47 protein-coding genes and 2 tRNA genes (1 of these 49 running past the window's edge) are annotated in these 57,671 nt (G+C 32.9%); 32 read left to right on the top strand and 17 right to left on the bottom strand.

Going from position 1 to position 57,671, the window contains the following annotated elements; all coding sequences use genetic code 11:
- The 4 genes from KHA90_RS04900 to KHA90_RS04885 form a co-directional block, all read left to right on the top strand.
- Nucleotides 1-848 carry the 3' portion of a ribose-phosphate pyrophosphokinase gene (locus KHA90_RS04900; protein ID WP_213295997.1) on the top strand. Its footprint begins 94 nt before the window's first position, so only the last 848 of its 942 coding nucleotides appear in the window; its start codon lies off the left edge, out of view; it ends in the stop codon at nucleotides 846-848.
- Between the two features lie 120 nt (nucleotides 849-968).
- Complete coding sequence (locus tag KHA90_RS04895; RefSeq protein WP_213295996.1) at nucleotides 969-1,580, top strand: 50S ribosomal protein L25/general stress protein Ctc; 612 nt, start codon at nucleotides 969-971, stop codon at nucleotides 1,578-1,580.
- A 471-nt stretch (nucleotides 1,581-2,051) separates the two neighbouring features.
- Nucleotides 2,052-2,726 carry an aminoacyl-tRNA hydrolase gene (pth, locus tag KHA90_RS04890; protein ID WP_213295995.1) on the top strand — a complete coding sequence of 225 codons (675 nt, stop codon included), beginning with the start codon at nucleotides 2,052-2,054 and terminating at the stop codon, nucleotides 2,724-2,726.
- A gap of 138 nt (nucleotides 2,727-2,864) precedes the next feature.
- On the top strand, nucleotides 2,865-3,476 hold the full coding sequence (locus KHA90_RS04885) for a superoxide dismutase (protein WP_213295994.1): 612 nt from the start codon (nucleotides 2,865-2,867) through the stop codon (nucleotides 3,474-3,476).
- Between the two features lie 808 nt (nucleotides 3,477-4,284).
- Here KHA90_RS04885 and KHA90_RS04880 read toward each other — a convergent pair.
- The 5 genes from KHA90_RS04880 to KHA90_RS04860 all read right to left on the bottom strand — a co-directional run bounded on the left by KHA90_RS04880 (nucleotide 4,285) and on the right by KHA90_RS04860 (nucleotide 9,015).
- Entirely contained in the window at nucleotides 4,285-6,183 is a 1,899-nt protein-coding gene (locus KHA90_RS04880) for an amidophosphoribosyltransferase (RefSeq protein ID WP_213295993.1), read from the bottom strand.
- Between the two features lie 83 nt (nucleotides 6,184-6,266).
- The gene (locus tag KHA90_RS04875; protein ID WP_213295992.1) at nucleotides 6,267-7,190 is read right to left on the bottom strand and encodes a PfkB family carbohydrate kinase; all 924 of its coding nucleotides are present in this window, start codon (nucleotides 7,188-7,190) and stop codon (nucleotides 6,267-6,269) included.
- Nucleotides 7,191-7,355: 165 nt separating this feature from the next.
- Nucleotides 7,356-7,958: a hypothetical protein gene (locus KHA90_RS04870; RefSeq protein ID WP_213295989.1), complete on the bottom strand. Its 603-nt coding sequence runs from the start codon at nucleotides 7,956-7,958 to the stop codon at nucleotides 7,356-7,358.
- Between the two features lie 90 nt (nucleotides 7,959-8,048).
- Entirely contained in the window at nucleotides 8,049-8,444 is a 396-nt protein-coding gene (locus KHA90_RS04865) for a hypothetical protein (protein ID WP_213295987.1), read from the bottom strand.
- Nucleotides 8,431-9,015, bottom strand: a complete 585-nt coding sequence (locus KHA90_RS04860; protein ID WP_213295984.1) for an RNA polymerase sigma factor — start codon at nucleotides 9,013-9,015, stop codon at nucleotides 8,431-8,433. The genes KHA90_RS04865 and KHA90_RS04860 overlap by 14 nt, the downstream gene beginning before the upstream one ends.
- A 371-nt stretch (nucleotides 9,016-9,386) precedes the next feature.
- On the opposite strand from KHA90_RS04860, the gene KHA90_RS04855 reads away from it, so the two are divergent.
- The gene (locus tag KHA90_RS04855; RefSeq protein ID WP_213295982.1) at nucleotides 9,387-9,734 is read left to right on the top strand and encodes a DUF6249 domain-containing protein; all 348 of its coding nucleotides are present in this window, start codon (nucleotides 9,387-9,389) and stop codon (nucleotides 9,732-9,734) included.
- A gap of 56 nt (nucleotides 9,735-9,790) precedes the next feature.
- Here the strand turns inward: KHA90_RS04855 and rnhA are convergent, their stop codons facing one another.
- Both rnhA and purN read right to left on the bottom strand, forming a co-directional pair.
- Nucleotides 9,791-10,267 carry a ribonuclease HI gene (rnhA, locus tag KHA90_RS04850; protein WP_213295980.1) on the bottom strand — a complete coding sequence of 159 codons (477 nt, stop codon included), beginning with the start codon at nucleotides 10,265-10,267 and terminating at the stop codon, nucleotides 9,791-9,793.
- Nucleotides 10,268-10,397: 130 nt separating this feature from the next.
- Nucleotides 10,398-10,961 (bottom strand): phosphoribosylglycinamide formyltransferase, encoded by a 564-nt coding sequence (purN, locus tag KHA90_RS04845; RefSeq protein WP_213295978.1) that lies wholly within the window; start codon nucleotides 10,959-10,961, stop codon nucleotides 10,398-10,400.
- Nucleotides 10,962-11,136: 175 nt separating this feature from the next.
- Here purN and KHA90_RS04840 point away from each other — a divergent pair, with 175 nt between their 5' ends.
- From KHA90_RS04840 to KHA90_RS04765, 16 genes are all read left to right on the top strand, one after another.
- Nucleotides 11,137-11,373, top strand: a complete 237-nt coding sequence (locus tag KHA90_RS04840) for an acyl carrier protein (protein ID WP_007137004.1) — start codon at nucleotides 11,137-11,139, stop codon at nucleotides 11,371-11,373.
- A 243-nt stretch (nucleotides 11,374-11,616) separates the two neighbouring features.
- Nucleotides 11,617-12,870 (top strand): beta-ketoacyl-ACP synthase II, encoded by a 1,254-nt coding sequence (gene fabF, locus KHA90_RS04835; protein WP_213295976.1) that lies wholly within the window; start codon nucleotides 11,617-11,619, stop codon nucleotides 12,868-12,870.
- Between the two features lie 9 nt (nucleotides 12,871-12,879).
- Nucleotides 12,880-13,620: a ribonuclease III gene (gene rnc, locus KHA90_RS04830; protein ID WP_213295973.1), complete on the top strand. Its 741-nt coding sequence runs from the start codon at nucleotides 12,880-12,882 to the stop codon at nucleotides 13,618-13,620.
- Nucleotides 13,621-13,745: 125 nt separating this feature from the next.
- Nucleotides 13,746-14,234 carry an IPExxxVDY family protein gene (locus KHA90_RS04825; protein WP_213295970.1) on the top strand — a complete coding sequence of 163 codons (489 nt, stop codon included), beginning with the start codon at nucleotides 13,746-13,748 and terminating at the stop codon, nucleotides 14,232-14,234.
- A gap of 5 nt (nucleotides 14,235-14,239) precedes the next feature.
- Nucleotides 14,240-15,670: a pyruvate kinase gene (gene pyk, locus KHA90_RS04820; RefSeq protein WP_213295968.1), complete on the top strand. Its 1,431-nt coding sequence runs from the start codon at nucleotides 14,240-14,242 to the stop codon at nucleotides 15,668-15,670.
- A gap of 669 nt (nucleotides 15,671-16,339) precedes the next feature.
- The gene (locus KHA90_RS04815; protein ID WP_213295966.1) at nucleotides 16,340-17,995 is read left to right on the top strand and encodes an arylsulfatase; all 1,656 of its coding nucleotides are present in this window, start codon (nucleotides 16,340-16,342) and stop codon (nucleotides 17,993-17,995) included.
- Between the two features lie 73 nt (nucleotides 17,996-18,068).
- Nucleotides 18,069-19,082, top strand: coding sequence for an HAD family hydrolase (locus tag KHA90_RS04810; protein ID WP_213295965.1), 1,014 nt, complete (start codon nucleotides 18,069-18,071; stop codon nucleotides 19,080-19,082).
- 101 nt (nucleotides 19,083-19,183) lie between these two features.
- Nucleotides 19,184-20,014, top strand: coding sequence for a hypothetical protein (locus KHA90_RS04805; protein ID WP_213295964.1), 831 nt, complete (start codon nucleotides 19,184-19,186; stop codon nucleotides 20,012-20,014).
- A 33-nt stretch (nucleotides 20,015-20,047) separates the two neighbouring features.
- Nucleotides 20,048-21,394, top strand: a complete 1,347-nt coding sequence (locus KHA90_RS04800) for a DUF1214 domain-containing protein (RefSeq protein ID WP_213295963.1) — start codon at nucleotides 20,048-20,050, stop codon at nucleotides 21,392-21,394.
- A 19-nt stretch (nucleotides 21,395-21,413) separates the two neighbouring features.
- Entirely contained in the window at nucleotides 21,414-22,904 is a 1,491-nt protein-coding gene (locus KHA90_RS04795; protein WP_213295961.1) for a DUF1254 domain-containing protein, read from the top strand.
- Between the two features lie 31 nt (nucleotides 22,905-22,935).
- Nucleotides 22,936-24,339 (top strand): DUF1254 domain-containing protein, encoded by a 1,404-nt coding sequence (locus KHA90_RS04790; protein WP_213295959.1) that lies wholly within the window; start codon nucleotides 22,936-22,938, stop codon nucleotides 24,337-24,339.
- An 18-nt stretch (nucleotides 24,340-24,357) separates the two neighbouring features.
- On the top strand, nucleotides 24,358-25,758 hold the full coding sequence (locus KHA90_RS04785) for a DUF2252 domain-containing protein (protein WP_213295956.1): 1,401 nt from the start codon (nucleotides 24,358-24,360) through the stop codon (nucleotides 25,756-25,758).
- A 255-nt stretch (nucleotides 25,759-26,013) separates the two neighbouring features.
- Nucleotides 26,014-26,598, top strand: a complete 585-nt coding sequence (locus KHA90_RS04780) for a DUF4136 domain-containing protein (protein WP_213295953.1) — start codon at nucleotides 26,014-26,016, stop codon at nucleotides 26,596-26,598.
- A gap of 352 nt (nucleotides 26,599-26,950) precedes the next feature.
- Nucleotides 26,951-27,913, top strand: coding sequence for a helix-turn-helix domain-containing protein (locus tag KHA90_RS04775; protein WP_244860251.1), 963 nt, complete (start codon nucleotides 26,951-26,953; stop codon nucleotides 27,911-27,913).
- Between the two features lie 56 nt (nucleotides 27,914-27,969).
- The gene (locus KHA90_RS04770) at nucleotides 27,970-28,941 is read left to right on the top strand and encodes a SphA family protein (protein WP_213295951.1); all 972 of its coding nucleotides are present in this window, start codon (nucleotides 27,970-27,972) and stop codon (nucleotides 28,939-28,941) included.
- A gap of 275 nt (nucleotides 28,942-29,216) precedes the next feature.
- The gene (locus KHA90_RS04765; RefSeq protein ID WP_213295950.1) at nucleotides 29,217-30,371 is read left to right on the top strand and encodes a BamA/TamA family outer membrane protein; all 1,155 of its coding nucleotides are present in this window, start codon (nucleotides 29,217-29,219) and stop codon (nucleotides 30,369-30,371) included.
- A gap of 835 nt (nucleotides 30,372-31,206) precedes the next feature.
- Here KHA90_RS04765 and KHA90_RS04760 read toward each other — a convergent pair.
- Together KHA90_RS04760 and KHA90_RS04755 are read right to left on the bottom strand one after the other, a co-directional pair.
- Nucleotides 31,207-32,073: a CPBP family intramembrane glutamic endopeptidase gene (locus tag KHA90_RS04760; protein WP_213295949.1), complete on the bottom strand. Its 867-nt coding sequence runs from the start codon at nucleotides 32,071-32,073 to the stop codon at nucleotides 31,207-31,209.
- A 78-nt stretch (nucleotides 32,074-32,151) separates the two neighbouring features.
- Nucleotides 32,152-32,970, bottom strand: a complete 819-nt coding sequence (locus KHA90_RS04755) for a helix-turn-helix domain-containing protein (RefSeq protein WP_213295948.1) — start codon at nucleotides 32,968-32,970, stop codon at nucleotides 32,152-32,154.
- Between the two features lie 222 nt (nucleotides 32,971-33,192).
- On the opposite strand from KHA90_RS04755, the gene KHA90_RS04750 reads away from it, so the two are divergent.
- Nucleotides 33,193-34,389 carry a C1 family peptidase gene (locus tag KHA90_RS04750; RefSeq protein WP_213295947.1) on the top strand — a complete coding sequence of 399 codons (1,197 nt, stop codon included), beginning with the start codon at nucleotides 33,193-33,195 and terminating at the stop codon, nucleotides 34,387-34,389.
- A 117-nt stretch (nucleotides 34,390-34,506) separates the two neighbouring features.
- Here KHA90_RS04750 and KHA90_RS04745 read toward each other — a convergent pair whose 3' ends face one another.
- Together KHA90_RS04745 and KHA90_RS04740 are read right to left on the bottom strand one after the other, a co-directional pair.
- Entirely contained in the window at nucleotides 34,507-37,995 is a 3,489-nt protein-coding gene (locus KHA90_RS04745) for a leucine-rich repeat domain-containing protein (protein ID WP_213295945.1), read from the bottom strand.
- A gap of 214 nt (nucleotides 37,996-38,209) precedes the next feature.
- Nucleotides 38,210-38,599, bottom strand: coding sequence for a helix-turn-helix domain-containing protein (locus KHA90_RS04740; protein ID WP_213295944.1), 390 nt, complete (start codon nucleotides 38,597-38,599; stop codon nucleotides 38,210-38,212).
- A 418-nt stretch (nucleotides 38,600-39,017) separates the two neighbouring features.
- Here KHA90_RS04740 and KHA90_RS04735 point away from each other — a divergent pair, with 418 nt between their 5' ends.
- Nucleotides 39,018-39,725 carry a tetratricopeptide repeat protein gene (locus tag KHA90_RS04735; protein WP_213295943.1) on the top strand — a complete coding sequence of 236 codons (708 nt, stop codon included), beginning with the start codon at nucleotides 39,018-39,020 and terminating at the stop codon, nucleotides 39,723-39,725.
- A 1,295-nt stretch (nucleotides 39,726-41,020) separates the two neighbouring features.
- On the opposite strand, the gene KHA90_RS04730 is transcribed toward KHA90_RS04735, so the two are convergent.
- The 3 genes from KHA90_RS04730 to rseP all read right to left on the bottom strand — a co-directional run bounded on the left by KHA90_RS04730 (nucleotide 41,021) and on the right by rseP (nucleotide 42,633).
- A tRNA-Asn gene (locus tag KHA90_RS04730) sits at nucleotides 41,021-41,094 on the bottom strand.
- A gap of 38 nt (nucleotides 41,095-41,132) precedes the next feature.
- Nucleotides 41,133-41,206: transfer RNA gene (locus tag KHA90_RS04725), tRNA-Asn, on the bottom strand.
- An 83-nt stretch (nucleotides 41,207-41,289) separates the two neighbouring features.
- Complete coding sequence (gene rseP / locus KHA90_RS04720; RefSeq protein ID WP_213295942.1) at nucleotides 41,290-42,633, bottom strand: RIP metalloprotease RseP; 1,344 nt, start codon at nucleotides 42,631-42,633, stop codon at nucleotides 41,290-41,292.
- Nucleotides 42,634-42,884: 251 nt separating this feature from the next.
- Between rseP and KHA90_RS04715 the strand changes: the two genes are divergently transcribed.
- The 9 genes from KHA90_RS04715 (at nucleotide 42,885) to hflX (ending at nucleotide 55,456) form a co-directional block, all read left to right on the top strand.
- Nucleotides 42,885-43,787, top strand: coding sequence for a hypothetical protein (locus KHA90_RS04715; RefSeq protein ID WP_213295941.1), 903 nt, complete (start codon nucleotides 42,885-42,887; stop codon nucleotides 43,785-43,787).
- Complete coding sequence (locus tag KHA90_RS04710) at nucleotides 43,781-44,416, top strand: ATP-binding cassette domain-containing protein (protein WP_213295939.1); 636 nt, start codon at nucleotides 43,781-43,783, stop codon at nucleotides 44,414-44,416. Before KHA90_RS04715 ends, KHA90_RS04710 begins: the two co-directional genes overlap by 7 nt.
- Nucleotides 44,417-44,543: 127 nt before the next feature.
- Nucleotides 44,544-45,614: an NADH:flavin oxidoreductase/NADH oxidase gene (locus KHA90_RS04705; RefSeq protein ID WP_213295937.1), complete on the top strand. Its 1,071-nt coding sequence runs from the start codon at nucleotides 44,544-44,546 to the stop codon at nucleotides 45,612-45,614.
- Between the two features lie 198 nt (nucleotides 45,615-45,812).
- Nucleotides 45,813-46,853, top strand: coding sequence for a Gfo/Idh/MocA family oxidoreductase (locus KHA90_RS04700; RefSeq protein WP_213295934.1), 1,041 nt, complete (start codon nucleotides 45,813-45,815; stop codon nucleotides 46,851-46,853).
- A gap of 441 nt (nucleotides 46,854-47,294) precedes the next feature.
- Nucleotides 47,295-48,515: an MFS transporter gene (locus KHA90_RS04695; protein WP_213295931.1), complete on the top strand. Its 1,221-nt coding sequence runs from the start codon at nucleotides 47,295-47,297 to the stop codon at nucleotides 48,513-48,515.
- A gap of 298 nt (nucleotides 48,516-48,813) precedes the next feature.
- Complete coding sequence (locus KHA90_RS04690) at nucleotides 48,814-51,651, top strand: carboxypeptidase-like regulatory domain-containing protein (RefSeq protein WP_213295929.1); 2,838 nt, start codon at nucleotides 48,814-48,816, stop codon at nucleotides 51,649-51,651.
- A gap of 19 nt (nucleotides 51,652-51,670) precedes the next feature.
- Nucleotides 51,671-53,020, top strand: a complete 1,350-nt coding sequence (locus tag KHA90_RS04685; protein ID WP_213295927.1) for a DUF5689 domain-containing protein — start codon at nucleotides 51,671-51,673, stop codon at nucleotides 53,018-53,020.
- Between the two features lie 135 nt (nucleotides 53,021-53,155).
- Nucleotides 53,156-54,022, top strand: a complete 867-nt coding sequence (locus KHA90_RS04680; RefSeq protein WP_213295926.1) for a hypothetical protein — start codon at nucleotides 53,156-53,158, stop codon at nucleotides 54,020-54,022.
- A 189-nt stretch (nucleotides 54,023-54,211) separates the two neighbouring features.
- Complete coding sequence (gene hflX / locus KHA90_RS04675; RefSeq protein WP_213295925.1) at nucleotides 54,212-55,456, top strand: GTPase HflX; 1,245 nt, start codon at nucleotides 54,212-54,214, stop codon at nucleotides 55,454-55,456.
- A gap of 258 nt (nucleotides 55,457-55,714) precedes the next feature.
- Here hflX and KHA90_RS04670 read toward each other — a convergent pair whose 3' ends face one another.
- The 3 genes from KHA90_RS04670 to KHA90_RS04660 all read right to left on the bottom strand — a co-directional run bounded on the left by KHA90_RS04670 (nucleotide 55,715) and on the right by KHA90_RS04660 (nucleotide 57,656).
- Nucleotides 55,715-56,665, bottom strand: a complete 951-nt coding sequence (locus KHA90_RS04670) for a DUF3078 domain-containing protein (protein WP_213295923.1) — start codon at nucleotides 56,663-56,665, stop codon at nucleotides 55,715-55,717.
- A 78-nt stretch (nucleotides 56,666-56,743) separates the two neighbouring features.
- Complete coding sequence (locus KHA90_RS04665; protein ID WP_213295921.1) at nucleotides 56,744-57,253, bottom strand: DUF2480 family protein; 510 nt, start codon at nucleotides 57,251-57,253, stop codon at nucleotides 56,744-56,746.
- Between the two features lie 79 nt (nucleotides 57,254-57,332).
- Entirely contained in the window at nucleotides 57,333-57,656 is a 324-nt protein-coding gene (locus tag KHA90_RS04660) for an SUF system Fe-S cluster assembly protein (RefSeq protein ID WP_042564763.1), read from the bottom strand.
- Between the last annotated feature and the right edge of the window lie 15 nt (nucleotides 57,657-57,671).

Here is a 57,671-nt window from a genome sequence, read left to right as displayed (position 1 = left end):
GAAGAGTAACGATGTCAACGTATAGTGATGGAGAATTTCAGCCATCTTACGAAGAGTCAATCAGAGGTTTACGCGTTTTTATCGTGTGTTCAACTTTTCCAACTGCTGATAATTTGATGGAATTGTTACTAATGATTGATGCAGCAAAACGTGCATCAGCCAGACACATTACAGCTGTTATGCCTTATTTTGGTTGGGCAAGACAAGATAGAAAAGATAAACCAAGAGTTCCGATTGGAGCAAAATTAGTAGCTAATTTATTAGATGCTGCCGGAGCGACAAGAGTTATGACAATGGATTTGCACGCAGATCAAATTCAGGGGTTTTTCGAAAAACCGGTAGATCATTTATTTGCATCTACAATCTTTTTACCATACGTAAAAAGTTTAAATTTAGACAATTTAACAATTGCATCTCCGGATATGGGAGGTTCAAAAAGAGCATATGCTTACTCTAAGTTTTTGGAATCAGATGTAGTAATCTGTTACAAACAAAGAAAAGCAGCCAACGTTATCGACACTATGGAACTAATTGGTGAAGTAAAAGGTCGTAACGTAATATTAGTAGACGACATGATCGATACTGGTGGAACATTAGCGAAAGCAGCAGATTTAATGATCGAAAAAGGAGCATTAAGCGTTAGAGCAATTTGTACACACGCCATTTTATCAGGTGACGCATACGAAAAAATCGAAAACTCAAAATTAAGCGAGTTAATAGTGACCGATTCAATTCCGTTAAAGAAAGAATCAAAGAAGATAAGAGTAGTGAGTTGTGCGCCTCTTTTTGCAGAAGTAATGCACATGGTGCACCACAACAATTCCATCAGTGGAAAATTTATAATGTAAGAAGCAGTAATCTTTAGGCTTTAAGCCGTAAGCCTGATTCACATTTTAAAAAAGCCTAAGGCTTATTGCCTAAGCTTAAAGCAAACAAGAATATTTATTAATAACTATATTTTTTTTACAATGAAATCGATTACAATTAAAGGATCAGAAAGAGAAAGCGTGGGCAAAGTAGCAACTAAAGCCTTACGTAATGCTGGAGCGGTTCCTTGCGTATTATACGGAGGAAATCAAGCAGTACACTTCTCAGCAGACGCTGCAGCGTTCAAAAACTTGGTTTACACTCCAAACGCACACACAGTTGTGATTGAGCTTGGAAAAGGAAAATCATTCAATGCAATTTTACAAGACATTCAGGTTCACCCGGTATCTGACAAAATTTTACACATTGACTTCTTTCAATTATTTGATGACAAAGAAATCACTATGGAAGTTCCTGTAAAAGTTGTAGGTACATCAAAAGGTGTTCTTGCAGGTGGTGTTTTACGTTTGAACACTCGTAAATTAAAAGTAAAAGCTTTACCTAAAAATCTTCCTGATTTTGTTGAAGCTGATATTACTCCACTTGAAATGGGTAACAAATTATACGTTACTAAAGTTGGTACACCAGACTACAAAGTTATGCACCCAGAGAACACAGTTGTTGCTCAGGTAAGAATTTCTCGTGCTGCTATGAAAGCTGCTCAAGAAGCTGCAAAAGCTGCAAAAGCTCCTGCAAAAGGAAAGAAAAAATAATTTTTTTCAAATTTCATATCAAAGCATCAATCGAAAGATTGGTGCTTTTTTTGTTTTTAGAGGTTCTGAGTTGCTAAGATGCTAAGGTTCTAAGTTTTCTTTAATGCTGGTTTTTTTAGAAGCAGAAACTTTAAGGTTTTCAAGACCTGACGTTCCTGCCATCCGCTATATCTTTTCCTTGCTAAAGGAGCAAGAAAAAGGATACCGCTTCTGTCAGGGCTATCGAGAAGTTTAGTTTTTTATTAGAAAAGAGGTTCAAAGGTTCAAAGGGGCAAAGGTGCAAAGTTTCTAGTGTATCAGGTTGACATAAATGGGCGTAAAAGCGCTTGGTAAATAAAAAATCTGTGCAAATCCATTTAAATCCGTGTCATTCGTGTGCCATTCTTAGCGACCTTCGCGGTTAAATGACACATTTTCTAATTATCTAATTAACCAATTGCCACATTCTCTAATTAATCTTATTTTTGCCTTATGATAAAATGGATAACAAAACTGTTTTCATCAACACAAAAAGAAGAGAACACAGACAATATGAAACCGGAGGTTCACGAACACCCAAAAAACAATATAAAAAGCGTGAGTAAAAAATATTTAATTGTAGGACTTGGCAATATTGGAGCCGAATACGTAAATACAAGACATAATATAGGATTTAAAGTCCTGGATTTTTTAGCCAAAAAAGAAAGTCTTTCATTCGAAACCGTAAAACTTGGTGCTTTAGCCGAATATAAATTTAAAGGGAGAACCTTTTTCCTGCTTAAGCCAAACACTTACATGAATTTAAGCGGCAAGGCTGTAAAATACTGGATGGACAAAGAAAATATACCATTAGAGAATATTTTGGTTATTACAGACGATTTAAACCTGTCTTTCGGAACCATCCGTATCAAACCAAAAGGAAGTGACGGAGGTCATAATGGATTAAAAAATATCAATCTCGTTTTGAATACACAGGAATATACCCGTTTCAGATTCGGTATTAGCGATCAGTTCAAAAAAGGACAGCAAGTAGATTATGTTTTAGGAGATTGGGACGAAGAAGAAAAAGCAAAATTACCGGAACGTTTAGAAATATCTTCAGAAATTATAAAATCTTTTGGAACTGCCGGATTAGAAAATACGATGACAACTTTTAATGGAAAATAAAGATTTACAAGTATTTAACGTTGAAAAAACCAAATTATCAGTTAATTAAATCGAATTATAACGAAATAGTATTTTCTATTCCAAAGTTAAATGTCTAAATTTGGTATAAATTATTATAAATCATAAAATCATAATATCATGGCTTTTGAATTACCACAATTACCTTATGCATATGATGCATTAGAACCACATATTGATGCTCGTACAATGGAAATCCATCATACAAAACATCATAATGCGTATACAACAAATCTTAACGCTGCAATTGCAGGAACAGATTTAGAAGGCAAAACAATCGAAAATATCTTAATTAACTTAGATAAAAAAAACGCAGCAGTTCGTAATAATGGTGGAGGTTTTTACAACCACAATTTATTCTGGACAGTTATGTCTCCAGACGGTGGTGGATTACCAACAGGTGATTTATTAACTGCAATTGAAGATTCTTTTGGTACTTTTGATGAATTTAAAGCAAAATTTGCTAAAGCAGGTGCAACACAATTTGGTTCAGGATGGGCTTGGTTGACTGTACAAAAAGGAGGTAAATTAGAAGTTGTAGGTACTCCAAATCAGGACAATCCATTAATGCCGGAAGTTGCTGGTAACGGTGGAACTCCGATTTTAGGAATGGATGTTTGGGAGCATGCTTACTATTTAAACTACCAAAACAGAAGACCAGATTATATTGAAGCTTTTTTCAGTGTAATTAACTGGACAGAAGTTGCTAGAAGATATGCTTTAGACAAATAAGATAATAGAGCAAAGAATATAGAAGAAAGACGAATAGCCTAACAGTTATTCGTCTTTTTTTTGTCTATACTTTTTATTCTATTTTCTTTATTCTTTGCTCTTATAGCAAAATAAAAAAGGCGGAATCTCTTCCACCTTTTTTGCCCCAAATCTACCATAATTTAACCTACTAATTTTATGGTTCAGTAAATGTATGATTGCTATTATTATAAAAAAAACTTTTCAGGTGAATGGTCAATATATCCGACTAAGTATGAAAAAGATGGAATATAGAGAATAGAACAAAGAATATGGGGTAAAGAAATAGGGTAAAGAATATAGAGTAAAGAATATAGAGTGGAGAATAAATATAAAAAATTAGAGAAACAGCTTTTTAGTTATTTCTTTATTCTAAAGCTATGTTTTTGCTTTTAGTCTATTTTCTATAATCTATATTCTTTGCTCTTAAAAAAATAAAAAAGGCGGAATCTCTTCCACCTTTTTTGCCCCAAATCTACCATAAACTTAACCTACTAATGTTATGGTTCAGTAAATATATGGCAGCTATTTCTATGAAAAAAACTTTCTAGATGAATGGTAAATATATCCGATTAAGTGTCTAAAATCCTACTTTATAAATAGTTGACTTTATTCCAATAAAAAAGGTGGAATTGCTTCCACCCTTTTTGCCCCAAATCTACCATAAACTTAACCTACTAATGTTATGGTTTTCCAAAAGTATTGCAGCATTTCAATTCTACCAAACATATAGGATGAACGGCAAAAAAAACCGATGAAATGCACAAATTAACCTTTTGTTAGTATTTTATTAATACGCTCTAGCGTCTTTTCCTTCATAAAAATTCATAAAAGCTCTGTTTACAACACGATTTCCTCCCGGTGTAGGGTAATCTCCTGTAAAGTACCAATCTCCAAGATTCTTAGGACAAGCAATATGCAAATCTTCTACTTTTTGGAAAATTATTTTTACTTCGGCGTTGATTTCCGGAGAACTCAACATTTCGGCAATTTTAGCCGAAACTTCTTCAGGTGTAAACTGATCATAAATTGCAGTAACATAATTCACAACATCGCTATCAATATAGTTTTCCTGTGCTTTACATTTTGCATAAATTTCATCAACAATATGATAAAGGTTTCTTTCTTTTAATAAAGCTAAAGCTGCTCTAAAAGCAACAAGACCTTCCAATTTTGCCATATCGATTCCGTAACAATCAGGATAGCGAATTTGTGGAGCCGATGAAACAATTACGATACGTTTAGGATTTAAACGATCCATCATTTTTATGATACTCATTTTAAGCGTTGTACCACGAACAATACTATCGTCAATAATAACTAAGTTGTCAGTTGGTTTAATCACCCCATACGTTACATCATAAACGTGTGCAACTAAATCATCACGACTGCTATCCTCGGTAATAAAGGTTCTAAGTTTAGCATCTTTGATAGCCACTTTCTCCGTACGTATTTTTACAGCTAATAATTCCTGTAAAGTTTCAGCAGTAAGTGTGTCTCTATTTTTTAAAATGTAATTGTTTTTTCTTTGGTTCAGAAAATCCTGAGCTGCTTCGACTAAACCATAAAATGAAGTTTCGGCAGTATTCGGGATATAAGAAAAAACAGTATTATCTGTATCGCTGTCAATGGATTCAAGAACAGCAGGTAAAATTAATTTTCCTAAGTTTTTACGTTCCTGATATATTTCAGCATCACTTCCTCTTGAAAAATAGATTCTTTCAAAAGAACACGCTTTTTTTACAGTTGGTTCAAGGATTTGTTCCATAGAAACTTTTCCGTTTTTCTTGATAATCAAAGCATTTCCAGGCTCAATTTCCTGAACACTTTCAAAAGGGACATTAAATACAGTTTGAATAACCGGTCTTTCAGAAGCTACAACTACAACTTCATCATCTTGGTAAAAGTAAGCCGGACGAATTCCTGCCGGATCTCTAAAAACGAAAGCATCACCATGACCTAAAAGCCCTGCCATTGCGTAACCACCATCAAGATTTTTAGCGGAACGTGCTAATATTTTAGCAATATCCAATCGGTCTGCAATTACAGGAGAAGCTTCTCTTTTAGAATATCCTTCTGTTTTGCAATCCTGATAAAGCTGCATTACTTCTTTGTCAAGAAAATGACCTATTTTTTCCATTACGGTAACAGTATCCGCCATTTCTTTTGGATGCTGTCCAAGTTCTACTAAATTTTCGAAAAGCTCTTTAACATTCGTCATATTAAAGTTTCCTGCCAAAATTAAATTACGGTGCATCCAGTTACTCTGACGTAAAAATGGATGTACACTTTCGATACTGTTTTTTCCGAAAGTTCCGTAACGAACATGTCCTAAAAATAATTCTCCTATATAAGGAATGTTTGCTTTTTGTTTAGCAACATCATTTGCATATTCGGGATGTGTAGTCATCTCTTCGTTGATACGCTCATTGATTTGTTTAAAAACGTCCTGAATTGGTTGTGCATGGTTTGAACGTACTCTGCTGATATAACGTTCTCCAGGTTCTACATCTAATTTGATACTTGCAAAACCTGCTCCGTCTTGCCCACGGTTGTGTTGCTTCTCCATCATTAGATACATTTTTTGTATCCCGTAAAAAGCAGTTCCGTATTTTTCTTTGTAATATTCAAGCGGTTTAAGAAGTCTAACTAAGGCTATACCACATTCGTGTTTTAAAGCGTCGCTCATTGTTTTTTGTATTTTGTGTTGTTGTTGTAAGTTGTGCGTAATAACGTAATAAAAAAGCCCCGTGTTATCGAGGCTTCAAGGCATTATATTTCTATGTCAAACTGAGTTAACGATTTAAACTGTTGTAATCGAATCGCTACTTCTGCTTTGCTTAATGTTTGCATCCTTTCGGTTCCAAATTTCTCTACACAAAATGAAGCTAAATTAGATCCATAAATAATTGCATTTTTCATGTTGCCAAACGAGATGTTTTCGCTTTGCGCAATAAATCCAGAAAAACCACCTGCAAAAGTGTCTCCTGCTCCTGTTGGATCAAAAACATCTTCTAATGGTAAAGCTGGTGCAAAGAATACTTCTCTGTTATGGAATAAAAGCGCTCCGTGTTCTCCTTTTTTGATCACCACATATTTTGGTCCCAATTCCTGGATTTTGTTGGCTGCTTTTACTAATGAGTATTCTCCTGAAAGTTGTCTTGCTTCTTCGTCATTGATTGTGATCACGTCTACACGTTTAATCACGTCAAGTAATTCCGGTAATGCGCAATCCATCCAAAAATTCATAGTATCTAAAACTACTAATTTTGGTTTTTTCTCCATTTGGTCCAAAACACTGCTTTGTACTAAAGGATGTAAGTTTCCTAACATCACAACATCAGCATCTTTAAAGTTTTGAGGAACTTTTGGTTGAAAGTCAGCCAAAACATTTAACTCAGTTACTAATGTGTCTCTAGAGTTTAGATCGTTGTGGTATAAACCGCTCCAGAAAAAGGTTTTACCGCCTTTTACAATTTCGATACCAGAGATATCAATATTTCTTGAAGTTAAAAGATCTAAATGTTCTTGTGGAAAATCGTCGCCAACTACAGAAACAATGGCCGATTGTAAGTTGAAAAATGAAGCTGATAAACCAATATAAGTTGCAGCACCACCTAAAATTTTATCTGTTTTTCCGAAAGGAGTTTCGATAGCGTCGAAAGCAACCGTTCCAACAATCAATAATTTATTCATTTTATGAATTTCGAATTAGGGTGCAAAGATACTTCATAAGTTACAATATTGCAACGGTTTAGGTTCTCAAAATTTTCATAAAAAAATAATATCGTTTTCGGGGTTAAAACTATTGTAAATGAGAGAATTGTGTCTGGTTTGTTTTTAATTGAAGTAGAACTTATACTATTTAGCTAAACCAAATATCAATACAAATAAAATTCCGACTAAAAATAGAATAATTATTACATCCGTACCATATTGTCTATCTGAAACAATGCGATTACTCTCTATCTTTGTGTCATTGTTTTTAATATTTGCGTTTCTTCTTAACCTACTAGCATTACGTTGTTTTATGTAATTTTTGTAATCTTCTTCTTCTTCTTCTTCTTCTTCTTCTTCAAAATTAGTATTAGATTGTATTTCTTTTCTAAGAAAATCTAAGACTTCTGATTCATGATCGTTGGGAATCTCAAATGTTATATTTAAGTCAGTGTAATGAGAAGAATTTGGCAGAAGGAATTTCAAACGTGTTTTCCCATGTTTATTGTTAGAAAGAATTAATTTAGATTTTTTAATTTGTTCATGGGTTAGAACTTCTCCTTTTGATATTTTTGTAGATGATTTTTTTGTTAAATAGAAATTGTTGCTATTTTCATTAGGAGCTATTAAAGTTATAAAAAGATAGCTGTTTTTATTTGCGTGAATGGCACTTATTTTTTTTATAATTCCTGCTTTATAAGCAGATTCTAAAGTTGCATATTTTATTTCTTTTGAAGATTCGCTCATTATAACCTTAAGTCTATTTATTAAATATTGCTTTTGTAAAGTTAAATAAATATTTCAAAATAAGATGATTGGTAAAATGATAGTGATTTTCTATAACTCATACTTCTTATCAAAATAATTCTTCAAAACCCCAATCTGAACCAGAACCATAAACGGAACTATTAATAGCGCATACAATACATTCGTAGAAGGATGAATTCCGGAAAATAGGGCAGATGCTTTATCTAAATATACCTGAGCTGTTTCAGAATTAGAAATGTCATTATTTGAGTAAAAAGCGTAAGCAGTCAAAGCAATTAAACTGATACCTATAAATATCCAGGTTGTTGTAGAAATTAAAGGTTTATAAACTTTGATTTTACTTTTTTCTGCCACAAAAACCTGAGACATTATTTTAGACGTAAAGTCAAAAGATGGCGATTCTAAAGTAGTTTCGCTCATAATTTTTTCAATCAGATTTTCTATTTCTTTATCATTTTCTTTCATAACATTCTATTATTTCTGGTTCTAATTGCTTTTTCAAAATTACAGCTAATTTTTGTCGGCTTCTAAATAATTTTACTTTGACATTATTAGCATTTATATTCATGATTTTTCCAATTTCTTCTAAACTCTGATCTTCAAAATAAAATAAAGTTAGCAGGAAATTCTCATCGCTCGGTAATAAATTCAAACAATTTTGAATCGTCTGCTTTCGTTCTTTGTCTTCTAAAGCGCTTAAAGCATTGTCCATTGTTTTAATTAAATGTGCCGAAAATTCATCTATCGAAATATTGTTGTCTTCTTTTTTGTTTTTCTTTAAACGGTCTAAACACGTGTTATAAGCTACTTTATAAATCCAGGTCGAAAATTTAGAATCGCCTTTAAACTTACTTAAAGAATTGTAAGCTTTAATAAAAGTGTCTTGTGCAACCTCCTCGGCTTCTTCTCTGTTTTTTACCATTTTAAGAGCCAATGAAAAGATCATATCTTTATAGCGGTCGACTAGTACGGCAAAAGCATTCGTCTCACCGTTTATAATTTTATCGATATAATGTTGATCGCTTATTGTGCTCATATTATGTAAGACGACACGTTCTGTGTTTAGGTTACAAGAATTTAAAAATAAATTCCAAATTTTTCAAATTCCAAATTCCAATCTTTATAAAGTAAATTCTAAAAGCAAATTTCAATTTTTAGAGATTGTACTCTAATGTAAACTTTATCAAAATTTAACCACAATATGACACAGAAATGCGCCACTAAATTTATCGTTTTGTGGCGAAGATTCAGTGTTTTATAAAACAATTTATAGATTCAAAATTAACTGATATTCAGTAAGTTTTGGAATTTGGAATTTAAAATTTGGAATTTATTTTAAAAAAGGTGTAACCTGCATTTAAAAGCTGTCGTCATATGAAGTATCAATCAATTAAATAATATAAAATTATGGGACCAGAAATTTTAATACCAATAAGCATGTTTTTGATGATCTTCGGGATTGTCTATCTTATTTACTCAACAAGAAACAGGGAGCGTTTAGCACTTATAGAAAAAGGTGTCGATGCAAGTATCTTTTTAAAAGGAAGAAATAATGGAGTGTCGGCATGGAAAGTACTTGTTGTAAATCTGGCTTACTTATTAATAGGAAGCGGAGTTGGAATTTTCATTGCTTTATTAATCACAACTTACACATCTTTAGAAGATGGTGCGGTTTATCCTTCAATCATTTTTATACTTGCCGGAGTTGGTTTGCTTTTTGGATTTAACAAAGCAAAAGATTTAGATAAAGAATAAATCAATCTTAAATTACTATAAAAGCGCGTCAGAAACTTGTTTTTGACGCGCTTTTTTTATGATTTTGAACCTATGGTTTCGTAATAAACATCTACAGAAAGATTTTTTTGCATCGATGCCATAACTGCTAATTCGTCGCAACGCTCATTTTGAGGATGATTGTTATGACCCTTAATCCATTTAAATTCGACTTGGTGTTTTCTGTAAATAATTAAAAACCGTTTCCATAAATCCGGGTTTTTTTTGCCGGTATAGTTTTTTTTCTCCCAGCCAAATACCCATTTTTTTACAACAGAATCAATTACGTATTTAGAATCTGAAACAACTAAAACCTTCATATTAGGATTTTTTAGTTTTTCAAGTCCCACAATTACTGCCAAAAGCTCCATTCGGTTATTCGTAGTCAGGCGGAAACCTTCGTAGAATTCTTTTTTATGCGGCGTTCCTACCAATTCCATTACTACGCCATAACCACCGTTTCCGGGATTTCCTTTTGCGGCGCCATCAGTATATATATGTACTTCGTGATTCATTTTAGACTACTTAGATTTTAAGATTATAGATTGATTAGATTGATTAGATTTTAGGATGTTAGATTTTTTGAAATTCTTAAAAGTCAGATTAATAATCTAACGATCTAAGAAGTCTAACAATCTAACCGATCTAGTCTTCCAGTAATCTCGAAATAATCTCCGGAAAATACTTTTGTTCCAGTTCATGAATTTTTTCGGCCACTGTTTCTGGAGTATCTTCCTCTGTCAGGGCTACATTTTTCTGGAAAATAATACCGCCTTCGTCATAATGTTCGTTTACATAATGAATTGAAATTCCAGTTTCTTTCTCCTTATTATTAACTATAGCTCTGTGTATGTGCATTCCGTACATTCCTTTGCCACCGTAATTTGGTAAAAGTGCAGGATGAATGTTGATTATTTTGTTAGGATATTGTTCAATTATATGATCTGGAAATTTCAATAAAAAACCCGCAAGAACAATCATATCCGGATCGATTTCTCGTATTTTTTGTAAGAGGTTACTTTCTAATAATTCATTTTTTGAGAAGATTTCAGTCGGAATTTGATGATTTTTTGCTCTTTCGATCACTTTTGCCGAAGCATTATTTGTAAAAACAGAAACGACTTTTGCGATTTTGGTTTTTGCAAAATATTTTATGATGTTTTCAGCATTAGTCCCTGATCCTGAGGCAAAAACAATAATTTTTTTCATAATCGAATTTAATTTGAGAATGCAAAAAACGGAATAAAAATCGAAAATAAATAGTATTAAAAGGGCTTTCTTGAAATTAATTTTATAAATTAGTGTTACATTTATAAACTAAATCGTGGTTTTAAAATAAAGTTTTTTATTTTTGCCAACAAATTAAATTCTAAAATTAAAGATTATGTCAGACATTGCATCAAGAGTAAAAGCGATTATCGTAGACAAATTAGGTGTTGACGAAAACGAAGTTGTAACAGAAGCAAGCTTCACTAATGATTTAGGAGCTGACTCATTAGACACTGTTGAGCTTATTATGGAATTCGAAAAAGAATTTGATATTCAAATTCCAGACGATCAAGCAGAAAACATTGCTACTGTTGGTCAAGCTATTTCTTATATCGAAGAAGCTAAAAAATAATAATACTGCACCCGAATTTTCTTAAAATTCCAACTTTGAATACCCAAATTCCAAAATTGGGATTTGTTTTTTAGAAAATTGGAATTTTAAGAAAATCGGGTGTTATTATTTTTTTAAAATTTAAATTTCGATTGGTTTTCAATCAAAAAGATATATTTATATTGTAATGCCCATGGCTCTTAAGTAAACAATACAGTTAAGAAAGCGTGGGTTTTATTTGTTTAAAGTACAAAATACATATTTATGACGTTAAAGCGAGTTGTTGTAACAGGATTAGGTGCTCTTACTCCTATCGGGAATAATATCCAGGATTATTGGGAGGCACTTGTGAATGGGGTAAGCGGAGCCGCTCCTATCACGTATTATGATACAGAGAAGCATAAAACGAAATTTGCCTGTGAAGTAAAAAACTTCAATATTGAAGATTACATGGATCGCAAGGAGTCTCGAAGATTAGATAAATTTGCTCAATATGCAGTTGCTGCAAGTGATGAAGCTATCAAAGATGCAGGACTTACTGATGATAATATCGACAAAACAAGAGTTGGTGTTATTTGGGGAGCAGGAATTGGAGGTTTAGAAACTTTTCAGGATGAAGTAATTTATTATGCTAAAGGAGACGGAACGCCAAAATTCAATCCCTTTTTTATTCCTAAAATGATTGCCGATATTGCACCAGCACACATCTCGATGCGTAATGGATATATGGGTCCAAATTATACTACTGTTTCTGCATGTGCATCTTCTGCAAATGCATTAATTGATGCTTTCAACTACATTCGTTTAGGAATGTGTGATGTTATTGTATCAGGTGGTTCAGAAGCTGCGATTACTATTGCAGGTATGGGAGGTTTTAACTCGATGCACGCTTTATCAACAAGAAACGATAGCCCTGAAACGGCTTCAAGACCTTTTGATGGTACCAGAGATGGTTTTGTTTTAGGGGAGGGAGCAGGAGCGCTGGTTCTTGAAGAATACGAACATGCTAAAGCCAGAGGCGCAAAAATTTATTGCGAAGTTGGCGGAGGCGGAATGTCATCTGATGCTTATCACTTAACTGCACCACATCCGGAAGGAATTGGAGTTATTGCAGTAATGAAAAATACATTAAGAGATGCCGGATTGAAACCTGAAGATATTGATCACATCAATACTCACGGAACTTCTACTCCATTAGGAGATGTTGCCGAATTAAAAGCGATCAGCGCTGTTTTTGGTGAACATGCAAAAAATATCAATATCAACTCTACAAAATCAATGACAGGACACTTACTTGGTGCTGCCGGAGCTATTGAAGCAATTGCTTCAATATTAGCAATGAAGCATGGTATTGTTCCTCCAACTATCAATCATACTGTGGTTGATGAAAACATTGATCCCGCATTGAATCTTACCTTAAACAAACCTCAAAAAAGAGAAGTAAATGTTGCCATGAGTAACACATTTGGTTTTGGTGGACACAATGCATGTGTATTGTTTAAAAAATTAGTTGACTAATTTCTGTATATGAATATTATCAAAAAAATATTTTCTAAATCCCGTTCTCTAGAAGACGGGATTTTTTTTGACACTATTCAGAAAATACTTGGTTTTGAACCTGCTACAATCGATTTTTATAAGAAAGCTTTTACGCATAGATCTTCGAATAAATTAGACGAATCAGGACATCCAATTAATTATGAAAGACTTGAATTTTTAGGAGACGCTATGTTGAGTGCTGTAATTGCAGCGCACTTGTTTAATAAAGCACCAAATGGCGACGAAGGTTATTTGACAAAAATGAGGTCAAAAATAGTGAGTCGCGAACATTTAAATGAATTGGGTAAAGATTTAAACTTAGTTCGTTTTGTAGAAAGCAAAGTACCAATTCAGCATTTTGGAGAAAATATTCATGGTAATATTTTCGAATCATTAGTAGGTGCTATTTATTTAGACAGGGGATATTCTTATTGTGAAAAGTTTATTCAAAAACGTGTCGTTGCACCATATGTAGATATTGCACGACTTGAGGGAAAAGTAATTAGTTATAAAAGTTTGGTTATCGAATGGTGTCAGAAAGAGAAAAGAGTTTTTCATTATGACATTTTTGAAGATAACGGTATTGACGGCCAACGCTTATTTGGCGTTAAATTAAGTATAGACGATAAAGTAATCGCAAGAGCGCGTGCAACTTCAAAAAAGAAAGCAGAAGAGAAAGCTTCACAGAGAGCCTATTTTGCATTTCAGGAAAAAATAGACAAGAAATAGCTACAACTTTACTGTAACTATCTTAAAGCTATAACGTTTTCGTTTATAAATTAATAAAAACAAGCACATCTTAACTATTTAAGCTCCGCTAGAAATAGTATATTTACACCTTGATTTTTCATGACATGGCTATTCATAGATTGGATTTAGACGAATTTGACGAAATTGATTATTATTTAATGGCAATCCACACTTCATTAGAAGATTATAGATTGGCCTATTTTATCAATAAAAACCTTCCGATAAACTTAAGTAAGAGCAAAAACGAGATCCATGCTCAAACTAAAGAAGGCGAGGCAAGTTTTTCAAGATTCTATTACTATGATGCCGAAAAAGCAGTTTCATGGAATTTAATTCAGAATAAGAATGAGATCATTTCTGCGAGTAGAAATGATTCCCAAGATTTGTTTTCCAATGAAACAAGTGAGGTTTCAACAACAATTCATTTACTTCCTGAATTCAAAAAAGTAGATTTTTTCCTGAAAATAGAGAATAGCGAAGAGGCTCTTGATTTTTCAGAAATTCAACAACAATTAAATACCATCGAGAGTATTGCGGCTATTTATGCTGTAGATACTGATAAAATAAAATCAAAAAACAATCTAATTTTTTAAAAAAAATGTTAACAAACAAAAAAACCAAAATTGTAGCTACACTTGGTCCTGCATGTGGTACGAGAGAGATCATCAAAGACATGATCGATGCAGGGGTTAATGTATTTAGAGTTAATTTTTCGCACGCTGATTACGAAGGAGTAAAAGAGAAAATTGGTATCATTAGAGGTCTTAACGAAGAGTTTGGTTACACAACTGCAATCCTTGGAGATTTACAGGGACCTAAACTTAGAGTTGGTGTGATGGAAGAAGGAACTGTAGTTCATGATGGTGATTTAATCACTTTTACAACTGCAGAAGATATTTTAGGAACAGCTCAAAAAGTGTTCATGAAATACCAAAATTTCCCAAATGATGTTAACCCTGGAGAGCGTATTTTGCTTGATGACGGTAAATTGATTTTCGAAATTATTTCTACTGATAAAAAGACTGAGGTTGTTGCTAAAGTTATTCAGGGTGGAGAATTAAAGTCTAAAAAAGGAGTTAATCTTCCAAACACTAAAATATCTTTACCGGCTTTGACTGAAAAAGATATTGCAGATGCTATTTTTGCTATTGAGCAAAAAGTAGACTGGATCGCTCTTTCGTTCGTAAAAACACCTCGCGATTTACAAGATTTACAAGAATTGATTGCTAAACATTCAGAATATAAAATTCCGATTGTTGCTAAAATAGAAATGCCGGAAGCTCTTGTAAACATAGATAAAATTATCGCTTATTGTGATGGTTTAATGGTTGCACGTGGAGATTTAGGAGTTGAACTTCCTGCACACGAAGTACCCTTAGTTCAAAAAGATTTGATTCGCAGAGCTAAAATTGCAAGAATTCCTGTTATCGTTGCGACTCAAATGATGGAGACAATGATTACAAGTTTAACACCAACAAGAGCTGAAGTAAATGACGTTGCAAACTCTGTAATGGATGGAGCTGATGCTGTAATGTTGTCTGGAGAAACTGCTACAGGAAACTATCCGGTTCAGGTTATTCAAAAAATGACTCAAATTTGTGAGGCTGTTGAGGATTCTCCGCTTATTCAGGTTCCACAAAATACACCACAAATTAAAACAAAACGTTTTGTTACTAAAACTGTTTGTCACCAGGCAGCTTTATTGGCTAATGAAATCAAAGCCAAAGCAATTTGTACATTAACAAATAGTGGTTATACAGCTTTCCAAATTTCGGCTTGGAGACCATCAGCACATATTTTAGTGTTTACTTCAAACAGAAGAATCTTAACACAACTGAATTTATTATGGGGAGTAAAATCATACTTCTACGATAAAGACGAAAGTACAGATGATACTGTAACAGATGTTAATGAAATAGCAAGAGAAAAAGGATTTGTTGTAAAAGGAGATTATTTAATCAACCTTGCAGCTATGCCAATTAAAGATAAAGGAATGGTAAATACCATGAGAGTTTCTGAAATAGAATAATTTTTCTTTTAAGATTATATAAAAGCCATCAAATATTTGATGGCTTTTTTTTGTCGTAAACTTTTGTATAAAATTTAAACATGAATCATAGTTATTGATTTTTTATTATTAGAAATTCTAACTTTTAACTTTTAAAAATCACACTAAATAAAAAATGATTTTTATCTCTTTATTTTTCACTATAACCGTTAAAATGCATTTTTAAGTTACAATTAAAATAGAAAAATTTAAACTTAAAATATTCCCCAAACATCCAATCTTGTTTGTTATCTAATTTCACTAAAAATTTAAATAAAAAGGACAAACATTTAAATTGTATACCTCACTTGCGTCTTTTTAAAAATAAAAAAATAAATCTAACTTCCTAATTAAGTGATTTTTGTTGTTCCATTTTATAACATGCAACATTATGCGGGAAAATAAAACATTTTTATTGTTTCATTTTATAAAATGAAACAATCTCAGACCTTATAAATGCTATTGTTGGGTTTTTAGTAGTTAATTTTGAGAAAGTTAAATAAAAGTTAAGAAAATTCTTGTTTCAAATTCCCCTGCTCTAAGAATTTTATAAAGTGAAACAAACCCAACTAAATTTCTTAACAAACATTTATTTGTACTATTTTTCTTATATTTACAATGATAAAGAAATTATTAACAAATTTTATTACCATGAAACAAAGTAGACTTAAAAATGGATTTAGAAATTCGATAATGCTATTTGCATTATCCTGTTTTTCATTTATTGAAGTACAGGCTCAGGATACAAAAAAGCCTAATGTACTAATAATTTGGGGAGATGATATTGGTATAAGTAATATTAGTGCTTATAGCAATGGTTTGATGGGATATCAAACTCCTAATATTGACAGAATTGGTAATGAGGGAATTAAATTTTTACACTATTATGGAGAACAAAGCTGTACAGCGGGACGCGCTGCGTTGTTAACAGGTCAGCAGGGAATTCGTACAGGTTTAACTAAAGTAGGATATCCCGGAGCTCCAATGGGTATGAATCAATTAGATCCTTCTATTGGAGGTGTCATGAAAAACCTGGGTTATGCAACAGGTCAATTTGGTAAAAACCACGTAGGAGACAGAAATGAAAATCTTCCAACAGTAAATGGATTTGATGAATATTTTGGAAGTTTATATCACTTAAACGCATCAGAAGAACCGGAATTGGCAGATTATCCTAAAGATCCTGCTTTCTTTGGAAAATTTGGTCCAAGAGGAGTTTTAAAATGTGTAGCCACAAGTAGTGATGACGCAACCGTAGATCCTCGTTTTGGAAAAATTGGAAAACAAAGAATTGAAGATACAGGTCCGCTTACTAAAAAAAGAATGGAAACCATAGATGATGAAACATCTGCTGCCGCTATTGATTATATCAAAAGACAAAATGCTGCAGGAAAACCATTTTTTGTTTGGTACAATGCCACACGTATGCACTTGCGTACTCACGTAAGAAAAGAACACAGAGGAAAATATACACATGGAGACAGTGAATATATCGATGGTATGATCGAACACGATATGACGGTTGGAGATCTTTTAAAAGCATTAGACGATTTAGGAATTGCCAATAATACAATCGTAGTATATTCATCAGATAATGGACCACACATGAACAGCTGGCCAGATGCGGCAATGACACCATTTCGATCTGAGAAAGATACCAACTGGGAAGGTGCTTTTCGTGTTCCATGTTTAGTACGCTGGCCTGGCGTAATCAAACCGGGACAGACTAGTGACCAAATGATGGCACATAATGACTGGATGCCAACATTGGCAGCAATTGCCGGAGAACCTGACCTGACAAAAAAATTATTGACAGGATATAAAGCCAATGGACTTAATTATAAAGTACACTTAGACGGATATGATCAATCAGCATATCTGGAAGGGAAAAGTCCCAATAGCGCCAGAAATAAATTCTTCTATTCTGATGATGATGGTATGCTTGTAGCTATGCGAAAAGGAGATTATAAATCTGTTTTTGCAGAGCAGCGTTCACCTGGAACTTTAGCACTTTGGGGAGAACCATTTACAAAACTACGTCTTCAAAAAATGTACAATTTATACCAGGATCCATTCGAGAGAGCAGATATAACATCTAATACTTATTGGGACTGGATTTTAAATCACGTATATTATGGCTATGATTTTATTGCCGAAGTAGCTGAATTTGCAGGAACTTTCAAAGAATATCCTCCAAGAGCGATCCCGCCAAGTTTTTCTCCTGCAACAATTATGGAAGAAACTCTGGACGCAATTAAATTACATGGACAGCTAAAAGCATCAGAAGCAGCTCCAAAGAAAAAATAAAATATCAAGAGTAAAAATAAAAGCTTGAGTTGCCCCATAACTCAAGCTTTTCAATAACTTCAAAATCAATATCATGTATAAGAAAATATATATATTGCCCTTATTTTTTTTGTTGCTGGTTTCTTTTACAAAAGCTGGTAATACTATAACAGTAATTACTTTTGATGATACAAATTTTGTAAAATCATCAGATCCGCTGCCAAGTTGGAATGATGGTGCTTTAAAAAAAGAAATTATTTCTTATGTAACGAAAGTAACCAAAAAAGGAAGTCCGGATTTTATTCCGGTTGAAGATAGAATTGCCACTTTTGATAATGACGGAACTCTTTGGGCTGAAAAACCGTATGTTCAGGAATTATTTGCTTTTTACAGAGTCAAAAAAATGGTTGAAGCCAATCCTGCCTTAGCTCAAAAACAACCTTTTAAAGCCGTTATTGAAAAAGATAAAACGTATTTTGAAACAGGAGGAGAAAAAGCATTGATTGAATTGATAGCTGCAACACATACCGGTATGACCGAAGACGAGTTTGAAGCCGGAACAAAAGAATTTTTTGCAGGAGCTCAATATCCCGGAAAAAATGTTCCCATAAAACAAATTAGATATCAACCGCAATTAGAACTACTGGATTATTTACGCGCAAACGGTTTCAAAACTTTTATTGTAACCGGAGGAACAATAGAATTAGTTCGTTCTATATCAGCTGATTTTTATGGAATTCCAAAAGATCAGGTGGTGGGAACTTCTTTCAAATACAAATTTGATGATGCAACAAACAGCATTCAGAGAGAACCTGCTTTAGATCTTTTAAATGATAAAGAAGGAAAACCTGTTGGAATACAATTACACATTGGTCAGCGACCTGTTTTTGCATGCGGAAACGAAGGTGGAGCGGGAGATCTTGCCATGTTAAGATATTCTCAGGGAAGCAAATATCTTTCATTTCAAATGATTGTCAATCACAATGATGCTGTAAGAGAATACAATTATGAGGAAAAAGATAATTTATCATTAAATACTGCTGCTAAATATAAGTATCACGTAATAAGTATGAAAGACGACTGGAAAAAGATATTTCCAGATAAATAATTTGAATTAGTGAGAAGTAAAATGAAACAGCTTTCAACTTTAAAAGTTGTTTCATTTTGATTTTCTAAAAATAACTACGAAATCTTTTTAAAGTCTTAATTATGAAATCTATAATACCAAAAAATAGCATCAAATTATTTTTTAGTGTAACATTTTTTCTTTTAAATTTCGCAGCATTTGCACAAGAAGAAGCTGCAAAAGCGGGCTCAAGTGCTCAGGAGTTAGCAGATAAATTAGCCAATCCGGTTGCGAGTTTAATTAGTGTTCCGTTACAAAATAATCTTAGTTATGGTATTGGTCCTTATAATGGGTCAAAATATACTATTAATATTCAACCTGTAGTGCCTTTCAAATTAAGTGATAACCTCAATTTAATAACGCGTTATATTCTTCCTGTAGTTGATCAACGTGATATTACGGGCGAGAATACACATCAATTTGGTTTAAGCGATGCTACTGTTACTGCTTTTTTTGCACCTAAAACAAAGGGAATTATTTTTGGGTTTGGACCCGCTTTTTTAATTCCAACCGCTACTGATAAATTTTTAGGAACAGAAAAATTTGGAGTAGGTCCAAGTGTACTGGTAATGCATCAGGGCAAAGGACTTTCTGTAGGTTTTCTGGCGAATCAAATTTGGTCTGTTGCAGGAAATGAAGATCGTGCTGATTTCAATAGCTTTTATACTCAAATTTTCATGTCGCACAGTTATAAAAGCGGAGCCAGTTTAGGTGTAAATGCTGAAATAACTCAAAACTGGGAAGCCAATACTACTATGATTTCCTTAAATCCTTCAATTGGCGCTGTTACTAAATTAGGCGATCAGGTAGTTCAGTTTGCTATTATGCCCTTGATTCCAATTGTTGGTCCGCATGAAAGTAAACCTGATTGGGGATTAAGAGCTGTTGTGGCTTTTGTATTTCCGGGATCATAAAAAAATCATTTTCAATTTTTTAAAATTACTTCCATGAAAAAAGCACTTCTTATATTAGTTGTAAGTTTCCTATTCATTAGCTGTAAAAAAGAAACATCAAATCCAGATGAAGTAACAACAATTTCATCTACAAATGCAGTTCCTACAGATCAGGATATTGTCGATGCCTATATTTATTTATATGCAAGATACCTCGTAATTCAGCAGGAGAACCATGACATCAATGTAGAAAAAGTGGGATACAATAAAATCAAATACAATCCGCTTGGTTCAGCGCAATTTGTAAATCCAAATTTAGACGTTGCTTATCTCGAAGCCTGGATTGCGGTTGATGCAGCTCATGCAGTTATTTTAAACGTTCCAAAAATTGAAGGACGTTATTACACTGCACAATTATTAGACGGTTGGGGAGAAGTAATTGTGAATATCAATGAACGTAATTTTCCTAAAACACCTTACGGAAAATTTGCTTTGGTTTTAAAAGGATCAAATCCCACGATTCCTTCTGGTGCTGTAAAAATCGAATTACCATCAGAAAAAGTAAAAATGCTCGCGCGAGTAGAGTTAAAAGGAACTCCAGCTATTGCACAAAAACTTCAAAAACAATTTACGCTTGATGTTCCTGATGGAATCAAAATTGCACCACCAATTAAAATTCCTGATTTCACTCCCAAAAAACCAATAGGTGGAGAAATATTTGATAATTCACAAGAAGTAATTGTTTCTTATCCGGATCTAATGCCAAAAGCAAAAGAATATCAGGCAAAAATTGCAGCAGTTGAAGCCTATCGAAAAACAAATGATAAAGCCAAATCAGATGTTGATGAAATAGTGACTTCAAAAGGTATTCCGGCATTTTTGGCAGGAGCAAAAGGTTTTGGAACTCAAAAAGGCGGATGGTCAGTATCCTACGCAGCGGGTAATTTTGGCGATGATGTATTGGCAAGAGATATCATTAATTATGGTGGTTTATGGGCGAACAGAGTCGAAGAAGCAATTTATTTTGTTGGACTTACAGATAGTAATAAACAATTATTGAGTGGTGATAAAATCTATGAAATTAAATTTCCAAAAGAAGCACTTCCGGATTTAATGGTCAATGCATTTTGGTCTGTAACTTTATATAGTGTTCCGGATTATAGAGTGGTTGACAATAAATTAAAAAGATATAATCTGAATAATGTTTCCGGTTTAAAGAAAAATCCTGACGGTTCTTTAAGTATTTGGCTTGCTTCAACATTGCCAAAAAGTGCAATAGAAAGTAACTGGCTGCCAACTCCCGCAGGAAAAGGTTTTGCTTTAACCATGCGTATGTATGTTTCTAAAAAAGAAGTTCTTGATGGAAAATGGTTTCCGGCTCCTATTGAAGAAAAAAAATAACCTCCAAAAAACAAATCTCATGAAAAATAAATGCTTAATTCTTATTGCTGGAATTTCTCTGATTTTAAATGTCGGATGTGAGCAAAAGAAAATAATAAACGAAACATCACCATCAGATTCCACATCAGTTTCAGTTTCTGAATATGGAACTCAAATTAAAATGGATGGCGAATTGCCTTCAAAAGAATCAATTCCCGCTTTGTTTGACGAGATGGATTTTCAACAAGCAACACAATGTTATTTATGGGGATTGCCCATTGTGGCTTTCGCCGAATGGCAGCAAATTCATTATAAAACATTCAACGCAACAAGTAATGATCTTGTTTTTTATAACACTTATAATGACCGTTTAGGAATTCTGACCGGAAATGCTACAACGCCCTACATCATGTCTTTTATTGATTTGAAAGCAAACGGACCAACGGTTATCGAAATGCCTGCCGGACATACTGCGGGAGGATTGGGAGATTTCTGGCAACGCGAACAAGCAGTGATTGGAGAAATGGGACCTGATAAAGGCAAAGGCGGAAAATACATATTAGTTCCGCCAACAATGAAAGACTTTAAACCTGCGGGATATTTTATAGTTCCATGTACAACCGTAAATATGTTTTTTGGATTCAGGGCTTTAGATCCGGATCCAAAAGCCACTGAAACCTTAATAAAACAGGTAAAAATTTATCCGTATGATAAACGTGCAAATCCTACTCCAACAAAAATTGTAAGTCCGCCGGCAGGAAAAAAGTGGTACGGAATTCAGCCAACCGGGATTGCTTATTGGGAACGTTTTCATGCGATTTTACAAAATGAACCAGTCGAAGAACGTGATCGTTTTTTTATGGCATGGCTTAGAAATCTCGGAATCGAAAAAGGAAAACCTTTTGCTCCGGATGAACATCAGAAGAAAATTTTAATCGCAGCTGCTGCCAAAGGACAACAAATGGCAATGGCAAACTCTTTCAATAAACGTTTTGCAGATGTAAAACACTGGCCGGATAAAAAATGGGATTATGTAATGATCATCAAAGATCCGTCGCAACATGCAGAGAATTATGACGAGTTTTTCGAAAGAACTTCTTATTTCTATGAAGCTGTTACCTATTCTAAAGCCATGATTTCTAAAACACCAAACGTAGGTCAGGCTTATTTAGGTTCTTATTATGATAATAACGGAAACTGGTTAGATGGTGCTAAAAATTACACACTAAATATTCCGGCAAATCCTCCGGCAGTTAATTTCTGGTCGATTACCATTTACGATACGGCAACACGCTGTTTGATTGATAATCCTCAAAAAAATGCCGATTTATCTTCCCGTAAGGATTTAATAAAAAATGCAGATGGATCTGTAGATTTATATTTTGGACCAAAAGCACCGGAAGGAAAAGAGAAAAACTGGGTACAGACATTACCGGGAAAACATTGGTTTACCTACATGCGTTTCTACGGACCAACAACAGCTTATTTTGATAAAAGCTGGAAAATGGATGATATTAAGGAAGTGAAATAAGCAGTTTTTCTAATAATTAAAAGAAAGTAAAATGAAAAAAGTACTCTTTTTAGCATTCGTTTTCATCTCTGTTTTTTCATGTAAAAAGAAAGAAATAACAAGCGATGAAAAAGAGACACAAGTTGCAATCACAAAATCAGCAGATTCGGCGAAAGCCATAGCAAAAGAAGCCTGGACTTATGCATTTCCGTTGGCTACAAATTATCGAAGTATGCGTTTGTATGCTTTGGATAAAACTTATCCGGATTATGCCGGAGGTTTTAATAAATTCAAACATTATGATAAAATTTTCACACCTTCGGATACCGCTGTAATTACGCCAAACAACGATACGCCGTATTCCTGGGCAATTTTGAATCTGGCAGATGAACCGGTTGTTTTGGAAGTTCCCGAGGTAAAAGACAGATATTATTCCTTTCAGTTTATTGATTTGTATACGTTCAATTTTGCTTATGTGGGAAGTCGTGCAACAGGAGATAAAGCAGGTAAATATTTGATCGCCGGCCCAGATTGGAAAGGAGATAAACCAGCGGGAATTGATAAAATAATTCAGTCAGAAACGAATTTGGTTACATTATTAGGAAGAACCGAATTGAAAATGGCGGCGGGCGATATTGAAAATGTAAAAAAACTGCAATCGCAATATAAACTGAGTCTGCTGCATGAATTTACAAAAGAAGCTGCTCCTTCTCATAAAGAATTTACATTGCCTTATCCTGAATTTAAACAGGCTGATTTAGGTTCGGCAGCATTTATTGGCTTGACCAATAACTTATTGCAATATACTTCTGTAAATCCTTCCGAAGTAGATTTAAGAGCAAAATTTGCAAAAATAGGAATTGTTCCGGGAAAGAAATTCGATCCTAAAAATTATACTCCCGAAGTTTTAAAAGCCATTACTGAAGGAGCTCAGGAAGCTGGAAAAGAATTAAAAGAAGGAACTGATAAACTGACAAACGCAACAGATTTATTCGGAACCCGTGAAATGATCAACGGAGATTACAACAAAAGAGCTTTGGGCGCAGCTGCAGGTTTATTTGGAAATACAAAACAAGAAGCTGTTTATATCGGGACAAGATCTGATAAAGCAAACAACTTTTTATCGGGAAAAAGTAAATATGTAATCCGTTTTCCAAAAGGACAAACGCCTCCTGATCAATATTTCTGGAGTATTACGCTGTATGAATTGCCAAGTCGTTATTTAGTGAACAATTCCATAAACAGATATTCTATTGGAGACAGAACAACAGGTTTAAAATATGAAACTAACGGTGATTTGATAATCTACATTCAGCATGAAGCTCCAAAAGGAAAGGAGTCAAACTGGTTACCAGCACCAAAAGATGCATTTTATTATCTGATCAGAATTTATGGTCCGAAAGAATCAATATTGAACGGAACTTGGAAAGCGCCACAACCGGAACAAGTTAAATAAGATAGTAAAATAGTTTTTATGATAGAAAAAGTCGAAAATAAAGGAGATAATTTATTTGATCCTGTAGCATCAAAATTAGAGCGTTTTGATAAAGGCGTTGCGATCAGAAAAATTACGCCCCGTTCGACTCATCAGGAATGGGAGCCATCTGAAATACGTAAAGATCCTATCGATATTTTAATAGAAACCAGCATTGGAAGAATTGAAAGTTTATTGCCTATTCGCTATACCAGAATGATGGAATCGCCATTTGCATTTTATAGAGGAGCTGCCGCAATTATGGCGGCTGATTTATCCCAAACGCCAAATACCGGAATTGATCTTCAGCTTTGCGGGGATTGTCATTTGATGAATTTTGGCGGATTTGCAACTCCGGAACGTAAACTGGTTTTTGACATTAATGATTTTGATGAAACATTTCCCGGTCCGTGGGAATGGGATTTGAAAAGATTAGCCACAAGTTTTGTAATTGCCGGAAGATGGAGAAAATTCCCAAATAAAACCTGTAAGGAATTTGCCTGGAATGTAGCCGACAGTTACAAACGCCACATGTTAGAATACAGTAAATTGTCGGCACTACAAATTTGGTATGCAGATATTGATTTAGCCGAATTAATTGAAAGAGGAGAAGACGAGGATATAAAATCATTTCAGCATAAGCGAATAAAAAAAGCGGGAGAATTCACCGCTCATGAAAAAGAATTTGCAAAAATGACCTATCAGGAAGGATCGCGTGCACGAATAAAAGATGATCCGCCATTGATTTATCATCCAATAGGAGATGAAGGAAAAAGAATATTGCTAGACGCAGAAGCAATTCATAATAAATATTTGACAACATTATCTGATGAAAAAAAAGTACTGTTAAGCAGATACAATTTACATGATATCGCAATTAAGGTGGTAGGCGTAGGAAGCGTGGGAACACTTTGCGGCATTAGTTTATTAATGTCAGCAACGGGAGAACCTATTTTTTTACAGTTTAAAGAAGCCAGAAAAAGTGTATTAGAAGAAAATGTAAAAGCAAAAAGTAAATACACGCATCAGGGCGAACGCATTGTGAGAGGTCAAAAATTGATGCAATCCGCATCGGATATGTTTTTAGGCTGGACGAATGACGATAATAATAAGTTTTTTTATATCCGTCAGCTTCGCGATGCCAAAGTAAAACCGGTTATTGAAATTATGAAAGCCAAAAACATGAATGATTATGCAAAAGCCTGTGGCTGGGCCCTTGCCAGAGCACATGCACGTACAGGAGATCCATCAGTACTATCAGGTTATATGGGCAAAAGTGATGAATTTGCCAATGCAATTTCCAGATTCTCCATTTCATACGCCAATCAAAACGATTTAGATTATAACAAATTGCTAGCAGCAGTAAAAGAAGGAAGATTGCCTATCTCTGCAGAAGTCTAACCTTTCAATAATGAATAGGGAGTCTAGTTTAATTTGAATAATTGTTATAAGTAAATAAAGTAAGAATTTTTATACTTCAAACCTGTCATTTAAATAAAAATATTTTATCTTTGGGTGTTGAGTAATACCTTGTATGATAATTGTTTACAAAATAAGTAACAAATATTTAACATGACTTAACGTATATTCAGGATTTAGGCAGGTTTTAATAATTGTAAGTAAAAATAATTAGATCATTAATTTAAATACCACACCATGAATATTAAAAGAAAGAATCTTCGTATAATCCCAGTATTATTAATCTTGGGTTTGATTTACAGCTGTTCTCCAACTGTAAAAGTTACAACTGATTATGATCATGCAGCGAATTTTGGCGAATACAAAACCTTTGCATTTTATGATTTAAAAGCACAGGAAGGTCAAATAAATCAATTAAATGCGGATCGAATTACAAAAGCAATTCGTGCTGAATTGATCAGCAAAGGTTTTACAGAAACAACCAATAATCCGGATTTAAAAGTAAATGCAGTTACTATTTTAAAAAATAAAACATCAGTATCTGCAAACACTGATTTTTATGGATACGGAGGAATGTATCGTCCGTATGGATATTGGGGCGGCGGCGCTATGATGGGCGGTGCCAATACAACATTTAATACCTACGATTATGTTGATGGTTCACTTATAATTGACATTGTATCGTCAAAAACTCAAAAACTGATTTGGCAAGGAATAGGAAATGCTCAAATTGACAGCAAACCAGACAATCCTGACGAATTTGTTACAGGCTCTATCAAAAAAATACTGGCTGGATTTCCTCCCGGAGCAGTAAAAAAATAGGTTAAAAAATTGTTTTTTAAATAGCTGTACTTATTACTATCAGATAAGTACAGCATTATTGCCGACGAATTCTTTTTGAATTTCTTTAAAAGTAAAGGAATATACAGAATAAAACTAAAGCTTAAAACTCATGGTCGATATAATCCTTTCGCTTTTCTTTTTTATAGCTACAATAATTGGTTTTGCGACATCCTTTATGGTTCTTTTTTCCAAAAAAAATTACTCAAAAAGTTTTTTTCTGGGACTCTTTTTGTTCAGTCTTGCGGTAGTTAGTGTGTATAATTTTTATTTGTCGGCTACTAATTTTAAAGCATTTCCTGATTTATTTATGGTCACAAAATCATTTATTTTTTTGGTTGCACCTTCTGCTTTTCTTTACGTAAGAAGTATTTTGTTTTCTGATAGAATTTTTAGAAAATACGATTGGCTGCATTTTTTGCCATTTATAATATATTTCAGTTTAAGTCTTTTTGTTTGGATAGGCAATTTTACCAATCTTGAAATAATTGATTATGTTTCCTTAAAAATAAACAGTCCTTTTTCAATGTTGAGTCTTACCATTTGGCTTTTGTATTCCTTTTGCCAGACCATGATGATTTTGAATTATGACTTGAAAAAATTTAAGGAAAATCATTTTAACCGCATCAAGGTTTTGAGCTGGATCAGACTTTATAATTTGGTAATATTATTTTTATTTTCGACACTTTTTGTACATTATTTTTTGATTACCCGTGTTGACAGCATTGATTTTTCGTGTTACATATTAATATCCTCTGTTTTAGTTTTTACCGTAGGCTGGCTCTATTTTAAACCGCAGATATTTTATGATGCAACTGAAAATACCGAGTTTATAGAAGAAAAATTAATCGTGATAAAAGCAAGTGAGAGTAAAACATTACCGCTCGTTAAAGAATTAACTCCTGAAAAAAAATCATTGTATCTCCATAAATTAGACAGTCTTTTTGCATCAAAAGAGCTTTTTTTGAAAAAGGATTTAGTAATACGCGATATCTCTGATGAAACAGGAATATCAGTACATCACATCTCCAATTTAATCAATTCAGAATTTAATCTTCATTTTCAGGATTATGTCAATCTAAAAAGGATAGAATATTTTAAGGAAAAAATAAACGATCCTGAATGGAAAGATTTATCGCTTGAAGGCATGGCGTGGGGTTCCGGGTTTAAATCCAGAACAACCTGTTTTAGAGCTTTTATAAAACATACAGGAAAATCGCCTTCTGAATATTTCAAAGTAATTAGATTTAATCCTGAGAAAACCAATACTTATTATCTTAAACAAGCTTCAAATTAAAAGAAATAGTTTGTAAAATGAAGTTATGGAGTCTCATTAATTTTAAAATAACCACTATGAAAGCAAAATTTAATAAGCAAAGACAAACCATAAAATCATTTTTTACATTACTAGTTTTGTTTCTTTCTTTTTTTAGCCATGCACAACTAAAAGGCGGACATATTTTAGGCGCAATGGGATTACAATCCGGAACTCAAACACCAGAAAACACATTGAGTGTATATGTGCCGGGATATTTTTATGCGGCATCCTCTTTAAGAAATGCTGATGGCGATAAGTCTGTCGCAAATCCTGATCTTAATATGTTTATTACGGGAGTTGGCGCAACCTATGTAAGTGATTTCAAAATCCTGGGAGCAAATTATGGAGCAACAATTTTACTGGCTTTTGCATCAAATAGAATTCAGGGAAATACCATAGATTCAAAAAGTCCTTTTGCCTTGACAGATACTTATATTGTACCCATTCAATTGGGCTGGCACCATAAAAGAGCCGATTTTGTTTTTAGCTACCAAGTGTATTTACCAACAGGAAAATTTGATTTAGGAGCTTCTGACAATAGCGGTTTAGGAATGTTTATGAATGAACTTTCGGCAGGAACAACCTTGTTTTTTAATGATAAAAAAACGTTTCATTTTTCAGCTTTAGCCTCTTATGAAATGAATGGAAGAAAAAAAGATACCGATATTAAAACCGGAGATCTTTTAAGTATTGAAGGTGGTTTGGGAAAAACATTTTATGCAATGAATACCGAAAAAACAGCTCCAAAAGGAGTGCTTAATGCAGGATTGATTTATTATTTACAATATAAAGTAACTAACGATCAAATTCCGGTTCCGGTTTTTGGAAATATTCAAACTACCAAAGATCGAGTTGGCGGAATTGGCGCTGAGCTCAACTATTATCATATAAAATCCAGTACTTCGGCAGGATTTCGATGGATTGCTGAGGTTGAAGCTGTAAACAGATTTCAGGGAAATACTTTTTTCCTAACGCTTGCGCACGTATTTAGTTTAAAGAAAAAATAATGTACAAGTTCTGTGAATTTTTAACACATCGTCCCGATAGCTATCGGGACATAGATTTTTTTCGTTAAATAAAAGCGTTCACTTATTTAAAATACACAAAGCTTGCTATGCAAGAGAAATTGGTTTCTTTTTTAAGTTCTTTTTTTGACATTTAGAACCTATGTCCCGATAGCTATCGGGACTATGTGTTTAAATAATTGCTTTTAATGAATGTTTTTTAAGAATTCGATAATTCTAAAGTTGTTTAAATAGAAAATAAATATTCAGATGTTACTATGAAAAACATAAAACTCTTCCCGAAATTCCTTCTTATAAATATCTTTTTTCTATTACCGATTACTACAATTAAAGCTCAAAAACAACATATTAGTTTAAGAGATTCTATAGACGGAGCCATAGATTTAAGCAATTATATTATTTATGCACATGGTTTTATTGTCATTCCTACCGTTATTACAGAACCTGCTTTGGGCGGAATTGGCGGCGCCATTGTTCCTGTTTTTCTTAAAAAGCGTGCGCCTGTTATTGATGAAAATGGCAAAAAACGATTTATAAATCCGGATATTACCGGAGGAGCCGGAATGTACACCGGTAATAAAAGCTGGCTTGTAGGCGCATTTCGTTCTGCAACATTAGTAAAACCAAAGATATTATATCGCGTAATGGCGGGATATGGCGATATGAATTTGTCTTTTTATGAAAATATGCCAAGTGGAAAAGATTTAGAATTTAAACTAAATTTTAAATCCTATTCGTTTTATACACAATGGCTAAAACAGTTTAATAATGCAAAATGGAGCGCAGGACCGCAATATCTTTTTTTACACTCAGATATAAAATTACCTACAGAAAATTTGCCTTCGTTTATACAGCCCAAAGATATTAAAAGCACCATAAGTCAGTTAGGAGCCGCGATTCAGTTTGATGGTCGGGATAATATTTTTACGCCCGATAAAGGAATCCGATTGCAATCAGATTTCTTTTGGTCAGATAAAGCTTTGGGAAGTGATTATAATTCCTGGCGATTGAATTTATCCGCAATTGGCTATCATCCCATAACCAAAAAATTAATTGGCGGACTTCGTTTTGAAGGTGAACAAGCCTTTGGAAATCCACCATTTTATATGTTGCCCGGAATTAATTTAAGAGGAGTTCCTGCCGGAAGATATCAGGGAAAAACGAGCTTGATTTTTGAAAGCGAATTGCGATGGGATCTTTATAAACGATGGAGCCTTATGGGTTACGGCGGACTTGCAAGCGCTTTTAACGACTGGGATAAAGCTTTTGCAAAACCGGTTGTCTACAGTTACGGATCAGGTTTTAGGTATTTACTCGCCCGAAAATTCAAACTCCGTATGGGAGTTGATGTAGCAAAAGGTCCCGAAGATTGGGCGTATTATGTGGTTTTTGGAAGTAATTGGTTGAGGTAAAATATTCGCCACGACCCGCCCGATACCAAACAGGCGAAGCAATTGCACAAATTTCCACGAATTTAATTTGCGAAAATTTCTGCAATTTGTGGTAAAAAAACTTTTTTTCTTATAAATTTTTTCTCGCAGATTTTGCAGATTGAGCAGATTTTAATCCTTTTAATCTGTGGCAAATGTTTGACACGGGGAAGCAAAAATACTAACCACAAATTGCAAAAATTTCCACGAATTTAATTTGCGAAAATTTGTGCAATTTGTGGTGAAAAAACTTTTTCATTATAAATTTTTTCTCGCAGATTTTGCAGATTGAGCAGATTTTAATCCATTGAATCTTTTTAATCTGTGGCAAATGTTTGACACGGGGAAGCAAAAATACTAACCACAAATTGCACAAATTTCCACGAATTTAATTTGCGAAAATTGGTGCAATTTGTGGTGAAAAAACTTTTTCATTATAAATTTTTTCACGCAGATTTTGTAGATTGAGCAGATTTTAATCCTTTGAATCTTTTTAATCTGTGGCAAATGTTTGACACGGGGAAGCAAGAATACTAACTACAAATTGCACAAATTTCCACGAACTGAATTTGCGAAAATTTGTGCAATTTGTGGTGAAAAAACTTTTTCATTATAAATTTTTTCACGCAGATTTTGCAGATTGAGAAGATTTTAAAGTCCTTTGAATCTTTTTAATATGTGGCAAATGTTTGACACGAGGAAGCAAAAAGATTAACCACAAATTGCACAAATTGCACCAATTGCACCAATTTCCACAAATTCAATTCGTGAAAATTCGTGAAATTTGTGGCAAAAAAACCTTTTCAACCTGAATAATTTAATTGAGTTTCTTCCAATAAGGTTTTATGATTTTATTGTCCCTTTGGCTTAAAGCCAATAAAACAATTGCACCAATAAAACAGAATATAGTTGCCTGAATACTTCCTTCGGGACCAAATTGTCCACCGGTAATCAACGCCGAACCCTGAATTTTGCTTACCAATAAACTACTCGTTTTTTCGTTTCCGGAAGTGATTGCGCCAAAAATACCCGATTGCGTAAAATTCCATGCAAAATGCAGCGCAATAGGAAACCATAAATTCCTGCTGTAAACAAAAGCCGCTCCCAATAAAAATCCCGCAACAGTAATACGCAATCCCGAAAGTAAAGTGCTGTTTGCGTTCGCTAAATGCAAAGCGCCAAATATAATCGCCGAAATACTCAACGCAATATAAGTTCCCAGTTTTTCTTCCAGAATCCTGAAGATGATTCCGCGGACTAAAATTTCTTCGATAATCGCGATGGTAAATGCAACCGTAAGCGGAATCAAGATAAACGACACCGGATTTACGGCAATAACGCTATAACTTCCGTTAAGGTACATCCCCAGAATAGTTAGAGATTGAAGTACAAAACCAACCAAAGTACCAAAGATTAAATTTTGGGCTAATCTATTTACAGATAATTCGGTTACTTTTCTTTTTTCGTAATTTTTGAAGAAAAGAATATAACTCGTAATCGCTAAAGCCGAAACGATGATGCCTTTAAAAAGATTTCTCAAGTCTTTTTCTAAAGGAGTTAATCCCAATAATTTTCCGGCAATTTGTTGCCCGATAATTACAAAAGCCATAAAGGCAATTAAGGCGAGAATAATTTTGGTTACAGGAAAATTGAATATTTTTTGTTTTGCAGTAAGCGTTTCCATTTTGATTTGATTTAATGATTATGATGGGACAAATGTAGGCGCCATCAAAACCAAAAAACAGAATGAAATTTGCCTCTCTTATAATTTTTGAAATTGTTTGGGAAGAAATCCAGTTTGACTTTTAAAAGTTCTGATAAAATGGCTTTGATCTGCAAAACCACATTCAAAACCTATTTCGGTCAAATTGATTTTGTTGGAATCAATCAGCGAAAGCGAACGATTTATTTTGATCCTGCGCATATATTCGCCTAAAGTACAGCCAAAATATTTCGGAAAATGCTTGGATATCGTAATAGGATTCAGGTTTAAAACCTGAGCAAGATCCTTTAAATTCGGGTTTTCATTCCAGCAATCGTTTAGTAATTCGGTTAGGCTTTTTACCCAAAACGGACTTTTTTCAAATCTGTCTAAATGAGTATTTGCGCTAGATAATTGTGCAAATAACATATTTATAGTATCGCCGGAAAAAGCATCGGCAACCATAGATTCCTTAAATATTTTCAGAATCAGGAATTTGGTCAGCGTAGTATTCTGAATAGATTTTTCGATAACAGCTTCAGAAATCTGAAGTTGTTTCAGGAGATCCTCTTCAATTTCGATATTAATATTTTTAGACGGAAAAAGCGTATCCTGATTCAAATGCAATTCGTCACTATGATAAAACAATAGCGAACCCGGACCAACAACCGTACTGGAGTTTTTACGTTTTTCGGCAGTTCCGCCTTTCAGGAAAAGTGTAATATGGGCGTTATTGTGCGAATGCCAGCCTTCGTAAACCTTATTTTTATACTCGGTTTCAACAACTGCAATTCCTTGTGTGTTGTTGAAAATGTTTTTAGTATTGCCTAAGTATTTTTCTTTTTCCAGTTCGTACATTTCCTGATGTATTGCATGCAATTTGAGCAACTAAATTACTACATAATAAAGGAATATGAAACGTGAATTGTTTTTGATTATAAGACAGTTAATGATTTTGCGAAATTTGTAAGGTTTTGTAGCTTAAAAAAAACATTTTGTAAAAATTAACGCTTAAAGGTTAGTTTTATTAACTGAAATTTAATTGTTTTGTAACAAATTGTAAATTACAAAGACTAATTTATCAAACATTAAATATAAATTATGAATACATTTTCATTCAAATCAGTACTTGCTGCTTCGGTATTTTTCGTAGGCGCAACGAGTGGTTTTGCACAGGACATTTTAGTGAATTCATTAAAACTAAATGCAAGCGAAAAAAGTAAAGAAAACTTTAAATTCACTGAGGTAATTAATTTAGGAACAACATCAGTAAAAGCACAAGGTTCGTCTGGAACTTGCTGGAGTTATTCTGCAAACTCTTTTCTGGAGTCAGAAATGATTCGTTTAGGAAAACAACCTGTAGAATTGTCTCAAATTTACTCGGCAAGAAACGTTTATGTTGAAAAAGGAATTAATTATGTACGTATGCACGGAGCAGTTACTTTAGGTGACGGTGGTGCATTGCATGATGTAATTAATATGTACAAAAAATACGGAACCGTACCAAGAGAGATTTACACAGGATTGAACTACGGAACTGATAAAAATAAATTTGGAGAAATGGCAGCGATTATCGAAGGCGTTTTGACTGCTGTGGTTAAAAACCCAAATGGTGAATTGACGCCAAACTGGCAAAAAGCATACGCTGCAGTTATTGATTCGTATTTAGGAACTGTGCCGGAAAACTTTACTTACAAAGGGAAAAACTATACGCCTCAAACTTTTGCGAAGGAAGTAGTAGGAATTAATCCTGATGAATATGTTGAAATATCATCGTTCACCAATGCGCCGTATTACCAAAAAACAACTATGATGGTGCCGGACAACTGGTCATTTGATCAGGTGTACAACGTGAAAGTAAATGATATGACTGATGTTATTGACAATGCTTTGAAAAAAGGATATACTGTAGCCTGGGCAACTGACGTAAGCGAGAAAAGCTTTAGCTGGAAAAACGGTGTTGCTTATGTGCCAACAAAGAAATTTGACGATATGACGGCTGAAGAAAAAGCAGACATGTTTAACGGACCAAAAGCAGAACCTGAAATTACTGCTGAAATGCGTCAGACTGCGTTTGATAATTACACAACAACAGACGATCACGGAATGCACATTATAGGTCTTGCAAAAGATCAAACCGGAAAAGAATACTACATCGTAAAAAATTCATGGGGAGCAACAAACGACTACAAAGGTTTCTTGTTTGTGACTAAAAATTTCGTAAAATATAAAACAACTGCTTTACTAGTAAACAAAGGCGGAATTCCAAATGAAATTGCTAAGAAGTTAGGGGTTTAAAAGTTAAGTTTTATAATATTGAAAAAGCGCTGCAATGTGAATTGTGGCGCTTTTTTTTGAGTTTTAATAAACGTTTTGGTTTAATTTTTATACGATAGTAAGTGAATTTGTTTTTATCTAAAGACTAATCTTCTTTTTCAAATCATTATATACTTTCATCCAGGCTTCTGATTTATGATCCCATCTTTCAATTGGTTTTAAGTTATTGTTTTCGTCTTGTGGTATAAAATAGTACTCACCCATTTTTACTTCAGACAGACTTCCTTCATTTCCTGTTACATTTAATTTAAGATCAAATATTGAAGAATTACTTAAAACTACAGGAATAATTTCTCCTTTTCCTGTTATTTTTTTCTTCATTGCCATTTGTAATTCATTATCATATATAAAATCGGAAGCAATGAAATCTTGACTAATTAGTAAAATAACAATATCCGCATCTTCAAGATTTTGTAAGATTTCGTCTTTAACTTTTACTCCACTTTGAAGCTTCAGATCTGTCCAGCTTTCAATTTCTTTATTTCTAACGAATCCAATTAAATATTTAGTTAATTCTTCCATTTCTTTAATATTTGCATGGCTATATGATACAAAAACTTTCTTCATTTTTTTTAATTTTTTATTTGTAAATATTTTAAATGGATATATTGCTTTTTCTTTTGAATATTCAAATTGATCATTTGTCAAATTCAAATTATATGTATTTATTTTCGTATTTGTAAATTGATCAATACTTGATAATTCGTCAGCTTTTATAAATGTTTTAGTATCCATAGATATATAAAGATCAGATGGTATATCACAATCAACAATTTCATAGAATCTTCTACTTTGATAAAAATTTAGCTCCAAATTATTATTAAGCGTATCTCCATCATTTAATATATATTCTTCTTCATATTTAAGGTATTCCTTCAAAGTGATAAGTTCAAAATTCCAATAAAAACAGAGTATACACGAATAAATATATCTTGTTATTTTTTCTTTTGCATCATTATCAGTAATTAAAAAATGGCTAAAAACTTTGATTTTTAAATTTTCATGATCTAAATAAATTAATATTTTACATTTACTCTCAAGTGTGAAAATTATTTGATTTCTCCAAAATTTTTTTTGATCAGGAAGACTTCCAAAGAAACAAATTAATTGATTGATTAATCCTAATGGAATAAAATCTGTAAACTTTAAAGTAAAAATGTGATGTTTATGAATTCCGAAAGTAAATAAATCGTATTCTATATCATTATTTTTATCTACCAAAGGAAGGTAATTTGGAATAATATATTCTTCGATAACTTCTTTATTACTATTAATTCCATATTTATGTAAAAATATTACCTTTTGTAATTGAAGCAAGTACAAGATATTATGATCTATGTTTTTTTCTTTAAAATATTCGATATTTAAAATTCCTTTTTCTTTCTTAATTTCATCAAAAATCAAAACCTTTTCCTTTATATAGGTTACAATTTTTAAAGGATTAAGCCATACAAAATTTGGAATTTCTTTTTTATAATATAGAACCAACCCTTTTCTATGTAGTTGATCTAATTCTATTTGTAACAATTGAATTTTTGATTCTTGCGATGTATTTAAATCTTCAAAAATATTTAATAAATCAAAAATTTCAATAGCCTGTTCCCTTCTTTGTGGAGAAGTTATATATTTTATAAAATTAAGATACCATTTTTTTTGTTGAAAATGAATTTGTTTTTCTTCAATCAGGCTTATTAAATTAGATTTTAAATGTTGTAGATTTACTAATTGATTATTACTAAATGTTGACTTGTTGTTTGTATCATATTTTAAAGAGATATAAAACTGTTGTCTAGGAACTTTTTCTTTTTCATTAAAAATAAAATATGTTGGCTTATTAGATTCTTTCAAATCAGAATGAGTTTCTATTAAAAATAGATCGTCATTAAAATCTTCCTTGTATTCGTTATATTTTTTTTGACCAATCCAATAATTGACATTAAAATTTTGAATTGGGTTATCTTTTATATCTAATTCATATTTATTAAAATTAGTTTTAGTATGCCAAAAAAGACAGTGTATAGATTGGTTGCTTAAAAAGATTCTGTATAAACCATGATAGAAATCTTGTCCTCCAAAATCATAAAAAACAGCAGTGGGAAGAATTGAATCTCTCTTGTCTTTAAAAAATTTTATTTGTAGAATATCTGTTGTTTCAGATTTTTGTTGTAATGTATTATTTAAGAAATAATTTAAAAACTGTGATTTTCCGCTACTATGATTTCCTAATAATAAAATTTTAACTGGGTAATAACTGTCTACAGTTTCTCCTAAACTATTTTTTATAATAATTTTATTTTTAATTATATTTAGATGATTTTCTGTTTTAGAAAGTTCGAGATTATTGTTCTTAGCATAAATTGTATCATTTATTGATAAGTATTCCAAAGTGTTTTTAAACAATAGCGATTCTTCGATATTTTCAATCGGATTATCGGAAATACTTAGTGACTTTAAAGGTAGGTCTATTAATGGAGAAATATCTTCAATGTTATTAGAGCTTAAATCAAGGACTAATAATTTTTTTAAATTGAATAAAAAACGAATATCATATAATTGATTATTGTGTAAATGTAGAGATCTTAAATTTCTTAAAATATCAAAATTATCCAATTCTTTTATTAATGTATTGTTTAAATATAACTCTATTATCCTTTCATTATACTCTAGATTTATATAATCTAAAGGATTATTTGAAAGGAATAGTTTAAGCAGCCTTTTTAAATTTGGAAAGAAGAAATTACGAATCTGATTGTTTGAAGCATTTAAAACTCTTAAATTATATAAATCATCTATCGATGTAAGATCTTCTATTTCGTTTTTGTGAATGTATAAATACCTTAAATTAGATAAATCTTGTAACAATCTGATATTGTAAATTTTATTGTTACTTAAATTTAATTTATCTATTTTTAAATGATTTTCTATTCCAAAAATGTCTTCAAGTCCATTTGAGCTTAAATTTAAATGATTTAGATTGGATAAATTAGGAATATAGGGAAAACCTTTGATTCTGTTTTTGGATAAAATTAGCTCTTGTAATTGATTTAATTTATTAAGTGATGAGATGTCAGATAATAAATTATTTGACAAATCTAAGCTTATCAAATTAGTTAAATAACTTAATGGTTTTACATCTCCAATATTATTGTTACTAAGAATTAGAGTCTTTATTTCTTTTAATTCTTGAATAAAATATAAAGATGATATTCGATTATTAAATAAATTTAAATATTCTAAATGTCTTAATGAAATGATATTTTCCAAATCAGAAATATCATTTGAAGATAGGTTTAAGTATTTTAATTCAGTGAGAAATTGAATAAAGCTTATTTCTCTTAATTCAGTATTTGATAAATTTAAATATTTTAAATTTTGTAAATCTCTAAAAAAAGGAAAAATCTCAAGTGGAATCTTTTGTAGATTTAAGGCAACAACTTTATTATCAGCATCTACAGAGTAACAATTTTTTTTCAAAATTCCCATAGCACGAAAAGGATCATTTTCTCGAATTAGTTTAATCTGTAAGAAAAGCTCAATTTCAATAATTATTGAAGGTTTGTCTAGCATTATTATAAGTTTGATTCAAATATATGTTATTTTGCTTACAAATAAACTAAAATAAATATACCTTAATAAGATACGGCAATCAACTCTAAAAAGTAGATAATCTACTATTATATCACAATAAATAAAAAAGACTATCATGAAAATGATAGTCTTTTTTAAGTTCTTCTATTTGGCTAGAATTTTTTTTTTATTTGATTTGCTTTCAAAAGAAAAATTACTTCCCTTTCAACAACTTCTCTAAATATTCAACTTTTTCTTTTTCAGACTGAACCAAACGTTCAAAAAGCTCAACAACTTTATCAAGCGGATTGAAAGTACAGTTATAAGCATTTCCGTTAATAACACTTCCATCATTTAATGTGTTTCCGATAATATTTAAAACCGCCTCTTCAGAAAAGTTTTTAATTCCCTCAACAGAAACGCCAAGAATTTTAGCTATTTCCTGAAGTTTTTCTTCATCGATCGTTTCACTATTTTCAATAGCCGAAACTGTTTGCTGGCTTAGTCCTAAAGCTTGTGCCAATGCTTCCTGCTTCATATCACGGAGTTCACGAATACGGCTTATTTTTCGCCCTATATGATTTGGTTTTGTTGCTGTGCTCATAGTTCAAAGATATTTAAAATTCCTGAAAAATTATCGGTAAAGTAAAATACAAGATTGTACTGGTTAGATACCATTTTAATACGTTACAATTCGCTTGTTCTTAATTGTATTGTATGAAACAAAAATACAATTTTTCGCACAGCTTAAAGTTAAAAGCCAATATAAAAAAATTAGTCTCGGTCTCAGTTTTTAGTCGCAAAGCAACTTTGACAAAGTTCAAGCAAAGATTTTCACCAAACTGCGATTAATTAGCTCAGCCAATAAAATGCAGGCGAAATGTTTTAATTGTTTGCTTCTATTATTCAAAACCAACACTTCAACGTTTTTTAAAGTCGTTCACAGGCATTATAAAATAAAAAAGACAACATAAGGTATCTTTAATCTGTTTTAACTGGGACAATAACTTTATAAGGCTATTATGAAAACGAATTGGAGATTTTTTATAGTAATTACTTTTGTTTTTTCTTTAAACGGTTTTGGTCAGAATACAAATCCAACTCTTGCCGTTGCATCAAATGACAATCCAACTTCGGGATATGTAAACATTTTAAAAGATGATCGCATAATAGTCGCTTATTATGTCGAAGAAACCATAAATATGACTTTCGGCAAAAGAGTCACTAAATACGAAGTTTCAAAATTAAATATGGTTTACACAAATGATCTTGGACCAAACAACACCAGAGTTGTAATACCTATTTACCGAAAAGAAAAAGTAAAACCCACGGAATTAAATTTACAATCAAAAACGATAGTTGAAGATGTTGCCACGACAATTGAACCCATAAAAGTTGAAGTAATTGCTCCGGCAGCATCTCCAAAATATCTTAATATAGATGTAGTAAGTACTTACGCAAAAGTTTTAGACAAAGGCTACAGAACCGAAGAAATGCTCACAAAAGTCGCCGACAGAGCTTATTTTGACGGTGATCTTGCCACAGCTGCTAAATACTACGAAGAGCTCTTTGCCATGAAAGCAAATTTAGACCCGATGTATTATTACCGCTACGCCCAATCCTTAAAAGGCATCAACCAAACCCAGAAAGCCGAAGAAGCAATGCTTTTGTTTGAAAGTAAAAACATAGGTAATAATGTAATGAAGCACAATAAAGTGGTGAGGAACTGATTTTTGATTCTATTTTAATAGTTTGAAATTTGCTTTTTCACTTCTAGTTTGTCATTCTGAGGAACGAAGAATCTCCGAAAGTAGCTCCGTGGCAATTGGTGAATGCAAACTTTGTCGAGTTTCATGCGGAGATTCTTCGTTCCTCAGAATGACACAGCTTGTGTAGACTATCTTTTTGTTCATTTCGACTGAAGGGAGAAATCACATTAGAAATTCCGTAATCATAATTGCCAATCTTTGTAGAGTTACTCGTGTGATTTCTCTCTTCAGTCGAAAGACAAAGTTTTTGTGTAATTGTTTTACTGATCCATGACTTTTAATTGCGCTTAATCCTGTTTTATCCCGTTAGCTTTTTTACGCCTGGTTTGTCATTCTGAGGAACGAAGAATCTCCGAAAGTAGCTCCGTGGCAATTGGTAAGCGCAAACTTTGTCGAGTTTCATGCGGAGATTCTTCGTTCCTCAGAATGACACAGCTTGTGTAGACTATCTTTTTGTTCATTTCTACTGAAGGGAGAAATCACATTAGAAATTCCGTAATCATAATTGCCAATCTTTGTAGAGTTACTCGTGTGATTTCTCTCTTCAGTCGAATGACAAAGTTTTTGCGTAATTGTTTTACTGAGCCATGACTTTTAATTGCGCTTAATCCTGTTTTATCCCGTTAGCTTTTTCACTTCTAGTTTGTCATTCTGAGGAACGAAGAATCTCCGAAAGTAGCTCCGTGGCAATTGGTAAGCGCAAACTTTGTCGAGTTTCTTGCGGAGATTCTTCGTTCCTCAGAATGACACAGCTTGTGTAGACTATCTTTTTGTTCATTTCGACTGAAGGGAGAAATCACATTAGAAATTCCGTAATCATAATTGCCAATCTTTGTAGAGTTACTCGTGTGATTTCTCGTTTCTTTGAATGACAAAGTTTATGAATAATTGTTTTACTGATCCATGACTTTTAATTGCGCTTAATCCTGTTTTATCCCGTTAGCTTTTTCACGCCTGGTTTGTCATTCTGAGGAACGAAGAATCTCCGAAAGTAGCTCCGTGGCAATTGGTAAGCGCAAACTTTGTCGAATTTCTTGCGGAGATTCTTCGTTCCTCAGAATGACACAGCTTGTGTAGACTATCTTTTCATTTCGACTGAAGGGAGAAATCACACTAGAAATTCCGTAATCATAATTGCCAATCTTTGTAGAGTTACTCGTGTGATTTCTCTCTTCAGTCGAATGACAAAGTTTTTGCGTAATTGTTTTTGGGCAAAAAAAAATACCACTTACAATTTGTAAGTGGTATTAAATAAGCTCCCTCTCTTGGGCTCGAACCAAGGACCCTCTGATTAACAGTCAGATGCTCTAACCAACTGAGCTAAGAAGGAATCACCTTAAAGGTAAATATGTTTGCTAAAAAAAGTTGCTCCCCCTCTTGGGCTCGAACCAAGGACCCTCTGATTAACAGTCAGATGCTCTAACCAACTGAGCTAAGGAGGAAGTTGTTGCTCTTTTTAGCGAGTGCAAATATAGAGGATTTTTTAGTTTCTCAAAAATATTTTCACACTTTTTATAATTTTTTTTTACTTGCCTACAATTGCCTTGTAAATATCGTTTCCGTTAGCAAACAGTAGTAGTGCTATAAGTAAAACAAAGCCAACCATTTGTGCGTTCTCTAGGAATTTATCACTTGGTTTTCTGCCACTAATAATTTCGTATAATAAAAACATCACATGACCACCATCAAGCGCCGGAATTGGCAATAAATTCATAACTCCAAGCATAATTGACAATAAAGCAGTGATTGACCAGAAAACTTCCCAGCTCCAAGAACTCGGAAAAATGTTAAAAATCGCCGCAAAACCACCTACTTGTTTGTACGCTTTTGTTTCAGGATTAAAAATCATTTTAAGCTGTTTTCCGTAACTTACTAATTGATCCTTACCTTTTGTTAATCCCACAGGAATTGATTCAAAGAAACTGTATTCCTTAGTGCTGATTTTATAGTATCCTAATTTTTCTAAAGAAGCCATGTCTAATCCACCTGCAATTACGCCTAACGTTCCTTCATTAGAAACTTTAACGGTAATTGGTGTTTCTTTTAAATCACGCAATACAACTGCAGGAATTGTTTTTCCCTTGTTCTTGTTTAAAATCGTTTTTGCTTCATCAAAATATTTTACTTTTTCTCCGTTAAGAGAAAGAATCAAATCTTTTGGTTTTAAATTTTTGTTAACAGATTCATCAGCAACTTTTGCAATCGCAAAAGGAACACGAATGTTAACTAATAAACCTTTTTCCTGTTTTGATAACTGATCAACAAAATCATTAGGGATATTAATAGTTTGTTGTTGTCCGTTTCTTTCCACCAGGACTTGCTTAGAAATGATGATATTCATGTTTAATTCCTTGTCGAAATTCTCCACCTTTTTACCATCAATAGAAATCAATTTATCACCGGTTTTAAATCCAGCTTTAAGCATTGCAGGATTATCAACTAAAATTCCATCTTTTAAATCAGCATTAGCCACATACGTATCACCATAAGCAAACGCCATACCTATATATATGATAAACGCCAAAATAAAGTTTACCGTAACGCCGCCTAACATGATAATTAAACGTTGCCACGCTGGTTTAGAACGAAATTCCCACGGTTGAGGTGGTAAAGCCATTTGTTCTTTGTCCATGCTTTCGTCGATCATTCCGGAGATTTTTACGTAACCTCCAAGCGGTAACCAACCAATTCCGTATTCTGTTTCTCCAATTTTCTTTTTTAATAGAGAATATTTAACATCAAAAAATAAGTAAAATTTTTCGACTCTTGTTTTAAATAATTTTGCGGGGATAAAATGCCCTAATTCGTGAAGAATAATAAGTAAAGATAAACTCAATAGAAATTGAGAGAGTTTGATAACTATATCCATTTTGTATTTTTAGTTCGTAATTTAACGCACAAAAGTAACGTTTCTATTTTAATTTAAGACCGCAAGATAATACTTAAGGTTTTAAATTCTTGTTAATAATTGACCTTAACTTTTCTATAAATTAAGTAAAGTTAAATTGTTCTTACCTATAAGTAACTCATTCGGAGATAATGTTACAATAATATAATTCTCCTAAGTGAATTTGTATATTTGAAACTTGTTGTCTAAACATTAAAATTCATAAAAAAGCATTGATAAAAATTTTACATTATTTGTTTCTTGTTCGTTTTAGAAAATTAGTTTCTAAAGATGATCATCTGGCTGTGTTTTTAATAGTGCTGCTGTATTTTGCTACTGCATTTTTAGTGTATAAAAATTACGAATCTTTTCGCAATTATATGCCGCTTTTTTTTGTTGATATAATTGCCTATCATTTACAAAGAAGAGATATTGAAATCTTAAAACTGAAAAAAAATTACAAAACCATTCTGTTGACAGAATATATTATTTATTCCCTTCCTTTTTATTTAGTGTTAGCAGCAAAGAAGGAATTCATTGTTATTCCTGGAATTCTGTTATTCAAAATACTATTAATAAATGCACCAAGATTAAATCTAAAAATAGTTCGATACCCTTTTGATTTATTTAATATACATTGGCATATTGTATTTCGAACATATAAACTTATTTATGTATTTCCGTTTTTGCTTGCTTTGATTTATGTAGCAGTAATTTATAAAAATGAGAATCTTATTTTGCTGGTATTTTTTGTTTTGTCCTTTATTGCGTGTATTCCATCTTTCGAAAGAGAAAAGAGAGAAGAGATCAGTATTAATCCTTTTAGCGCCGGTAAATATTTATTCTATCAATTAAAAAGTACATTTATCAATACCACTTATTTAATAATTCCAGTTTTCATAATGTTATGTTTCTTTCAGCAATGGGAAAAATTATTGTTTGCTTTAATTATTTTTATCCCTCCTTTAGTCAACGTATTCTTTAAGTATATTTATTTTGACAATAATTTTTTACATCAAATTACCTTTTCTTTCTTCATTGCTTCGAACATTTTTCTATTTGGTATTCCTATTTTAGTCGTGCCATTTATATATAAAAAAGCGATAGAAAAATTAAATATCATAAAAACATGCTGACGATTCATATTGACCAAAAAAAATACAACGATCATATTATATTAGAAAATATAAAAATAAATATTGATAAACCTGGTATTTATGGCGTTATAGGTAAAAATGGTCACGGAAAAACGACACTTTTTAAATGCATGTTGGGTCTTGAAAAATTTCAGGGAAATTGCATCATTAATAACGAGAAGGTTTTACTGCAAAATACAGCCTGGATTCCTACAGAACCCACAATTTACGGTGAACTTACGGCAAAGGAATTCTATTATTTTTATGCTCACTTATTAGATTTAAAAAAATCAAGATTTCAGCCTTTATTTCATGTTCCTGAAAATCAATTAATACGAGAGTTTTCTACAGGTATGAAAAAGAAAACCTACCTCAATGCCGTTTTTCAAAAAGAATTTTTAATCTATATTTTAGATGAACCATTTAACGGGCTTGATTTAGAATCTAATTATCTATTGATGAATTATATTAGAGAACTTTCAAAAAGAAGTATTATTTTTATTTCATCTCATATTTTAGAAATTCTTTATAAAGATTGTGATAAAATTTTTCTGTTAAAAAGCAAAAATATACAGGAGTTCGAAAAGATTCATTTTTCAGAAATTGAAAAGGAACTTTTTGTACAATAAGACTTAATTTAAATGTTTGTTAATTAATAAACATTTAGATTTCTCCTTTTGCAAAGAAGCTTTAACTTTACTTTTTCAAACACTATTGTACTTAATAAGTAGTGTAAAACCATTAAAAGTTACAATTATGGCTTCAATATTATTTTCTTCACTTACTATAAAAAAAATCACCTTAAAAAACAGAATCGTTATTTCGCCCATGTGCCAGTATTCGTCAGTTGACGGATTTGCAAACGATTGGCATTTAGTTCATTTAGGAAGTCGTGCCAGTGGCGGAGCGGCTTTAATTATTCAGGAAGCGACAGCAGTTTCCCCCGAAGCCAGAATTTCGCCTTCAGATCTTGGAATCTGGAAAGACGAGCACATCGAAAAACTAAAAACGATCAACGAATTTATAGTTTCTCAAAATTCGATTCCAGGAATTCAGTTGGCACATGCAGGACGAAAAGCAAGTGTTTCAGCTCCTTGGGAAGGCAATAAAAAGTTAGATTTCGCTCAGGGCGGATGGCAAACGGTTTCGGCAAGCGCGATTCCGTATCATGATGATGAACCATTTCTTCCGGAAGCTTTAGACAAAAACGGAATCCAGAAAGTAATCTCAGATTTTAAAACAGCAACAAAAAGAGCTGTTCAGGCCGGATATAAAGTGATGGAAATTCATGGCGCACATGGTTATTTATTGCACCAGTTTTTGTCTCCGTTAACCAATGTGAGAACTGATGAATATGGAGGAAGTTTTGAAAACAGAATCCGATTTACTTTAGAAATTGTAGCAGCAGTTCAGTCAGAATGGCCTTCAGATTTGCCTTTGTTTGTTAGAATTTCAGCTACAGATTGGGCAGAAGGCGGATGGAATCCAGAAGAATCTGTAAAACTTTCGGCTATATTAAAAGAAAAAGGAGTTGACCTAATCGATGTTTCATCAGGCGGATTAGTTTCACATCAAAAAATAGAATTAAAACCAGGATATCAGGTTCAGTTTGCAGAGAAAGTTAAAAAAGAAGCTTCAGTTCTAACAGGCGCAGTTGGCTTAATTACCGAAGCACATCAAGCCGAAACTATTTTAGAAAACAATCAGGCTGATTTAATTTTATTTGCCAGAGAATCTTTAAGAAACCCAAATTTACCTTTAAGTTTTGCCAAAGAATTAAGTGACGATATACAATGGCCAAAACAATATGAAAGAGCTAAGATCTAATATTTTTTTGGCACTTAAGATAGCTATCGAAATAAAATGATCTAAAAAGGTTGCCACGAATTTCACGAATTATCACGAATTCTAATTCAATTTTAAAGTTTTAAACCCAATACAATTAGTGAAAATTTGTGAAATTCGTGGCGAAAAAAAAAATAAGTTTATCACAATAATCTGTGGCAAAAACCAAACACAACAAAAATGCAAAAAATAAAAACAGCACTATTATCATACGGAATGTCGGGAAAAGTTTTTCACGCTCCGTTTTTAAACATACATCAGGGATTTGAATTATTAGGATCTTGGGAAAGAAGCAAAAAACTAATTCAGGATGATTATCCAACTGTAAAAAGTTATCCAACAATAGATGATTTATTAGCAGATGATGTCGATTTAGTAATTGTAAATACACCTGTAGGAACGCATTACGAATACGCTAAAAAAGTATTACTGGCAGGAAAACACGCCGTTGTAGAAAAAGCATTTACTACAACTGTGGCTGAAGCCGAAGAATTAGCAGCAATCGCAGCAGAAAAAGGAGTGAAATTAGCCGTTTTCCAAAACAGAAGATGGGACAGCGATTTTAAAACCGTTCAAAAAGTAATTACTGAAAAAACTTTAGGAGATTTAGTTGAAGCAGAATTCCATTTTGACAGATACAATCCATTATTAAGTCCGAAATCGCATAAGGAAACCGTTAACGACGGAGCCGGAATCTTAAAAGATTTAGGACCGCATTTAATCGATCAGGCAGCTTGTTTATTTGGTTTACCAAAGTCGGTTTTTGCGGATATTCGGTATACCAGAGAAAATTCTTTAGTCGATGACTGGATGGATTTATTACTAATTTATGAAGATTTCAGAGTTAGATTAAAAGCCAGTTTTTTTGTTAAAGAAGCAAATCCGGCATATACCATTCACGGTAAAAAGGGATCTTTTTTAAAACCCCGCGGAGATGTTCAGGAAGATGATTTAAAACTAGGCAAAAAACCAAACTTGGATTCCTGGGGAACAGAATTAGAATCCCTGCAAGGACTTTTACATACAGAAGTTAACGGAAAAGAAATCAAGGAAAAAATCCCAACGCTTCAGGGAAATTATTTCTCCTTTTTTGATGGTGTTTATGAATCAATTGCCAACAATAAATTAGAGCCGGTAACAGCGCAAGATGGTGTAAAAGTAATGCAGATTATCGAAGCGGCAATTGCAAGCAACGCACAAAGAACAGTAATTAATTTATAGAAAATTTTACCCACGGGTTTTAAAATTTACCCACAGATTTGAAGAATAAAACGGATTTACACAGATTTTTTTTTAATCCTAAATGTGTAGTAAAAATAAATATCCTAATGGAGACCGTAGAGGCGCACAGCAGTGCGTCTCTTTTTTTTTGCGTATTAATTTGCCGACGGGTTTTACGGATAAAACAGATTAACACAGGTTTTTTAAATCATTTTTAATCGTTTAATCTGTGGCAAAAAAGAACACCCTAACAGGCAACTGACACACACTGCAATGTACCTCTACAAAAAAACCTTTGGCCCTTTGCTCTTCAGAACCTTAATACCCTTAAAAAAAAATTTATAAACATATAACGTTATAAATTTAGGAACCAGTAGGGTTTTATAGTCTTTAAAGTAGCTTTTTAGTACTTTTATGCTGTCAAACCTAAAATGCATTATTTTGATAGATTTCAATCCATTATCGCTATTCCAAACCAAAGGGAAAATCAAGAAAGTTTACAGAGAAGCAAAAGCCTCTTATTTAAACCGGATTCGTATTGCTGTAGGAATGTTTTATTTCGGGATGGGATTAAGTTTTGCAACCTGGGCAAGCAGAATTCCGGACATTAAAACCGCTTTACATTTAACCGAAGGCGATTTGGGTTCCATACTTTTTGCACTTCCAATGGGACAATTGATCATTATGCCCTTTTCAGGAAAAATGGTAACCAAGTTCGGGAGTCACAGAATTCTTGTTTTCTCTTTAATAATGTATGTTTTATGTCTGGCGAATTTAGGTTTGGCAACATCAGCATTGCAATTATCGTTGGGATTATTTCTATTTGGAATCTTCGGAAATCTAGCCAATATCGCTGTAAATACACAAGGAGTTTATACTGAAGTACTTTTCAAAAAAACAATCATGTCGGCATTTCACGGCATGTGGAGTTTTGCCGGATTTACAGGAGCTTTGGTTGGTTTAGGAATGTTGACTTTAAAACTTACACCACTTCATCATTTCTTGATTGTTGGAGGAGTTGTCCTTATAATGGTTGCTTTTAATTTTAAATTTTTGGTCAAAGCCAAAGAAAAAATAAAACATAAATCGGCTGAAAAGAAAAAGTTATTTGCAAAACCGGATAGTTCTTTACTTTGGCTTGGTGTTATAGGATTTTGCAGCATGGCGAGCGAAGGCGTAATGTTTGACTGGAGCGGAGTTTACTTTAAAGATATTGTAAAAGCACCCGGAGCTTTGGTAATTTTAGGTTATACATCCTTCATGATTATGATGGCAAGCGGCAGATTTTTAGGTGATGGACTTATCAATAAATTTGGTCGTGAACGCGTCATGCAAATTAGTGGCGTGATGATTTCTGCCGGACTTTTCACCGCCGTTTTTCTTCCTTATATTATACCGTGTACTATTGCTTTTATGGCAGTTGGTTTAGGCGTTGCAACTATTGTTCCTACCGTTTATAGTATAGCAGGGAAAAATCCAACGGTTCCGCCCGGAGAAGCCTTAACGATAGTTTCGAGCGTTAGTTTTCTTGGTTTCCTGATGGGACCTCCGGTAATTGGTCATGTTGCTGAAAGTTTTGGACTTCAGTTTTCTTTTGCTTTTATCGGAATCTTTGGCGTTTTGATTGCCTTTATGGTTTCTAAAATTAGAACTACAGCATAATTTATTGCCCACTCCCGATAGCTATCGGATGTACGGATAAAGCAGATTATCACAGATATATTTGCTTTCAATTCATGGCTTGTCTGTAAATAAACTTTCCAGACATGTTAAAATTAGTAAGAAATTACTTTATTAATATTTTTTATCTATATTTGAATTTTCGAATCTATTTATTTGATTCTGAAATTTACCAATGTCTTCCAAAGACCAATTTTATCTTTTGATGTAAGAATCGAAATGATTTGAAATTCAAAGCATTCATTCTGAAAACTAATTATCAAAGTAAATTGGGTTCTTCATGGGAAAAAATTACATGCTGTTTTTTATTTTATTGTCTTTCGGAGTTGCTTTTGCACAACAAGAAACTACTTTTTTGGGAATTGTAATCGATGCAAAAACTCAAAGTCCTATTGAAAATGTTGTTGTAAGTATCCAAAACTCTTCTGTCACGCAACTCACCAATTCACAAGGAAAATTTGAATTGCATTCTTCCATAAAAGGACAGCAATTATTATTGCTTCACAGTCAGGGTTATAAAGATTTACTTCTAAAAATAAATTCAAATCCGGGACAAATGGTCAATCTTGGAATAGTACAATTAGAAGATAATTTTTTAGATAGTGCTCCGGCAACTTTAATCACATTATTAGACAGCGATTTATCTGATGATAATAGCTCCTCTGAAATGACTTCCGGACTTTTACAATCTTCAAAAGATGCTTTTATGCAAGCGTCAGCTTTCAATTGGGGTCAAGCCCGATTTAGAGTTCGCGGTTTAGACAGCGAAAACGGAGCCATGATGCTTAATGGTATGGTCATGAATAAAATTTATGATGGGCGACCACAATGGAGTAATTGGGGAGGTTTAAATGATGTGCTCAGGAATCAGGAATTTTCTGTTGGAGCCGCGGCTTCAAATTTTTCCTTTGGAGGAATATTGGGAACACAACAAATTTCGACACGTGCTTCAACATATAGAAAAGGAACAAGATTGTCGTTTTCCGGAAGCAATACAACTTATAATTGGCGCGCCATTGGCACTTATGCTTCGGGTATGAATTCTGCCGGATGGGCATATACAATTTCGGCAGGAAAACGTCTCGCAAATGAAGGTTATTTTGAAGGAACTACTTTTGATGCCGAATCTTTTTTTATAAGTATCGAAAAAAAATTAAGCAATAAACATTCGCTAAATTTTACAGGATTTTATACCCCAAGTTCCCGCGGGAAAAATTCAGCGAGTACAGATGAAGTGATTCAATTAACCAGTGAAAAATACAATTCATATTGGGGTTTTCAGAATGGAGAAAAACGAAATGCAAGAGTAAAAAAAGTCGAAGAACCGTTATTAATGCTAAATCATTATTTTAAAATAAATGAAAAAGCAAACCTGAATTCCAGCGTAATGTATCAATTTGGTCAGGTTGGCAACAGTACGATCGATTATCAAAATGCAAATAGTCCGGATCCTACTTATTATAGGAAACTACCAAGCTACTACACATCATTGTACGCAAAAGATCAGGGAGAATTTTCAGGAGATTTTACTCCCGATTATATAAGTGCAGAAAAAAATAAAACACTATTTCTGGAAAATTCTCAGATCAATTGGGATGAATTGTACCAAGCCAATCAGCAACCAATACTAAATTCTGAAGGAAATATTACAGGTTACAAACCCTCAAAAAGTCATTATGTTTTGTATGAAGATCGAACAGATGACAAAACATTTGCAGCCAATACAAACCTAAACATTCAAATAACGGAGAATAGCGCTTTTGATGGCGGAATCACATTTAGGAATTTGAAATCACATCAATTTCAATCTCTTTTGGATTTACTTGGAGGTGAATATTTTGAAGATATCGACGCATTTTACAGCGGAGATCAGGCGCAATCTGATTTACAAAATCCAAATCGCCAAGTAAAAAAAGGAGATATTTACGGTTATAATTTTAATTTTTTAGCTACCACAATTGATGCTTTCACACAGTTTAAATTCAATTATAACAAAATTGATTTTTATTTAGGACAAACTTATTCAGTTTCAAATTATCAAAGGGAAGGTTTATATCAAAACGGAATTTATCCAACATCTTCTCTCGGTAAGAGTCAAAAAGTGAGTTATGAAAATTTTGGATTCAAAGGAGGGTTCACGTATAAAATTTCAGGTAAGCAATTGTTGTTTTTTAACGGAATGCATCTTACAAGAGCGCCTTCACTCAGGAATACTTTTGCAAATTCCCGTTTGAATAATTCAGTTGTTGATGGCGTTGAAAATGAAAATATAAGCAGTGCCGAGGCGAATTATGTTTTCCGTTCTCCCAAACTTAAAATCCGCACAACGGTTTATTATACTTTAATAAAAAACACTACGAAAACTTCCTTTTTCTATGCAGAAGGGATTTTTGACAGAGGTTCGAGTTACAACAATACAGATGCATTTGTAAGTGAGACGTTAACACATTTGGACAAGAAAAATATTGGAGCAGAACTAAGTTTTGAATACCAAATTTCATCAACATTAAAGAGCACTTTGTCTGCTGCTTATGGTAATTATACCTACAATAGTAATCCAAATGTTTCGATAACAAATGATGCCAATGCTGCAAAGGGCGATACACAAACAACATTTGATTTTGGAGAATCCTATCTTAAAAACTATAAACAATCCGGTATGCCACAACAAGCATATTCAATAGGATTAGAATATCGAGATCCAAAATATTGGTGGTTAGGAGCAAACATTAATTATCTGACAGAGAGTTATATTGATGTTTCGCCCATTGCCAGAACAGCGAGGTTTTATAAAAATCCAATAAGTGGTTTGGTTTTTCCAGAAGCGACAGAGCAACGAGCGTCGGCTTTATTAAAACAAGAAAAGTTTGATCCCATTTCATTAGTAAATATTACAGGAGGCAAATCCTGGCGTTTGTCCGGAAAGTATATTGGGCTTTTTGCCAGCGTAAGTAATGTATTTAATCTTACTTATAAAACCGGGGGTTTTGAACAAGCACGAAATGCAAATTTCAGAGCGCTTAATCAAGATGTTTCGAGTGGAACACCATCATTTGGTCCTAAATATTTTTATGGATACGGACGTACTTATTTCGTGAATCTTGCCATTAGTTTGTAATCTTTAAAACACATTTAAAATGAAAAATAAATTTTTAATTGCCTTTTTTGCATTGTCATTCCTTATTTTTTGTGGTTGTAATAATGAAGTTGAAATCCCGAAATTAGCATGTACACAACCTGATCTAGCATTAAATCAAACAGTTCAAAAAGTAAAAGATCTTTCAGGATCAGTTCCAAAACTATATAGTTACGATGATACAATTGAGGCTTATGTTGTTTCCAGCGATGAAGGAGGTAATTTTTTTAAGGCAATTTCTTTTCAAACTCTGGCAACAGATAAAACGCCGGCAATAGGATTTAGTATTCCGGTCGATGTTTCAAATACTTATATTGATTTTCGTGTCGGGAACAAAGTGTATATAAAGCTTAAAAATCAATTTACAGATTTGTATTTTGAAGGTATGCGAATTGGAAGTTTGTATGTAAGTAATGCCGGCGATCCTACAATTGGAAGAGTTTCGCAAAATGATTATAAAAATGTTCTGAATGCCTCATGTACAGTAATTGATGAAAACGAATTGGTTGAATCTATTTCTATAGAAGAAGCATTAAACGACGCAAGGCTTAACACTTTGGTAGAATTAAATGATGTACAATTTGCAGAAGCGGCAATTGGGCGTCATTATTTTGAAGAATCAAACAATGTTGGAGGTGCTACAAATTGGAATCTTCGTGATAAAACAGGTAACCAAATAATTTTTAGAACGAGTAGTTATGCCAGTTTTGCAGATAATCCTGTACCTGAAGGAAGCGGAAAAGTCAGAGGGGTTTTGACAAAATTTGGAACGGATTACCAATTGATGATCAGATCAGAAAAAGATTTGGTAATGAACGGAAAAAGAACAGTTCCGTTTTTTGCAGAAGATTTTCAATCCGTAAAAAACAATGTAAATTTTGCGCTTCCGGGTTGGAGTAACATTGTAGAAAAAGCTTCAAAATTATGGAAAAGCATGTTGTATGCCGGAAACGGATATGCTGAATTTAATACAACAAGTACAACAGCGGCAGAAAATATAGCGTGGCTTGTTACCCCAAAAATCAATTTAACGACTTATAAAAACGCGGTGTTTTCCTTTAGAAGTGCGCAACATGATCTTAAAGTTGATTCGCCATTAAATTCTTTAGAAGTTTATATCTCCAGTAATTTTGACGGCTCAAATATTACAAAAGCAAAGTGGACGAAGTTAGAAGCAAATTTACCTTCGCTTTCTACACCCACCAGAAAATTTATAAGCTCAGGCGGAATAGATTTATCAGCTTATTCAGGAAATGTTCATATTGCATTTAAATATATAGGTTCTGGTAAAGACAAAACATTAAATGGTGCTTTTATGGTTGATGATGTTAAAATTTTTGGTGAAAAGTAGCGCATTCAATTTTTAAAAATGAAATTAAAGTGCTGATTTTTAGATGATAATTTAATAGTATATTGTTTTTAAGTTTTAAACTGTTAAAATTTAATTGAATTTTGTATTTTGGTCACCCCAAATCGATACAAAAATATGAAAACCTACTTTATTGCCATCATGATGATGGTTTTTCCATGCTTATTGCACAGCCAGGATCAAAATGCACCTGTTAGATTAAAACAAATTAATATTGTAAAAACAAATTACCAAAACTCAAAAGATGGTGAAATTGTAAATAAAACAGTTGTTTTTAAAGACGGAAAAATACAAACGATTACCACATCTGATGTTGTTCAGCATTTTTTTTACAATACAAAAGGATTGCTTGACATGACCGTAAAAGATAAGATTGGAAGCGACTGGAAAGAAGTTGTAAACTATACTTATGATGCGGATAACAACATTATAAAATTTGTAAAGAAATATCAGGAAGGTAATGACTACATTACTAAAACTGTAACTTTTGGCTATGAAGGAGCAAGAGTAAAAGTAATTACTAAAAAGAGTACCAATCACCAGAATTTAGTTGATGATATCGAATATATTGTCGAAAATGGAATCATTGTTCGACGTACATCAAGAGATAGAAACAAAGCTATTATTGGTAAAATAGAATATGTTTACGTTAATGACAATGTTATAAAGCACAAAGGTCTTGTAGGAGATAAAATATCTAAAACATATACTTTTGATGATAAAAAATCTGTAGACCAACTAATTGTTCAAAGCTTGTTTGGTGATAATTACAAAATAATTGTACCAATGATTTCTTATCATGAAGAAGAGTTTAGTTTTGAAGCGATCTCCTATAATAATGAAATGAACTTTAGCCCATCATCTACAGTTTTAGTTGGTGTGAGCAGAAAATTCAAATACAATAAATTAAACTATCCTATTTCTTGTTCACAAATCGAAGAAAACGGAATTGTAAAAACAGAAAAATCTTTTATTTACGAGTAAAAATCGTCATTTTAAGTACTTGAAACCATTTAGATATTAAGTTTTGTGAAGATTAAACCCTAACAATTCATAATTTCTAAATGGTTAGTTTTTTACAGCAATACTAATTTTTCTAAATAGAACTTAAAAAAGAAATTCTATAAGCGTTAGTACCTTACAAATCATTAAATTTGCACCTTATTCAAAGCTATGATAGAAAAAGAAATTATAAATTTTGAGAGAACTGCTATTGTTGGTATTGTAACTCAAAATCAAAGTGAAGAAAAACTTAACGAATATCTTGATGAATTAGAGTTTTTGACTTTTACCGCTGGCGGTGAAGTTATAAAACGCTTTTCTCAAAAAATGGAACGCCCAAATCCTAAGACTTTTGTTGGAACAGGGAAAATTGAGGAAATAAATCTTTTTGTAAAAGAAAACGACATATCGACTTTAGTTTTTGATGATGAATTATCACCATCTCAGCAAAAAAATATATCTAAAATTATAGATTGTAAAATCTTAGACAGGACGCACCTTATTCTGGATATTTTTGCTCAGAGAGCCGAAACATCTTATGCAAGAACGCAAGTAGAATTAGCGCAATGTCAATATTTATTGCCTAGACTTTCTGGTATGTGGACTCACCTTGAGCGTCAAAAAGGTGGTATTGGAATGCGTGGACCTGGTGAAACTGAGATTGAAACAGACAGACGTATTGTTCGTGACCGTATTGCATTATTAAAAGAGAAGATAAAAACTATCGACAAACAAATGGGCGTGCAGCGCAGTAATCGCGGCGCAATGGTTCGTGTGGCTCTTGTAGGATATACAAATGTTGGGAAATCGACATTAATGAATGCAGTTGGTAAAAGTGATGTTTTTGTTGAGAATAAATTATTCGCAACTCTTGATACAACGGTTCGAAAAGTGGTAATTAAAAACTTGCCATTTTTATTATCAGATACCGTAGGTTTTATTAGAAAATTGCCAACACAATTGGTAGATTCTTTTAAAAGTACGCTTGATGAAGTTCGTGAAGCCGATTTGCTATTGCATGTTGTAGATATTTCACATCCTGATTTTGAAGATCATATTGAGTCCGTAAATAAGACTTTGTTAGAAATCAAAAGTAATGACAAGCCAACTATTATGGTTTTTAATAAAATTGATGCCTACAAACATTTGACAATTGACGAGGATGATTTGATTACCGAAAAAACAAGAAAACATTATACACTTGAGGAATGGAAACAAACCTGGATGAGTAATGTTGGTCAAAGCAAAGCATTGTTTATTTCGGCTACACAAAAAGAAAATTTTGAGGAATTCAGAGAAGTGGTTTACGAAGCAGTTCGTCAGATTCATATCACCAGATTCCCGTATAATAAATTTTTGTATCCGGATTATAAAGATGCAATCGAGAAAGAAGAAGAACAAGATGATGAGGAATAAATAAAAATTTTTACCGCAAAGAGTGCTAAGATTTTTATTTTGCAGTAAGTTTAGAAAACACGAAGTTCGCAAAGCTGGTTCAACATCCAGCTTTGCGAACTTTGTGTTTTTATAAAACCTTGCATATAAAAAATATTTGCGTGCTTCTATGTTTGTAAAGTTAATTTTTAAGTTGAAATTTCTTAATTTCACGAAGAGATTATTTCAGCCCAGCTAAAAATCTTAGACTTAGCGGTAAATTTTTAGGCAGCCTTTGAATTAGAATCCGAAATTAACCCCTAACCCAAATACTTCTCTGGTTTGAAAACCACTAAAAGCATTGTCATCATAAATCGTTTGAAAAGATAAATTAGCAGATAAAAATTTGTTTACTTTCATGATAATATTCAAGGAATAATTGATATCTACATTTTGTGGATCTTCTAAATAGTTAGAATAAAGATTCAAGGTATTTTCGGCAGTTACGTTCGTCATTATCGCCAATTTGTAATAAACAGAAGCATAGAAACCCAATTCGTAACGCATAGTTTTGTTAGCATCTACGCCAAAGTAATCTCCATCAACATATGGTAAACCAGTAGCCTGATCGATTCCTGATGTATAAGCACCGTCAACAAAAGTAAATTTAGAAGTTAGAGGAGCAAAATTTATCTTCAGATTATCGTCTTTAGTCCAATAAATACCGGGACCGGTCGTGAGATAACCCGGAGACATGAATTGTGTATTTTCGGTTCTGATTTCTTTTCCGTTCTCATCTTTTCCGTACAAATAGCCCGTTGAAAATTGAGTTCTGAAATTCAGGAAATAAGAATAATACCATTGACCAAAAGCTCTTTTTCCTACAATGGAATTGAATTCCAGACGGTCATCAGTCTTTTTTTCATAGTCGGCATTTTTAGTTTGTAAAAGTCCGTAAGAAGCTAAAACTTTATTATCCCAGGTAATATCGTCTTTTTTATAATTGAAATCATAGTTGATCCCCAAAGTTCCTGAGAAACTGTCTTCACCACCGGCAATCCAATTATTAAAGCTAGATTGGTTTAGTAAAAGAGAAACTGTTCCTTTTGCTTTCCAACCTTCCCCTTCAATAGTATCGTTTATTTTCTTTACTGCTTTTTCAGTATTCTGAATTAATTCTTTTTCTGAATTTTGGGCTTGAACAAAAGTTAAGTTCGCTAAAATAAAAAGTAATAACGTTAGCTTTCTCATGGTATATAGTTTAAATGTGTAAGAACAAATATACTAAAAACCGTTATAAGGTTTGGAATTATTGACTCTAAAAGAAAGTTATTTCTTAGCTTCTTTGTATAAAGGTACTGCTGAACAAGCTTCTCCATACATAATGCTTCTTGCAAAAGGCTGCAAATAAGTAGCGGCCAAAATATAAGCTCTGGTAGGAACTGGTTTTTTTGAACAGCCTTTAATAATAACAGGTTTGCCTTTATATTCTGAATAGTCAAGATTGCCTAAAAGTTCTTCATACAAAGAGGCATCTAAATCTTCTATAGTCCCGTTAACAACTTTTTTTGCGTAAGGAGCTAATTGAATCGCAACTAAAATCGAAGACCAGGCAGGAACGATTGCATCTGTACTGCAATTGACAGCCACGTACTGATCTTGATATTGTGACCAATCGTGGTTTTTGAGATGTTCTCTAAAGTCTTTTTCTTTTAATAGAAAACCTTCTAAAAGCCATTGCGAAATGTCAATTTGTACACGCATTCCTTTAGGATAATAATCCTCAAGATCAAAAACTTCTAAGGCACTATTGGCAACTTTATTGATAATTTCTTCCATTATATGAAGTCTTAAAGTCGAATGTCGAAAGTCATAAAGTTTGTTATTAAGACTTTATGACTTTCGACTTTATGACTAATTAAAGCATTCCTAATTCTAATTTTGCTTCTTCGCTCATTAAATCTTTACTCCAAGGCGGATCAAAAGTAATCTCAACATCAACATCTTTTATGTGTTCTATTGTTTTTACTTTTTCTTCTACTTCTCTTGGTAAACTTTCCGCAACCGGACAGTTTGGGGATGTTAATGTCATTAGGATTTTTACTTCATAATCAGTATTTACCATTACGTCATAAATCAATCCTAATTCGTAAATATCAACAGGAATCTCCGGGTCGTAAATGCTTTTTAAAACTTTTACAATTGATTCTCCTAATTCGTTTGTGTCTATTTCTTGTTCCATTGTTGTTTTTTATTT

The sequence above is a fragment of the Flavobacterium psychroterrae genome (assembly GCF_018380615.1).
GTDB classification, from domain to species: domain Bacteria; phylum Bacteroidota; class Bacteroidia; order Flavobacteriales; family Flavobacteriaceae; genus Flavobacterium; species Flavobacterium psychroterrae.
The sequence above is the reverse complement of the archived record's forward strand: the minus strand, read 5'-3'. Positions and strand labels throughout refer to the sequence as shown.

What these genes read in the sequence shown, in the direction of transcription:
- KHA90_RS04770 (WP_213295951.1), top strand. Translation starts at nt 27,970, where the DNA reads ATGAAAGCAAAATTTAATAAGCAAAGACAAACCATAAAATCATTTTTT.
- KHA90_RS04765 (WP_213295950.1), top strand. Translation starts at nt 29,217, where the DNA reads ATGAAAAACATAAAACTCTTCCCGAAATTCCTTCTTATAAATATCTTT.
- hflX (WP_213295925.1), top strand. Translation starts at nt 54,212, where the DNA reads ATGATAGAAAAAGAAATTATAAATTTTGAGAGAACTGCTATTGTTGGT.
- KHA90_RS04860 (WP_213295984.1), bottom strand. Translation starts at nt 9,015, where the DNA reads ATGAGCACAATAAGCGATCAACATTATATCGATAAAATTATAAACGGT.
- KHA90_RS04895 (WP_213295996.1), top strand. Translation starts at nt 969, where the DNA reads ATGAAATCGATTACAATTAAAGGATCAGAAAGAGAAAGCGTGGGCAAA.
- KHA90_RS04800 (WP_213295963.1), top strand. Translation starts at nt 20,048, where the DNA reads ATGAAAAAAGCACTTCTTATATTAGTTGTAAGTTTCCTATTCATTAGC.
- KHA90_RS04790 (WP_213295959.1), top strand. Translation starts at nt 22,936, where the DNA reads ATGAAAAAAGTACTCTTTTTAGCATTCGTTTTCATCTCTGTTTTTTCA.
- KHA90_RS04865 (WP_213295987.1), bottom strand. Translation starts at nt 8,444, where the DNA reads ATGAAAGAAAATGATAAAGAAATAGAAAATCTGATTGAAAAAATTATG.
- rseP (WP_213295942.1), bottom strand. Translation starts at nt 42,633, where the DNA reads ATGGATATAGTTATCAAACTCTCTCAATTTCTATTGAGTTTATCTTTA.
- KHA90_RS04760 (WP_213295949.1), bottom strand. Translation starts at nt 32,073, where the DNA reads ATGGAAACGCTTACTGCAAAACAAAAAATATTCAATTTTCCTGTAACC.
- KHA90_RS04670 (WP_213295923.1), bottom strand. Translation starts at nt 56,665, where the DNA reads ATGAGAAAGCTAACGTTATTACTTTTTATTTTAGCGAACTTAACTTTT.
- purN (WP_213295978.1), bottom strand. Translation starts at nt 10,961, where the DNA reads ATGAAAAAAATTATTGTTTTTGCCTCAGGATCAGGGACTAATGCTGAA.
- KHA90_RS04745 (WP_213295945.1), bottom strand. Translation starts at nt 37,995, where the DNA reads ATGCTAGACAAACCTTCAATAATTATTGAAATTGAGCTTTTCTTACAG.
- KHA90_RS04735 (WP_213295943.1), top strand. Translation starts at nt 39,018, where the DNA reads ATGAAAACGAATTGGAGATTTTTTATAGTAATTACTTTTGTTTTTTCT.
- KHA90_RS04660 (WP_042564763.1), bottom strand. Translation starts at nt 57,656, where the DNA reads ATGGAACAAGAAATAGACACAAACGAATTAGGAGAATCAATTGTAAAA.
- KHA90_RS04810 (WP_213295965.1), top strand. Translation starts at nt 18,069, where the DNA reads ATGTATAAGAAAATATATATATTGCCCTTATTTTTTTTGTTGCTGGTT.
- KHA90_RS04665 (WP_213295921.1), bottom strand. Translation starts at nt 57,253, where the DNA reads ATGGAAGAAATTATCAATAAAGTTGCCAATAGTGCCTTAGAAGTTTTT.
- KHA90_RS04885 (WP_213295994.1), top strand. Translation starts at nt 2,865, where the DNA reads ATGGCTTTTGAATTACCACAATTACCTTATGCATATGATGCATTAGAA.
- KHA90_RS04780 (WP_213295953.1), top strand. Translation starts at nt 26,014, where the DNA reads ATGAATATTAAAAGAAAGAATCTTCGTATAATCCCAGTATTATTAATC.
- KHA90_RS04785 (WP_213295956.1), top strand. Translation starts at nt 24,358, where the DNA reads ATGATAGAAAAAGTCGAAAATAAAGGAGATAATTTATTTGATCCTGTA.
- KHA90_RS04795 (WP_213295961.1), top strand. Translation starts at nt 21,414, where the DNA reads ATGAAAAATAAATGCTTAATTCTTATTGCTGGAATTTCTCTGATTTTA.
- KHA90_RS04710 (WP_213295939.1), top strand. Translation starts at nt 43,781, where the DNA reads ATGCTGACGATTCATATTGACCAAAAAAAATACAACGATCATATTATA.
- KHA90_RS04705 (WP_213295937.1), top strand. Translation starts at nt 44,544, where the DNA reads ATGGCTTCAATATTATTTTCTTCACTTACTATAAAAAAAATCACCTTA.
- KHA90_RS04875 (WP_213295992.1), bottom strand. Translation starts at nt 7,190, where the DNA reads ATGAATAAATTATTGATTGTTGGAACGGTTGCTTTCGACGCTATCGAA.
- KHA90_RS04870 (WP_213295989.1), bottom strand. Translation starts at nt 7,958, where the DNA reads ATGAGCGAATCTTCAAAAGAAATAAAATATGCAACTTTAGAATCTGCT.
- KHA90_RS04855 (WP_213295982.1), top strand. Translation starts at nt 9,387, where the DNA reads ATGGGACCAGAAATTTTAATACCAATAAGCATGTTTTTGATGATCTTC.
- rnhA (WP_213295980.1), bottom strand. Translation starts at nt 10,267, where the DNA reads ATGAATCACGAAGTACATATATATACTGATGGCGCCGCAAAAGGAAAT.
- pyk (WP_213295968.1), top strand. Translation starts at nt 14,240, where the DNA reads ATGTTAACAAACAAAAAAACCAAAATTGTAGCTACACTTGGTCCTGCA.
- pth (WP_213295995.1), top strand. Translation starts at nt 2,052, where the DNA reads ATGATAAAATGGATAACAAAACTGTTTTCATCAACACAAAAAGAAGAG.
- KHA90_RS04840 (WP_007137004.1), top strand. Translation starts at nt 11,137, where the DNA reads ATGTCAGACATTGCATCAAGAGTAAAAGCGATTATCGTAGACAAATTA.
- KHA90_RS04685 (WP_213295927.1), top strand. Translation starts at nt 51,671, where the DNA reads ATGAAAAATAAATTTTTAATTGCCTTTTTTGCATTGTCATTCCTTATT.
- fabF (WP_213295976.1), top strand. Translation starts at nt 11,617, where the DNA reads ATGACGTTAAAGCGAGTTGTTGTAACAGGATTAGGTGCTCTTACTCCT.
- KHA90_RS04700 (WP_213295934.1), top strand. Translation starts at nt 45,813, where the DNA reads ATGCAAAAAATAAAAACAGCACTATTATCATACGGAATGTCGGGAAAA.
- KHA90_RS04815 (WP_213295966.1), top strand. Translation starts at nt 16,340, where the DNA reads ATGAAACAAAGTAGACTTAAAAATGGATTTAGAAATTCGATAATGCTA.
- KHA90_RS04880 (WP_213295993.1), bottom strand. Translation starts at nt 6,183, where the DNA reads ATGAGCGACGCTTTAAAACACGAATGTGGTATAGCCTTAGTTAGACTT.
- KHA90_RS04750 (WP_213295947.1), top strand. Translation starts at nt 33,193, where the DNA reads ATGAATACATTTTCATTCAAATCAGTACTTGCTGCTTCGGTATTTTTC.
- KHA90_RS04690 (WP_213295929.1), top strand. Translation starts at nt 48,814, where the DNA reads ATGGGAAAAAATTACATGCTGTTTTTTATTTTATTGTCTTTCGGAGTT.
- KHA90_RS04805 (WP_213295964.1), top strand. Translation starts at nt 19,184, where the DNA reads ATGAAATCTATAATACCAAAAAATAGCATCAAATTATTTTTTAGTGTA.
- rnc (WP_213295973.1), top strand. Translation starts at nt 12,880, where the DNA reads ATGAATATTATCAAAAAAATATTTTCTAAATCCCGTTCTCTAGAAGAC.
- KHA90_RS04680 (WP_213295926.1), top strand. Translation starts at nt 53,156, where the DNA reads ATGAAAACCTACTTTATTGCCATCATGATGATGGTTTTTCCATGCTTA.
- KHA90_RS04825 (WP_213295970.1), top strand. Translation starts at nt 13,746, where the DNA reads ATGGCTATTCATAGATTGGATTTAGACGAATTTGACGAAATTGATTAT.
- KHA90_RS04740 (WP_213295944.1), bottom strand. Translation starts at nt 38,599, where the DNA reads ATGAGCACAGCAACAAAACCAAATCATATAGGGCGAAAAATAAGCCGT.